57 protein-coding genes and 1 pseudogene (2 of these 58 only partly in view) are annotated in these 55021 nt (G+C 66.8%); 27 read left to right on the top strand and 31 right to left on the bottom strand.

Annotated features, from left to right (window positions below; all coding sequences use genetic code 11):
- The 10 genes and pseudogenes from nadE to J2Y49_RS27905 all read left to right on the top strand — a co-directional run.
- A protein-coding gene (nadE, locus tag J2Y49_RS27860) for an NAD(+) synthase (RefSeq protein WP_310118641.1) crosses the window boundary here: on the top strand, nucleotides 1-774 show its 3' portion. The gene continues 117 nt to the left of window position 1, outside the view; only the last 774 of its 891 coding nucleotides appear in the window; its start codon lies beyond the left edge, outside the window; the stop codon is at nucleotides 772-774.
- Nucleotides 771-2267, top strand: coding sequence for a class I adenylate-forming enzyme family protein (locus tag J2Y49_RS27865; RefSeq protein ID WP_310118642.1), 1497 nt, complete (start codon nucleotides 771-773; stop codon nucleotides 2265-2267). Before nadE ends, J2Y49_RS27865 begins: the two co-directional genes overlap by 4 nt.
- On the top strand, nucleotides 2264-3307 hold the full coding sequence (locus J2Y49_RS27870) for a hypothetical protein (protein ID WP_310118644.1): 1044 nt from the start codon (nucleotides 2264-2266) through the stop codon (nucleotides 3305-3307). Before J2Y49_RS27865 ends, J2Y49_RS27870 begins: the two co-directional genes overlap by 4 nt.
- Nucleotides 3283-4212 carry a 3-oxoacyl-[acyl-carrier-protein] synthase III C-terminal domain-containing protein gene (locus J2Y49_RS27875; RefSeq protein ID WP_310118646.1) on the top strand — a complete coding sequence of 310 codons (930 nt, stop codon included), beginning with the start codon at nucleotides 3283-3285 and terminating at the stop codon, nucleotides 4210-4212. The genes J2Y49_RS27870 and J2Y49_RS27875 overlap by 25 nt, the downstream gene beginning before the upstream one ends.
- An 86-nt stretch (nucleotides 4213-4298) precedes the next feature.
- On the top strand, nucleotides 4299-5243 hold the full coding sequence (locus tag J2Y49_RS27880) for a radical SAM protein (RefSeq protein ID WP_310118648.1): 945 nt from the start codon (nucleotides 4299-4301) through the stop codon (nucleotides 5241-5243).
- 15 nt (nucleotides 5244-5258) lie between these two features.
- Nucleotides 5259-6266 carry a pyridoxal-phosphate dependent enzyme gene (locus J2Y49_RS27885; RefSeq protein ID WP_310118651.1) on the top strand — a complete coding sequence of 336 codons (1008 nt, stop codon included), beginning with the start codon at nucleotides 5259-5261 and terminating at the stop codon, nucleotides 6264-6266.
- Nucleotides 6263-7519, top strand: coding sequence for a replication-associated recombination protein A (locus J2Y49_RS27890; RefSeq protein WP_310118653.1), 1257 nt, complete (start codon nucleotides 6263-6265; stop codon nucleotides 7517-7519). The genes J2Y49_RS27885 and J2Y49_RS27890 overlap by 4 nt, the downstream gene beginning before the upstream one ends.
- 14 nt (nucleotides 7520-7533) lie before the next feature.
- Nucleotides 7534-8700 carry a hypothetical protein gene (locus J2Y49_RS27895; RefSeq protein ID WP_310118655.1) on the top strand — a complete coding sequence of 389 codons (1167 nt, stop codon included), beginning with the start codon at nucleotides 7534-7536 and terminating at the stop codon, nucleotides 8698-8700.
- Nucleotides 8697-9845: a hypothetical protein gene (locus J2Y49_RS27900; RefSeq protein WP_310118657.1), complete on the top strand. Its 1149-nt coding sequence runs from the start codon at nucleotides 8697-8699 to the stop codon at nucleotides 9843-9845. Before J2Y49_RS27895 ends, J2Y49_RS27900 begins: the two co-directional genes overlap by 4 nt.
- 294 nt (nucleotides 9846-10139) lie before the next feature.
- A pseudogene (locus J2Y49_RS27905) lies at nucleotides 10140-10352 on the top strand (IS3 family transposase); the annotation flags it as partial.
- 444 nt (nucleotides 10353-10796) lie between these two features.
- On the opposite strand, the gene J2Y49_RS27910 reads toward J2Y49_RS27905, so the two are convergent.
- Nucleotides 10797-10940, bottom strand: a complete 144-nt coding sequence (locus tag J2Y49_RS27910) for a hypothetical protein (protein ID WP_310118659.1) — start codon at nucleotides 10938-10940, stop codon at nucleotides 10797-10799.
- Nucleotides 10941-11278: 338 nt separating this feature from the next.
- On the opposite strand from J2Y49_RS27910, the gene J2Y49_RS27915 reads away from it, so the two are divergent.
- From J2Y49_RS27915 to J2Y49_RS27930, 4 genes are all read left to right on the top strand, one after another.
- A complete protein-coding gene (locus J2Y49_RS27915; protein WP_014249902.1) occupies nucleotides 11279-12145 on the top strand; it encodes a 3-hydroxybutyryl-CoA dehydrogenase in 867 nt (288 codons plus the stop codon).
- A 357-nt stretch (nucleotides 12146-12502) separates the two neighbouring features.
- Entirely contained in the window at nucleotides 12503-14980 is a 2478-nt protein-coding gene (locus tag J2Y49_RS27920; RefSeq protein ID WP_310118662.1) for a dynamin family protein, read from the top strand.
- Nucleotides 14977-15942: a diguanylate cyclase regulator RdcB family protein gene (locus tag J2Y49_RS27925; RefSeq protein WP_310118663.1), complete on the top strand. Its 966-nt coding sequence runs from the start codon at nucleotides 14977-14979 to the stop codon at nucleotides 15940-15942. Before J2Y49_RS27920 ends, J2Y49_RS27925 begins: the two co-directional genes overlap by 4 nt.
- Nucleotides 15939-17033, top strand: a complete 1095-nt coding sequence (locus J2Y49_RS27930; protein ID WP_310118664.1) for a patatin-like phospholipase family protein — start codon at nucleotides 15939-15941, stop codon at nucleotides 17031-17033. The genes J2Y49_RS27925 and J2Y49_RS27930 overlap by 4 nt, the downstream gene beginning before the upstream one ends.
- A gap of 115 nt (nucleotides 17034-17148) precedes the next feature.
- On the opposite strand, the gene thiD is transcribed toward J2Y49_RS27930, so the two are convergent.
- The 3 genes from thiD to folP all read right to left on the bottom strand — a co-directional run bounded on the left by thiD (nucleotide 17149) and on the right by folP (nucleotide 20660).
- On the bottom strand, nucleotides 17149-17979 hold the full coding sequence (gene thiD / locus J2Y49_RS27935) for a bifunctional hydroxymethylpyrimidine kinase/phosphomethylpyrimidine kinase (RefSeq protein ID WP_310118665.1): 831 nt from the start codon (nucleotides 17977-17979) through the stop codon (nucleotides 17149-17151).
- Entirely contained in the window at nucleotides 17976-19349 is a 1374-nt protein-coding gene (glmM, locus tag J2Y49_RS27940; RefSeq protein ID WP_310118666.1) for a phosphoglucosamine mutase, read from the bottom strand. Before glmM ends, thiD begins: the two co-directional genes overlap by 4 nt.
- 141 nt (nucleotides 19350-19490) lie before the next feature.
- Nucleotides 19491-20660: a dihydropteroate synthase gene (gene folP / locus J2Y49_RS27945; RefSeq protein WP_310118667.1), complete on the bottom strand. Its 1170-nt coding sequence runs from the start codon at nucleotides 20658-20660 to the stop codon at nucleotides 19491-19493.
- Between the two features lie 331 nt (nucleotides 20661-20991).
- On the opposite strand from folP, the gene J2Y49_RS27950 reads away from it, so the two are divergent.
- Nucleotides 20992-21516, top strand: coding sequence for a hypothetical protein (locus J2Y49_RS27950; RefSeq protein WP_310118668.1), 525 nt, complete (start codon nucleotides 20992-20994; stop codon nucleotides 21514-21516).
- Nucleotides 21517-21633: 117 nt separating this feature from the next.
- Here J2Y49_RS27950 and J2Y49_RS27955 read toward each other — a convergent pair whose 3' ends face one another.
- From J2Y49_RS27955 to J2Y49_RS27990, 8 genes are all read right to left on the bottom strand, one after another.
- Nucleotides 21634-22716: a flagellar type III secretion system protein FlhB gene (locus J2Y49_RS27955; protein WP_310118669.1), complete on the bottom strand. Its 1083-nt coding sequence runs from the start codon at nucleotides 22714-22716 to the stop codon at nucleotides 21634-21636.
- A gap of 3 nt (nucleotides 22717-22719) precedes the next feature.
- Nucleotides 22720-23478, bottom strand: coding sequence for a flagellar biosynthetic protein FliR (locus J2Y49_RS27960; RefSeq protein ID WP_310118671.1), 759 nt, complete (start codon nucleotides 23476-23478; stop codon nucleotides 22720-22722).
- Between the two features lie 4 nt (nucleotides 23479-23482).
- Nucleotides 23483-25576: a flagellar biosynthesis protein FlhA gene (gene flhA / locus J2Y49_RS27965; protein WP_310118673.1), complete on the bottom strand. Its 2094-nt coding sequence runs from the start codon at nucleotides 25574-25576 to the stop codon at nucleotides 23483-23485.
- 77 nt (nucleotides 25577-25653) lie between these two features.
- Nucleotides 25654-26427, bottom strand: a complete 774-nt coding sequence (locus tag J2Y49_RS27970) for a lytic transglycosylase domain-containing protein (protein WP_310118674.1) — start codon at nucleotides 26425-26427, stop codon at nucleotides 25654-25656.
- Between the two features lie 10 nt (nucleotides 26428-26437).
- Nucleotides 26438-26704: a flagellar biosynthesis protein FliQ gene (fliQ, locus tag J2Y49_RS27975; RefSeq protein WP_310118676.1), complete on the bottom strand. Its 267-nt coding sequence runs from the start codon at nucleotides 26702-26704 to the stop codon at nucleotides 26438-26440.
- Nucleotides 26705-26924: 220 nt separating this feature from the next.
- Entirely contained in the window at nucleotides 26925-27284 is a 360-nt protein-coding gene (locus tag J2Y49_RS27980) for a flagellar hook-basal body complex protein FliE (protein ID WP_310118677.1), read from the bottom strand.
- 11 nt (nucleotides 27285-27295) lie between these two features.
- Nucleotides 27296-27715 carry a flagellar basal body rod protein FlgC gene (gene flgC, locus J2Y49_RS27985; RefSeq protein ID WP_310118678.1) on the bottom strand — a complete coding sequence of 140 codons (420 nt, stop codon included), beginning with the start codon at nucleotides 27713-27715 and terminating at the stop codon, nucleotides 27296-27298.
- A 39-nt stretch (nucleotides 27716-27754) separates the two neighbouring features.
- The gene (locus J2Y49_RS27990) at nucleotides 27755-28147 is read right to left on the bottom strand and encodes a flagellar biosynthesis protein FlgG (protein WP_310118680.1); all 393 of its coding nucleotides are present in this window, start codon (nucleotides 28145-28147) and stop codon (nucleotides 27755-27757) included.
- Nucleotides 28148-28272: 125 nt separating this feature from the next.
- Here J2Y49_RS27990 and fliI point away from each other — a divergent pair, with 125 nt between their 5' ends.
- From fliI to J2Y49_RS28005, 3 genes are all read left to right on the top strand, one after another.
- Complete coding sequence (gene fliI / locus J2Y49_RS27995) at nucleotides 28273-29628, top strand: flagellar protein export ATPase FliI (RefSeq protein ID WP_310118681.1); 1356 nt, start codon at nucleotides 28273-28275, stop codon at nucleotides 29626-29628.
- A complete protein-coding gene (locus tag J2Y49_RS28000; protein WP_310118682.1) occupies nucleotides 29625-30227 on the top strand; it encodes a hypothetical protein in 603 nt (200 codons plus the stop codon). The genes fliI and J2Y49_RS28000 overlap by 4 nt, the downstream gene beginning before the upstream one ends.
- Nucleotides 30228-30332: 105 nt before the next feature.
- Entirely contained in the window at nucleotides 30333-30764 is a 432-nt protein-coding gene (locus tag J2Y49_RS28005; protein WP_310118684.1) for a YbaN family protein, read from the top strand.
- A 9-nt stretch (nucleotides 30765-30773) separates the two neighbouring features.
- Here the strand turns inward: J2Y49_RS28005 and J2Y49_RS28010 are convergent, their stop codons facing one another.
- The 7 genes from J2Y49_RS28010 to J2Y49_RS28040 form a co-directional block, all read right to left on the bottom strand.
- Nucleotides 30774-31886: a hypothetical protein gene (locus tag J2Y49_RS28010; protein ID WP_310118685.1), complete on the bottom strand. Its 1113-nt coding sequence runs from the start codon at nucleotides 31884-31886 to the stop codon at nucleotides 30774-30776.
- Nucleotides 31887-31923: 37 nt separating this feature from the next.
- On the bottom strand, nucleotides 31924-32715 hold the full coding sequence (locus J2Y49_RS28015; RefSeq protein WP_310118686.1) for a DUF1217 domain-containing protein: 792 nt from the start codon (nucleotides 32713-32715) through the stop codon (nucleotides 31924-31926).
- A complete protein-coding gene (locus J2Y49_RS28020) occupies nucleotides 32712-33110 on the bottom strand; it encodes a hypothetical protein (protein ID WP_310118688.1) in 399 nt (132 codons plus the stop codon). Before J2Y49_RS28020 ends, J2Y49_RS28015 begins: the two co-directional genes overlap by 4 nt.
- 4 nt (nucleotides 33111-33114) lie before the next feature.
- Nucleotides 33115-33573, bottom strand: a complete 459-nt coding sequence (locus tag J2Y49_RS28025) for a flagellar biosynthesis repressor FlbT (RefSeq protein WP_310118689.1) — start codon at nucleotides 33571-33573, stop codon at nucleotides 33115-33117.
- Nucleotides 33563-33961: a flagellar biosynthesis regulator FlaF gene (locus tag J2Y49_RS28030; RefSeq protein ID WP_310118690.1), complete on the bottom strand. Its 399-nt coding sequence runs from the start codon at nucleotides 33959-33961 to the stop codon at nucleotides 33563-33565. The genes J2Y49_RS28025 and J2Y49_RS28030 overlap by 11 nt, the downstream gene beginning before the upstream one ends.
- A 205-nt stretch (nucleotides 33962-34166) precedes the next feature.
- On the bottom strand, nucleotides 34167-35411 hold the full coding sequence (locus tag J2Y49_RS28035) for a flagellin (RefSeq protein WP_149228407.1): 1245 nt from the start codon (nucleotides 35409-35411) through the stop codon (nucleotides 34167-34169).
- A gap of 180 nt (nucleotides 35412-35591) precedes the next feature.
- Nucleotides 35592-36404, bottom strand: a complete 813-nt coding sequence (locus tag J2Y49_RS28040; RefSeq protein ID WP_310118691.1) for a response regulator transcription factor — start codon at nucleotides 36402-36404, stop codon at nucleotides 35592-35594.
- Between the two features lie 388 nt (nucleotides 36405-36792).
- On the opposite strand from J2Y49_RS28040, the gene J2Y49_RS28045 reads away from it, so the two are divergent.
- Nucleotides 36793-37260, top strand: coding sequence for a hypothetical protein (locus tag J2Y49_RS28045; RefSeq protein WP_310118692.1), 468 nt, complete (start codon nucleotides 36793-36795; stop codon nucleotides 37258-37260).
- Between the two features lie 21 nt (nucleotides 37261-37281).
- Here the strand turns inward: J2Y49_RS28045 and J2Y49_RS28050 are convergent, their stop codons facing one another.
- The 7 genes from J2Y49_RS28050 to fliF form a co-directional block, all read right to left on the bottom strand.
- Nucleotides 37282-38013 carry a hypothetical protein gene (locus J2Y49_RS28050; protein WP_310118693.1) on the bottom strand — a complete coding sequence of 244 codons (732 nt, stop codon included), beginning with the start codon at nucleotides 38011-38013 and terminating at the stop codon, nucleotides 37282-37284.
- Nucleotides 38014-38042: 29 nt separating this feature from the next.
- Nucleotides 38043-39071 carry a flagellar motor switch protein FliG gene (locus tag J2Y49_RS28055; RefSeq protein WP_310118694.1) on the bottom strand — a complete coding sequence of 343 codons (1029 nt, stop codon included), beginning with the start codon at nucleotides 39069-39071 and terminating at the stop codon, nucleotides 38043-38045.
- 9 nt (nucleotides 39072-39080) lie between these two features.
- Nucleotides 39081-39362, bottom strand: coding sequence for a hypothetical protein (locus J2Y49_RS28060; RefSeq protein WP_310118695.1), 282 nt, complete (start codon nucleotides 39360-39362; stop codon nucleotides 39081-39083).
- 2 nt (nucleotides 39363-39364) lie between these two features.
- Nucleotides 39365-40159 (bottom strand): flagellar type III secretion system pore protein FliP, encoded by a 795-nt coding sequence (gene fliP / locus J2Y49_RS28065; RefSeq protein WP_310118697.1) that lies wholly within the window; start codon nucleotides 40157-40159, stop codon nucleotides 39365-39367.
- Nucleotides 40160-40314: 155 nt separating this feature from the next.
- On the bottom strand, nucleotides 40315-40641 hold the full coding sequence (gene fliN / locus J2Y49_RS28070) for a flagellar motor switch protein FliN (protein WP_310118698.1): 327 nt from the start codon (nucleotides 40639-40641) through the stop codon (nucleotides 40315-40317).
- A gap of 22 nt (nucleotides 40642-40663) precedes the next feature.
- Nucleotides 40664-41341, bottom strand: a complete 678-nt coding sequence (locus J2Y49_RS28075; protein ID WP_310118699.1) for a flagellar assembly protein FliH — start codon at nucleotides 41339-41341, stop codon at nucleotides 40664-40666.
- Nucleotides 41341-43074 (bottom strand): flagellar basal-body MS-ring/collar protein FliF, encoded by a 1734-nt coding sequence (gene fliF / locus J2Y49_RS28080; RefSeq protein ID WP_310118701.1) that lies wholly within the window; start codon nucleotides 43072-43074, stop codon nucleotides 41341-41343. Before fliF ends, J2Y49_RS28075 begins: the two co-directional genes overlap by 1 nt.
- A 188-nt stretch (nucleotides 43075-43262) precedes the next feature.
- Here fliF and fliL point away from each other — a divergent pair, with 188 nt between their 5' ends.
- From fliL to J2Y49_RS28110, 6 genes are read left to right on the top strand one after another with little or no spacing between them, the layout of a single operon-like run.
- A complete protein-coding gene (gene fliL / locus J2Y49_RS28085; protein ID WP_310118702.1) occupies nucleotides 43263-43805 on the top strand; it encodes a flagellar basal body-associated FliL family protein in 543 nt (180 codons plus the stop codon).
- Nucleotides 43806-43824: 19 nt separating this feature from the next.
- Entirely contained in the window at nucleotides 43825-44991 is a 1167-nt protein-coding gene (gene fliM / locus J2Y49_RS28090) for a flagellar motor switch protein FliM (protein ID WP_310118703.1), read from the top strand.
- Nucleotides 44972-45640 (top strand): DUF6468 domain-containing protein, encoded by a 669-nt coding sequence (locus J2Y49_RS28095; protein WP_310118704.1) that lies wholly within the window; start codon nucleotides 44972-44974, stop codon nucleotides 45638-45640. Before fliM ends, J2Y49_RS28095 begins: the two co-directional genes overlap by 20 nt.
- Nucleotides 45637-46380 carry a magnesium transporter MgtE N-terminal domain-containing protein gene (locus J2Y49_RS28100; RefSeq protein WP_310118706.1) on the top strand — a complete coding sequence of 248 codons (744 nt, stop codon included), beginning with the start codon at nucleotides 45637-45639 and terminating at the stop codon, nucleotides 46378-46380. The genes J2Y49_RS28095 and J2Y49_RS28100 overlap by 4 nt, the downstream gene beginning before the upstream one ends.
- A gap of 5 nt (nucleotides 46381-46385) precedes the next feature.
- The gene (locus tag J2Y49_RS28105) at nucleotides 46386-47759 is read left to right on the top strand and encodes a flagellar hook-length control protein FliK (RefSeq protein WP_310118707.1); all 1374 of its coding nucleotides are present in this window, start codon (nucleotides 46386-46388) and stop codon (nucleotides 47757-47759) included.
- Between the two features lie 20 nt (nucleotides 47760-47779).
- Nucleotides 47780-48448: a flagellar hook assembly protein FlgD gene (locus J2Y49_RS28110; protein WP_310118708.1), complete on the top strand. Its 669-nt coding sequence runs from the start codon at nucleotides 47780-47782 to the stop codon at nucleotides 48446-48448.
- Between the two features lie 175 nt (nucleotides 48449-48623).
- Here J2Y49_RS28110 and J2Y49_RS28115 read toward each other — a convergent pair whose 3' ends face one another.
- From J2Y49_RS28115 to flgF, 5 genes are read right to left on the bottom strand one after another with little or no spacing between them, the layout of a single operon-like run.
- The gene (locus J2Y49_RS28115; RefSeq protein WP_310118709.1) at nucleotides 48624-49094 is read right to left on the bottom strand and encodes a hypothetical protein; all 471 of its coding nucleotides are present in this window, start codon (nucleotides 49092-49094) and stop codon (nucleotides 48624-48626) included.
- 28 nt (nucleotides 49095-49122) lie between these two features.
- Nucleotides 49123-49854: a flagellar basal body L-ring protein FlgH gene (gene flgH, locus J2Y49_RS28120; RefSeq protein WP_310118711.1), complete on the bottom strand. Its 732-nt coding sequence runs from the start codon at nucleotides 49852-49854 to the stop codon at nucleotides 49123-49125.
- A gap of 26 nt (nucleotides 49855-49880) precedes the next feature.
- Complete coding sequence (flgA, locus tag J2Y49_RS28125) at nucleotides 49881-50600, bottom strand: flagellar basal body P-ring formation chaperone FlgA (RefSeq protein WP_310118712.1); 720 nt, start codon at nucleotides 50598-50600, stop codon at nucleotides 49881-49883.
- Nucleotides 50601-50605: 5 nt separating this feature from the next.
- On the bottom strand, nucleotides 50606-51391 hold the full coding sequence (gene flgG / locus J2Y49_RS28130; RefSeq protein ID WP_149228389.1) for a flagellar basal-body rod protein FlgG: 786 nt from the start codon (nucleotides 51389-51391) through the stop codon (nucleotides 50606-50608).
- 21 nt (nucleotides 51392-51412) lie between these two features.
- Nucleotides 51413-52144 (bottom strand): flagellar basal-body rod protein FlgF, encoded by a 732-nt coding sequence (gene flgF / locus J2Y49_RS28135; RefSeq protein WP_310118713.1) that lies wholly within the window; start codon nucleotides 52142-52144, stop codon nucleotides 51413-51415.
- 144 nt (nucleotides 52145-52288) lie between these two features.
- On the opposite strand from flgF, the gene J2Y49_RS28140 reads away from it, so the two are divergent.
- Both J2Y49_RS28140 and motA read left to right on the top strand, forming a co-directional pair.
- Complete coding sequence (locus J2Y49_RS28140) at nucleotides 52289-54808, top strand: hypothetical protein (RefSeq protein ID WP_310118714.1); 2520 nt, start codon at nucleotides 52289-52291, stop codon at nucleotides 54806-54808.
- 104 nt (nucleotides 54809-54912) lie between these two features.
- Nucleotides 54913-55021, top strand: partial view of a flagellar motor stator protein MotA gene (gene motA, locus J2Y49_RS28145; protein WP_310118715.1) — the beginning only. Its footprint extends 779 nt past the window's final position; the window shows 109 of its 888 coding nt (coding positions 1-109); the start codon lies at nucleotides 54913-54915; its stop codon lies beyond the right edge, outside the window.

The following is a 55021-nucleotide window of genomic DNA, read 5'->3' on the forward strand; positions in this document are numbered from 1 at the left end:
TCCGACGTGGTCGCGCGCCTCACGGTGGAGGCTGTCGGTGCGGCACGGGTAAAGCTGTTCACCGTGCTCCAGGAGGGCATGGAGGATCGGCACGTCCGCCAAGCGCGCCAGACGGCGGACGATCTGGGGATTCCGCTGCGCACCGTTGATCTCGGGGGCATTCCCCACGGGTTCGTCGAGGCGATGAGCGCAGCGGATCCGGACGAGGCGTTCCAGCCGGACGGCCTGCTCGACCCGGCCCGGGCGAAATGTTCGCTGCGGACGGTGATCCTGTCCACCTACCAGGACCGTGGCTACGTGGTGGTCGGCACGTCGAACCGCACGGAGATCGAAACCGGCTTCTTCCTGCCGTTTGGGGACGGGATCTGGCATTTCGGCCCGATTGCCCACCTCTTCAAGACCGAGGTGGTGTCGCTGGCGCATGTCGCCGGGACACGGCAGGAGGTCATTCTCCAACCGCCGTCGGCGGGGTTCTGGCCTGGACAGGAGGATCTGGAAGACCTCGCCTACTGGCTCCACAACGGCGGCCCGATCGGTCGCCAGCGGGTGTTCACCGAAGAGGACGACGCCCAGGTCCAGGACATTCGCGCCCAGTTGACACTCGAAAGGATCGACCGGGCGCTGCTGGCCCTTGCGAAAGGCCGGAGCGATGCCGAGGCAAGCGCCGCAAGCGCCTTGCCCCTGGTTCTCGTGGAGCGGCTGCGACTGGTCCGCGAAGGGGCAATGCGCAGCAAGCGGCGCCCGATGGGATGCCGGCTGGATCTGCCGCGATGACCGTTCCGCCACCGGACCGCATCGACGGCCTGCTCCGCCTGCGTGCGGCGGAGCGGCCCCGGTCCGTTCTTCTCGTCACCGGCGAACGTTCGACCACCTACGCCGAAGCCGACCGCGCCGCCGACCGGATCGCAGCCTGGTTGCAGGGACGCGGTGTCACGGCGGGCGACCGGGTCGTTCTTTATGCGGAAAACGGTACGGAGTTCCTGCTGGCGGTGTTCGGCATTCTGCGCGCCGGCGCGGCGGTGGTGCCGATCCATCCGCGGACACCGCCGGCAGGGGTGTGCCGGATCCTCGATCTGGCCGAGCCCGCCATGATCCTTACCGACGGACGGCCGCTGGATGGGGTGGCGCCACCGGAAACGATGCGGCGGGCCGCCTTGGTAGACCTGATGTCGCTCCCCGATGCCGTGCCGCGCCCGGCCGCCGCGGGACCGGCCTGCATCATCTTCACGTCCGGCTCCACCGGAGGTGCCCGCGGAGTGGTCTGCGGTCACCGCGAGATCCTGTTCGCGATCAAGGCGATCAATCGCATGCTTGGGCAGACGGCGGACGACCGGATCTTCTGCTGCCTGCCCTTTTCCTTCGATTACGGCCTCTACCAGTCCTTCCTCGCCGTCGAGGCCGGGGCTTCGCTGATCGTCGAGTCGACCCAGGTGAACCCGCTGGCGATTCCATCCCTGCTGCAACACCACCGGGCCACCGGCTTTCCCCTGGTTCCTTCGCTGGCGACGGCGCTGCTGCGCTCCAGGATGCTGGAGCGCATGACGGTTGGAACGGTGCGCTACGTGAGCAACACGGGCGACATGCTTCCCCGCCGACACGCTGCGCGGCTGTCCGGGCTACTCGGGGCGGCGGTGATGCCGATGTACGGGCTGACGGAATGCAAGCGCGTCTCGGTGATGCCTCCCAGCCGTTTCGCCGACAAGCCGGGTTCGGTCGGCCTGCCGCTTCCAGGGACGCAGGTCACCCTGCGATCTGCGCCCGAATGGGCGGGGCTGGGAACAGATGCCGGGGAACTGCTGGTCCGGGGGCCGCATGTGATGGATGGATACTGGCGCGACCCCGATGCAACGGCACGGCGATTCCGCGCCTGTCCGGCATCGGGGCAAACCGTTCTCCATACGGACGATCTGTTTCGCCGCGATGCCGAGGGGTTCCTGTATTTCCTCGGCCGGGACGAGACGCTCATACGCCGGGACGGCGGGGTCATTTCGCCGGTGGACATCGAACAACGTCTCTCCGACCTCGACAAGGTGGCGGAAGCCGTGGTGATCGGACGCGGCGCGGCGTCCGAGCAGACGGCGGAGGCTTTCATTGTGACCGACGGCGCCGAAGACGCCATACGCAAGCAGGCCGCAGACATCCTCGCGGAAACGGCGGGCTCCGCTCCCGGCTGTGCCAGCATCCACTTCCTACGGAAGCTGCCGCGCACGCTCAACGGCAAGATCGACCGCCGCGCGCTGTTACTCCAGGCGGGGAGGACGCCATGAGCGGGCCGGTCCGCGGCCCCGGCCGGAGCCCGCCTTATCGCGGCACCGTGACGGCGTGTCATTCGCTCGGTCTCCTGGACGCGTTCTGCTCGGCTCCGACCTGGGACGGCCTGTTCCTGTTCGAGGCGCTGACCGGCGTACCGTTCGGCGTCCGGACGGCGGAGACGGACGTGAACCGGCTGCTGGCCCCGTGGATCGATCCTGACCGCGGTCTGGACGTGGCGCTCGACACGCTCGGCCTGCCGTACGAGGTGGAGGCATGGCCGCCGGACGCCGGGGCGGACGCCCCCCTCGGCCTGTTGCGCCGCTGGCTGGCGGAAGGGGTGGTGGTGCTCGGCCCGCTCGACATGTCCGGACTGCCGCACCTGTTCCATGCGGAACTCTTCCGGGGCTGCGACCACTATGTCGTGGCGCTGGCAATGGAGGAGGGGCGGCTGGCCATACGCGACAGCGAAGGGTGGGATATGGCCTGGATCGCCTGTGACGACCTCGTGAAGGCCTGGCGGGGAGACGATGTCGTCGAGGGACGGGGAGCCTTCGTCATGCGTCGGCTGCTGCCTGCCGCTTCTCGCCATCCGGCCCCCCGCTTCCATCCTGATGGGCGGGCGGTCCGGCGCGGACTGGATCGCGCGGCGCTGCTGCTGGAGGAGAGCGCCGCCGATCCATTGGGCGGACCCAACGCCTATGCGCGGCTGGCCGGGCGCTCCGCCGAGATTTCGGCCTGGCCGGCGGCCCGCCGCAGTCTGGGCTACCTGCTGCCCACCCGCATCCAGCGCAACCTGTGCGCCCTTGCTCTTCTGGAGCGTGCCGCGGCCGAACTTCCGGGGGCAGTGGACGCGCTGGACACGGCGCGGTCGCTCATCGGCCGGCAGTCCGAACTGCTGGCCCGGTGCTGTGCCGCCGTCTCGACCGGTGCCGTCTCGACCGGTGCCGCCGCGAGCCTGTCCGCGCTCCATGACGCCGCCGAACTGGAGCACCGTCTCACGGACGTCTTTCGCACCTTGAAGGAGAGCGCATGCGCTGCGGATTCGAGCATCTGATCGGGGTCGTCCCGGAGACCAGGCTATCCGTGGCGGAACTGGTCCGGGAAACAGGCGGGGACGACGGCGTGCTGGACGCCACCTTGGAGAATGGGTTGCGGGAGGTGCCGGTCGCCATCGGGAAGACGACGGCCACCCTCGCCGCCGAGGCCGTCGCCCGGCTGCTGTCCGACCGCCCGGACCTGCGGGAGCGTATGGCGGCAGTGATCCTGGCCCACTCGCTGCCGGTCCCGGTTCCGCCGGGCATGGACCTCCTCGCCCCCAGCATGCTCGCCATAGGGCGGGAGAGCCTGCCATCCCTGGCTCTTACCGGCCAGCCCTGCGCCGTCCTGCACGGCGCTGTCCAGACGGCCCGGACATGGCTGTCGGGACTGCGACCCGGCAGCGGGGTTCTCGTCATCGGTGCGGATGTCCCGAACCGGTCCGACGAGCGGCTGTTTTTCAATTCGGCCATGGGCGATGCCGCCGTGGCCGGCTTGTTGACCTGCGACGCGACCCGCCACCGGATCCTCGCATCGACCAGCGACACTCAGGTGGTGGCCTATTCCGGCGCGCTTTCCCTTCCCGATGCGGTCACCCGCTTCCGGGCATCCAACCCCGCCGCCATACGAAGCAGCATCGAGCGCTGTCTGGATGCCGCCGGGATCGGCATCGGCGACGTGCGCCTCGTCATCCCACACACGCCGAACAGGGGCCTGTGGTCCGCGGTGGCGGACATCATGCGGCTGCCGCGGGAGCGCTTCTACATCGACCCGATTGCACAGACCGGGCACATGAACTCGAACGATTCCTTCGTGAACTATCTGCGGGCAATAAAGGAAGGCCGTCTCGGCGACGGCGACGTCGCCCTTTTGGTCAACCCCGGATTCGGTGGAACCAGAGGATGTACGATCATGAGGGTTTAGCGCAAAAACGGCCATTACGATCCGCTGATTGCACCAAAATACATATGAAGTGGCGCAAGAACCGTTGCCATGATAGGGTTGCTAGCATGAAGATATTGAGTATACATATGTATCTGACGCCGGCCTGCAACCTGAGTTGCACGCACTGCTATTATGAGGCTTTCAAGCCGGGCGAGCCTTCCGGGTCGGTTCTGTCGACGGATGACTGCATCTCCATCATTTCGTGGCTGTGCCGGTGCTTCGACGCCGACCTTCACCTCGAAGGCGGCGAACTGTTCCTGCGGCCCGACATCGATGACATTCTGGCCGCGCTCCCTCCGGCCGCTCTCAAGGCCCTCACGCTCACCACCAGCGGTACCGTACCGATCAAGGTTCGGCCGGACATACTGCGCGCGCTGGGCGAACTGCGCATCTCGATCGAGGGGCATACCGACGAGTTGCAGAGCGCGTTGCGGCCGGCCAAGCTTGCCCCGGTGTTCCGCACCATGGAGGGGCTGAAAGCGAACGAGGTTCCCTTCACGGTGCGGACGACCCTTCACCGCGCCAACGCCGGCCATCTCCGGGAGATGCTTGAAACCTTCGCCGGGCGCGGTGCCGGCAGCATCAGCTTGTTCGAATTCCAGGCGGTCGGCCGGGGAGCGAGCGAAATGGGGCATATGCTGGAGGATTCCGCCTTCGAAGCGGTGCTGGACGAATTGGCTGCGAACAGCCCCGATCCCCGGGTCAATTTGAAGCTCAGCCTCAGCCCCCGGCGGATCCCGATGGCGCTGGAGCGTCGGGCGGAGTTGGAGGCTCGGGGATTCCGGTACGTGGACCTTCGGGGCATTCCCAATCTCACCATCAACAGCAACGGCGACATCGGCGTCAGCCCCTGGAAGGTAACGGCCCGGCAAGTCCACGATCGGTTCACGACTGTCTTCGAGCCGGACTTCCGTGTGAAGGTCGAGCGGCGTCTCGCGGACCAAGCCGCCGAACCGCCCTGCCCACACACCAGCGGCTTGCTGCTCCGCTACGTCGCGCCCGGCGCATAGGAAAGGGCACGACCGATGAGACGCTTGCGAAACATGCGTGACTACGGCATCGGTGGAACCCCTCTGCACTGGGCGCGCGACTTCTGCCCGCAGGGTCAGCTGGCCCTCAAGCTTGAGCAGTCCAACGCCACCGGCAGTATCAAGGCCAGGACCGCCTACTATCTGCTGGCGGACATGATCCAAAGGGGCGACATCGAGCCGGGATGCCGGATTGTCGAATCGACCTCGGGAAATCTGGGTCTTGCCCTTGCGGCGCTTGCGGCGGAGATCGGGGTGGGTGTGACCTGTCTTGTCGATCCGACGGTGGTGGAACGCAAGGTCGACAGGCTGCGGGCCTGCGGAGCGGAGGTGCGTGTCGTCGAGCGTGGCGGGCACCCGGACCATCGGTCCGCCCGCATGGCCGAAGCCGAACGCCTGGGGCGCCGATCCGGCTGGCTGTGGCCCAACCAGTACGCCAACGAAGCCGGAATGCTGGCGCACGAGGAGACGACCGGACCGGAAATCCTGCAGGCGCTGGACGGGCGGGTGGATGTCGTCGTGGCGCCCGTCGGCACCGGCGGAACCCTTCTGGGCATCGGGCGGGCGCTGAAGGCGCACCGCCCGGGCATCAGGCTGGTGGCGGTGGAGCCCGAGGGGTCGACCATCTTCGGAGGCCGTCCGGGCCATTACCTGTCCGCGGGGGCCGGGCTGCACGAACCCTCTCCGCTTCTGCGCCGCTATGGCCGCTGCATCGACGGGTTCAGCAAGGTCGACGATGAAACTGCGATCCGAACCTGCCTGGCGGTTGCCGAATGCGAACCCTGCACCATCGGAATCACGGCAGGGGCCGCAGTGGCCGTGGCCGCACGGATTGCCGCGAGAAATCCCGACCTGGTCGTCGTCGCCATCGTCCCCGATGCCGCTGACAACTACGAGCAGATCCACAGCCTTCCGGTGCCCCCGGCCGGGCCGGAGACGCCGGCGGATGTTACCGATGCCGCCGATTGGCATCTGACCCTTGCTTCCCGGCCTGCGTCACGATGACCGAGGGGCCGAAGACGGAACCCCGGCGTCCGCTTGCCGAGATGCTGCGTCCGAAGGCGCTCGACGAGGTGCTCGGGCAGGCGCACCTCGTCGGGCCGAACGGCATTCTGCGGCGCATGGCCGAGACGGGCCATCTGGTCTCGCACATTCTGTGGGGGCCTTCGGGTAGCGGAAAGACATCCGTCGTGCGGCATCTGGCGAGCGCCGGCGGCTACGCCTACATGCCGATAAGCGCCGCGACGGCGGGCGTTTCCGCCTTCCGCAGCGTGGTCAAGGAGGCGGAACGGCTGCGGGAGGAGGGGACACCGACCCTGCTCTTCGTCGACGAATGCCACCGATGGAATCGCAGCCAGCAGGACATCTTCCTGCCATACGTGGAAGACGGCACCATCACGCTGGTCGGGGCGACCACAGAGAACCCGTCCTACGAGGTCAATCAAGCCTTGCTGTCGCGCTGTCGTGTGTATCGGATGCGGTCGCTCGACGATGCGGCTTTGGAAGAATTGTTGCGCCGAAGCGAGGCGCTGCTCGGGCAGCCGCTGCCGCTGGAGGAGAGCGCACGGTCCATGATCCGCGCCATGGCGGACGGCGATGGCCGTTTCCTGCTGAACATCGTGGAGGATGTGCTTCTCCTGCATACCGAGCGCCCCTGGACGGCAACGGAGCTGGGCAAGGTGCTTGCCCGCCGCATGCCCGGTTTCGACAAGAACGGGCGCATGCACCACGCTCTGATAAGCGGGCTGCAGAAGGCCATCCGTGGTTCGGACCCCGACGCGGCACTCTACTGGCTCGCCCGGCTTCTGGCCGCCGGGGAACGGCAGGAGGTCATCGCCAGGCGCCTGCTTGTCACCGCAATGGAGGATGTCGGAACGGCGGATCCGCATGCGTTGCTCCAGGCGATCGCCGCGAAGGACGCGGCGGAGTTCCTGGGACCGCTCGGTGAGTTGGCGCTTGCGCAATGCGCCGTCTATCTCAGCACGGCCCCAAAGTCGAGCGCCCTTTCCGCAGCGATGGGCGAGGCCAAGGATCTCGCCGAGCGAACGGTGGACCTTCAGCCGCGCTTCATGCCCTGGGGCGGGCCGGATTATCGCAATGACCACGATTTCCCGGATGGCTACGCCGGACTGGATCACCTGCCGCCTGAACTGTCCTGTCACAGGCTCTATCACCCGGTGGAGCGGGGATATGAACGCGAAATTATCCGCCGCCTCAATTACTGGAGCCGGTTGCGGGAACGAGGGACCAATCAATAGAGGACGAGCGGTAGATGAACGCGTCAGATGTGATGGCCAAGCTTGGGCGGCGCATGAAGAAGGGACGCGAGCGCTTTTGGGAGAGCCAGAGCTTTGTCATCCGAACCGGAAAGCGCTTCGGCAAGGACGAGGCGGCGCTCTTCTTCCAGACGCGCGGATGCCGGCATGACGCCCGCGGTGGGTGCACCATGTGCGACTATAGTTCCGGCCCCCCGGTCGATGCCGAAAGCATCGTCGACGGCGTGCGGCAGGGACTGGCCGAACTTCCAGCCGGATTGAGCTGCCTGCTGATCTCGCCCTCGGGTAGCTTCCTCGATCCATGGGAGGTGCCGGTCGCGGCACGGGCCGGAATTCTGGCTGCGGTCGCAGAGACGGACTATCCCGCCATCGCTTTCGAAACCCGTGCCGAAACGGTGACGGAGGAGGCCCTGCGCGCCTGCCGGGCGGCGCTCCCCGACCGTCGCCTGAAGGTCTATTGCGGGTTGGAATCGGCTGATCCCTGGGTATCCCGATACGCACTCAACAAGGCGCTCGATCCGGTCTCCTTCGTGGCGGCGATGCAGGTGCTGGATGCGCATGATGCCGTTGGCGTGGCCAATGTGCTGATTGGCGCGCCTTTCCTGCATGAACGGGAGGCCATCGACGACGCCGTCGCCAGCATCCGTTGGGCGCTCGGCACGGGGGCCAGGGAATTCTGCCTGTTTCCCTGCCATGTGAAGCGCTGGACTCAGGTGGCTTGGCTGCATGGTCATGGCTTTTACAGTCCGCCATCCCTGTGGTCCCTGATCGAAGTATTGCGGCAGCTTGGAGAGGAGCTCGTCGCCACGCGCGGAGAAATCGCATGGTTCACGGATTACGGGGCTTTCAACATCATCGAGTCACCGACCACCTGCCCGCAGTGCCGGAACATGGTTATCCGGCAATTGCAGGGATTTTCTGAAACCAGCGATTACGCATACATCGAGTCGCTGGTCAGGCTCGATTGCCCGTGCAAGGAAAGATGGCGGAAAGACTTGCAGACAATTGCAGAAATGGACCGGATACAGCGTGCCCAGGCGGCATACGACCGCATCGGCGAAGAGCTGTTCGCGGCTCGATGGCCTTCCATGCGCAATGAGCTGCTGGACTCCCTCGCCGTTTCACCGCAGATCATCGGAACTGAATACGGTGTCACGCAATGACAATCGGACGGGGGCCCGGGGCCCGCTTCTTCCAATTGGTCAACCGCAGGATTCGCCAGGACATCGTTCCGTTTGCGCCTCCGGCGGCTTGGCATCAGCTTCTCGGCAGTGATTTCGGCGAGATCTGGTTTCCTTCGCACGGCTGCCCGTGGAGCGTGATCGGCACATGCAGCATGTGCAATTACGGGGTGCCGCTTCCGCCCACCGACGATCAGATGGTGGGCGCGGTCGCCCTTGCGCTGGCCTCGTTCGAAAGGCTGCCCAGCACGTTATGGGTCAGTTCCTTCGACGTGCTGGACCCGCGCGACGTACCGGTCGAAGTGCGGCGCAAAATATATCGCTTGCTGTCACGGACACCGGCGCAGACCATCATCTCGGAAAGTCATCCCGCGCGCGTGCGGTTCGCCGATGTCAAGGAATGCGTTGATCTTCTCGAAGGTAAGACCTTCGGTCTCGAACTCGGCATTGAGACTATGGATGACTTCGTTCGAAATTGGTGCCTGCACAAGAATTTTCTGACGAGGCATGTTCGCCGGGCCATCGACAGCACGCGGGCGGCAGGTGCCGAGGTCTATGCCAACCTGTTTGTCGGAGCCCCGTTTCTGACGACGGCCGAATGGATCGATGACGCAGTCGATTCGACCCAGGCGGTATTGGACGCGGGTGCGGACTCCGTGGTGCTGCTGCCCTGTCATGTAAAGCGCGGTACGCTTTGCGACTGGCTTTACCAAAGGGGCCTTTACCGGCCGCCCTCGTTGTGGACGGTGGTGGAAATCCTGATGCGCGTGGAACCGCGGTATTGGCCGCGCATCAAGCTGTCCTGGATCATGACGAAAGAGCATCCTGGCCACCCACAGCTCATTTCGCCATTCGACGAGCATGAAACCTCTGGATCGCTTCTCGATGCGCTGTCCAAATTTGACCAAAGCGCAGATGGCACGGTTTTCCAACCACTGTTGATTTCTCCAGAATATATCCGGTGGAGTGCGGAGATGAACTCACCCATGCCGGACACGATACCCGATCGAATTGCGAAATATCTTCCTGTGATCGGGAAAAATCTTATGGGGGATGAGTGGTGGAATTCAAACGAGAAATCGATAAATGAGAATTTGTGGCAAGAATGGAAGCAACACGTTTCCTGACGGCCGCGTCCAGGAATTGTTCTTTCCGGCTGATGCCGGATGCGTCGGCATTGCTGACCATCTGTGGACGGCCCCTCCCGCGCAAGAGGGAAATCCGCGCTGACTGGCCGAGGAGGATGCATCCATGTGTCCGGCCTGTTGTCGCAGCCGCTGGCTGCTGGCCTTGATGAATTCCGCGGATCGGCGCCCAAATCACCTCATCGCGCTCGGTGTCGCTTGGTCCCCGTGGGTTTGGCCGATTCGGCGCGATCCGGCGAGCTCCGGAGGCCCATCTTCTGAGAGACTGGGGTCATTATGACGAAACAGGCATCCCCCAAATACGCCCCTGATATGCGCGAGCGCGCGGTTCGGATGGTGTTCGAACACGAAGGCGAACACGCGTCGCAATGGGCGGCGATCAGCTCGATCACGGCGAAGATCGGCTGCACTCCGGAGACGCTTCGGGGCCGGGTCCGGCAGGCCGAGCGTGACCAGGGCAAACGACCCGGCCCAACGACGGAGGAACAGGGCGGATGGTAACGCTCCTGGACGCTACCACGGGAGGCCGAACGCGAAGGGAGAAGGCCCCATGCCCCGACGGCTGCGCCCCATGGCTGGCAAGGGTTCACCTGTCCGGTATCTCAAAGCCGACGTGGATGCCTATCTGGCGTCGTCCGGGCAATCCCGGAGTGCCGACGCGGCGCCGGAGTTCAGGCACCAGCCAAACGGAAGGGCCGTACGCCCAATTCCATGAGGATGCAATGAGTGCCCCGGAAGGGGCGCTTTTCATGTCGGAAATTCGGAATTGCCCATGCCCGAACACCGTCCGAGTCGCGATGGAACAGCAATCCACGCCGCTCCGTCGTGTTGCTATCGTTGTCGGACCAGCCCGGACCAAGTAGCAAAACTTTAGCAACAACCCGCCGCAGTCCGAAACCTACCGCATTGACTAGCAAGATTTTTTCTCGATTTTCATTTTTCCTTCATGTAGGACACCGCGCCGTAATGGGCGAATTTCAGGTTGCCGAGTCGGACCGGATAGGCGGCCGACGCAGCCTGGATGGCGAGTGCGGCGGCGGCGAAGGCGGCGGCGGCAAGCAGGATCTTCCGGAGCATCGAGTCTCTCCCCTGGGGCTTGGTCCGCGGCGCGTCGCCGCGGTCGCCTCAGAGAAAAGCAAGGGACATGCCATTGTCAGTTAGTCGCGCAAACAGTTGAAAAGCCTTGACCCAGCCGTTCGGACTAAGTCCCCGATCGGCGGATTTCCGCCTGCGCCCCCACGGCATCGGCGGATTTCCGCCGATCGGCGGTTGGGACGGGGCTGCGGCAGGACGACGCGCCGGCCGAAAGCCGCCCTTGCCGCATACGACAAGTCATCGCAGCGCAACGAAAAAGCGTGTAGAACTTGCTGCACCTGCGAACCAACCCAACCGCCAACCAATAGGGACAAGGAACAATGGCCGAGAGCATGGGAATCGAGACCATCGGCGTCATCGGCGCCGGACAGATGGGCAACGGCATCGCCCAGGTCTGCGCCGTCGCCGGCCTGACGGTGGTGATGACCGACATCTCCGAGGAAGCGGTGCAGCGCGGCCTGTCGACCGTCGGCGGCAGCCTGGACCGTCTGGTCAAGAAGGAGAAGATGACGGCGGCCGACCGTGAGGCGGCCCTGGCGCGCATCACCGCCACCACCGACAAGTCGAAGCTGGCCGCTTGCGATCTGGTGATCGAGGCGGCGACCGAGAACGAGGATCTCAAGGTCAAGATCCTGAAGGATCTCTGCGCGACGCTGAAGCCGGAGGCGCTGGTCGCCACCAACACCTCGTCGATCTCCATCACCAAGCTGGCGACGGCCACCGACCGTCCCGACCGCTTCATCGGCCTGCATTTCTTCAACCCGGTGCCGCTGATGGCGCTCCTGGAGATCATCCGCGGCATCCAGACCAGCGACGACACGCATGCCAAGGCGATGGCCTTCGCCAAGCGCGTCGGCAAGTCGCCGATCACCGCCAAGAACAGCCCGGGCTTCGCCGTCAACCGCATCCTCTGCCCGATGATCAACGAGGCGATCTTCGCGCTGCAGGAAGGCATCGCCACCGCCGAGGACATCGATGCCGGCATGAAGGCCGGCTGCAACCACCCGATCGGCCCGCTCGCGCTGGCCGACCTGATCGGTCTGGACACCATGCTGTCGGTGATGGAGGTCTTCTACGAGGGCTTCAACGACCCGAAGTACCGTCCGGCCCCGCTGCTGAAGGAAATGGTCGACGCCGGCTATCTCGGCCGCAAGACCGGCCGCGGGTTCTACGACTACAGCAAGTGAGTGACGGGGAGGGAGGCGTCGTGGATGCGCCCCTCCCGCTTTCCATCTCGATGGCTGGGAGTGCGAGTGTCGTTCGCTCTCCCAGATCCCGTGCATGAGGCGGAACCGCCTGCGGCAACTGCCAGCCTGCGATTGTCCGACGGCCGGCTTCATCTGCGCAACCCTGACGGTGACGTCTTCACATACTCGAAGTGACAGGGTTTAAGCCGCAGAGCAGTTCGAAATCATGATATCGCCGATGTGCGGCAAACTCGATCCTATGTCGACTTGCGAGGTCGACGGCATTGAGTATAGCGTGCAAATTGAGATTTCGGAAATATGATGCCCCAACGGTTGCGCCTCGCTGCGGATCAGGGGGTGGACGCCGGTTTGAGATTTTCGCTGAGGGATACGATGCACGGGATGAATATTGAGTTTTTGCATGACGAGGCTATCCGTCTCCTCGATGTTCACCAAAAAATCATCAAAAAGATTGCGCAAGGCGATCTTCTGAACGACGACCCTCGCCAGACTTTCACGACCACCAGCGCCCTCAGGCGTCTTGAGGAATTGAAGGGCGAATCGACCAAGGTCCGGAACCTGGAGATGGTCGTGGCGGTCATCGGCACGATGAAGGCCGGGAAGTCGACCACCATCAACGCCATCGTCGGTGCCGAGATCGTGCCGGCCCGCAGCCATCCGATGACGGCGCTGCCCACCATGATCCGTCATACTCCGGGCAGGAAGGTGCCGCGCCTGATCTTCCCGAACCCGGAGCCTTTGAATGCACTGATCGGAAAGCTGTCGGACCGTTTGGCCACCCCGCCCTCCTCCCGTGATTACGCCGATTTTGTAGCCGCGCCCGACGGGCGGCGATTGGTGGAGGAGATCCGCAATGGAACCTTCGCCGCCATGGACCGGATGGCGGAAGGAGGCGAGGCCATTGCATCATTGTTGCGCCATGTCAACGATCTGGTAAGGCTGGCGCGGGTCGCCGATCTGCCTTTCCCATATGATGAATATGACGAGGTGCATGAGTTTCCTGTCATCGAAGTCGAGTTCTGCCACCTGCCGGCGGAAGGGGGAAAGGGGCAATTCACCCTTCTCGATACCCCCGGCCCCAACGAGGCTGGTCATTCGGCAGCGTTGACCGAAAATCTGCGCAGACAGCTCAAGCAGAGCTCCGCCATCTTGGTGGTTATGGATTTCACACAGCTCAACTCCGAAGCCGACGCGAATATTCGTCAGGAACTGGCGCAGGTGTTGGGCGGATCGCAGGATCCGAGCAGGGTCTATGTCATTGTCAACAAATACGATCAGAAGACCCGTAACGATACAGTGACCGTCGAGGAGTTAAGGGCGCAACTGGCCCATCGCCTGAGCACCGATGCCGGCGAGCGCCGGGTCACGCTGTCGCCCGATCAGATCTTTCTTGTGTCGTCCCAGCGCGCGTTTCTGGCCAACCGCGTGATCAGGAGCATGGATTTCCAAGAATTCAATCCGGATGAACAGCCCTGGATCGAGGATTTCGCCACAATGGCGTTTGGTGCGAGCTGGGAAGAGGCCGATCTGGCCGATCACGATGAGGTGCGGAACCGGGCAGCCAGTCTTTTCCGGAAATCCGGCTTCCAGGCGCCGCTGGACAAAGTGATCCGCCATGGCCATCAGTTTGCCGCGTTCAACAGTCTGCGCTCGGCCGCGAGGAAGCTGGAGCATAATGGCGAGGAGGTCGCCGGTTTCATCGATGCCCGCAGCACCGGATTGAAAAAGGATGCGACTGAACTGCAAGCCGATATCGATGGGCTGGAAGGCGATATTCAAACCATTATGGTTCTGGAGCAGGAAAGCAACGAGGCGCTGGCAGCCGGAATGCTCAAGCTGAAGAAATCCTGCGCACAACTCTTCAGTGAAAGCTGCCTTGGTCTAAGCAATCAGATCAAGGATATCTTTTCTGCGGAGGCACGGGCAGAGGCCGAGCGTCAGCGCGATGCTGAAGAAAATATACGTCCCCACTCCATAAGAAACATTTTCAATATCATATCAATGTTCACCGGCTCCGCTCCCGGCTATCGATCCAGCCGTCCCAAGATCAACGAGCGCATGTCACGCGGAACTTTTGCCGGACAAGGCGTGATCAATTTCTCCAACCGCGACGATGCAATGGCCTTGATAAGGGATGTTCGCGAAGAGGTGGAGAGGGCGATCATGGCTGCGCGTGGGGAGTTTGTCGATCAAGTTGATCAGGCCAAGGAGCGATACATTGCCGAGATTGGCGACCTGATTCGGAATCGTGCCACCCCGCTGTTCGATGAGATCCGCAGCCGCTTGCACAACGCCGGCTATGAAGAGATTCGGCTGTCCTTGATCGATATCAGAAAGATCGATGTCAGCGCAAAATCTGTAAAAAGCATTGATGTCACAATAGTTGAGGAGAAAGAGACCCAGAAAGTCGCGCAAAGTGGTTTCGGTTTTGTCAAGAGATTGTTCGGAACCATACTTTTCCAGGATGACTGGGGTTATGATGATGTTTCAAAATCGTACTATCCGGTTGATCTCAATGTCCTTGTCGAAAAAGCAATCTCGTATCTCGAAGAATATATAAAATCTGTCAATTCCACCATGAACAAATATATTTCCGTTGAAATCGAGAAAAAGCAGAAAGATTTTTTTGATGACATGCGCTCCAAGATCGAAAAAATCCGAGGCGATCTGCTGGCGTCCAAGGCCGACAAACGCAAGCTCCGGGATGCTCAGCAAAGAATTCTGGAACTTCTTTCGGCGCAAAAAAAAATTCTGAAGCTTGAAACGGTCGCCCTGGCCAACTTCCTGACTGCCCTCGAACAGGAAATCCAATGAGCGCACCTGACCTTAACGACCCCGGCTCGTCGGCGATCGCGCCCGAGGTTTCCGCTTATTGTCCGCATCTGACCGACAAGATGCTGACGGATTGTGCGAACGGGTTGCTGGTCGCTCGCCAGAAAACCACCTATCAGGCTGAGCATTCCGATCTGCTGTCGCGCTGCTGGGCCGCAATCACCGGTACAGGAGCGACCCGACAGCAGCAGATCAATGATCACTTGGTCGACGGGCTGGAAGCTGCGGTGGGATGGCTGACCGACCTTACCCTCCGGCAATCGCGCAGCGATCTCGCGGTGTCTGCCCTCGGCGAAACCGTCGAGCGTCTGACGGAAAAGCTGGGGCAGACCCGCACCGCATTGGTGGCCTTGGATCGCGCCCGCCAGGACATCGCCGCCCGGATGGCCGATCTGACGCAGGAGGTGCGCCGTCTGGATTTCAAGGACCGCGCCGACGATCAGCGGACATTGGTGATGGCGGCGTGGGAAGCCGGGCGTTTCAATCACGTTCCTTTGCTGACGCAGATCTTCATCGTCTTCGACCAGCTGTACTGGGGGGATTTCGGTCATTATTGCCGTGCGCATCCCGAACGGGCGGACGGCCTACGCCGCATCGCCATCGAGGAAGCCCGCCGCATCTCCCGGGCCGCCTTGGGTATGGGAGGCCGTGACCGTGACCGGGTAATCTCAGTTCATGCCTGGCTGTCTATCCAGGATCACGCCGCCGCCCCCGATCTGCTGCAAGCAATCGCCTGTGTTGGAGATTGGGCGCGAGCGGAGGAGGAGCCATTGGTTTGGACGGCGGCCCGGTTCTCGTCGGGAACCGAATTCCCGATACACTTGCCGCGCCTTCTGACCAGCGAACAGGTCGCCATGCGGATGAACGAGGAGGCGTTGACGCGGCCCCAATGGCGGTCAAGTGCGTCCGGTTCCAACCAGGATGCGCAGGAGACGCAATCATGATGACGGCTGCAGCTGGAAATGAACGTGCTTCCAGACCGCGCGTCGGCTTGGTGCTGTCGGGCGGCGGGGCGTTGGGCGCCTATCATGCCGGCGTGGTCAGGGCCCTCGACGACTTGCAAATCGGCATCGACATGGTGGCGGGTGCCAGCATCGGGGCGCTGAACGGGTCCGTCGTGGCATCCGCCTCTTCGTTGCGGCGGGCGGCGGACACGCTGACGGAACTGTGGGAAGCCCTGGGCATCCAGTCGCCGCTGCATCCCAATGTGCCCGGCCTCTTTCAGCTTCTGCTGGCGACCGGCATCCAACTGCCGGTTCTCAAGACGTTGAAGGACTCCCTGCCTTTCAATCCTCGCTTGCTTGGACTCGCCTTTGATGCGATCCAAAGCGAGATTTCCCTGTTGAGCGATGGCCCGATCCGGAAAATCCTGCACGATGTTCTTGATCAGGACGCGGTGTCCAAAGGACGACCGTTCTATGTTTCTGTCTTCCGCTCCAACGGGATTCTGGCCGATACCCTCGCAGGGATCGCCAAAGTGCTCGATCTGCCCACCGCGGAGTCGGAGTTTCTGGATATCCAGAGTTTGGCACCCGACAGGCGCATTCAAGCCATTCTGGCATCTGCCGCAATACCGCTGCTGTTTGGCCCCCAGAGGGTGGGCGACCGGATGTATGTAGATGGCGGGATTGGTGGGGGCGCGAGTTGCCAGGGCAATACGCCGGCAACCCCGCTTGTGGATGCCGGGTGTACACACCTTATCGTCTCCCACCTGAGCGAAGCCACTCTATGGAACCGCCGGAAATTTCCGGACACCGAAATCATCGAGATCGCACTTCAGATGCCAATAAACCGGGATGACCCGGTGTCGGATCTCCTGAGCTTCAATAGCGAGAAATCCAGCTTCCTGATCAGCCGCGGCTATGAGGACACATGCACGTCGGTCGGTCGATTGCGCGCGTTGAAACAGGTCCATCAAATGGCAACCGCCGCCGAATCGGCACGGGATTCCGCTGTCCGTGGGGCATGGCAAGCAGTTGATGACATGAACTCGGATGAATTCGAACAGCGATTTGGAGAACGCCACGCGTCATAACGCGGGGCATCGGGGTGGATCGGCTACAACAAACCCGAGCGCGAGAGGGAGGCTCACGGGAAAACAGCCCGCCAAATCCGTTGCGCTTTCTCTCCGCCGAGTCCCCCCGCCACCTTCACCGAAACTCCCGCACCGTGTGCAGGTGGTTGAGCGGCCCGTGACCGTGGCCCAGCCCCGGCGCGGTCAGGATCGCCGTCTCAACATACCGCCGCGCCCGCGCCACCGCGTCGCGCGTGCCGAGACCCTGAGCCAGCCCCGCGGCAATCGCCGACGACAAGGTGCAGCCGGTGCCGTGGGTGTGCGGCGTGTGGACGCGCCGGCCCTCGAACACCGTCTCGCCCTCTTCCGTCAGCAGCAGGTCGTAGAGGCTGTCATCCTCCAGGTGTCCGCCCTTCAGCAGCACCGATTTCGGGCCGAAGCTCAGCATCAGTTCCGCCGCGCGGCGCATGTCGTCCAGGTCGCGGATCGGCAGGTCGGTCAGCGCCTCCGCCTCCGGCAGATTGGGCGTCACCACCTCGGCCAGCGGCAGCAGGCGCTTGCGCAGGGTCACAACGGCGTCGGGATCGAGCAGATGATGGCCGCTCTTGGCGATCATCACGGGATCGAGCACCAGCGGCACGTTGACCGCGCGGGCCTCATACTCCGCCGCCACCGCTTCGATGACGGGGGCATTGGCGAGCATGCCGATCTTCACTGCGTCGGCACCGATATCCTCCAGCACCACCTTCATCTGCAAGGCGACGAAGGCCGGATCGACCGGCACCACGCCATAGACGCCGGTGGTGTTCTGCGCCGTCAGCGCGGAGATGGCAGTCATCCCATAGGCGCCGAGCGCACTGACCGCCTTGATGTCGGCCTGGATGCCGGCACCGCCGCCGGAATCCGACCCGGCGACGATCAGGACGCGGCCCTTCACCGTACCGGTCTTTTCCGGACCGCCGGTCATTGCGCGGCCTCCAGGCTGCGGGCGGCGCTGGCGCGGATGGCATCGGCGATGTCGCCGACGACGCCATGGACCAGTGCCTCGTCGTCGCCCTCCGCCATCACGCGGATGACCGGTTCGGTGCCGGACTTTCGGATCAGGATACGGCCGCTCGACGCCAGACGCGCCTCGCCCTCCTTGATCGCCTGCTGGACGACGGCATCCTCCAGCGGCTTGCTTCCGGCGGCGAAGCGGACGTTGGTCAGCTTCTGCGGCACCGGATCGAACACCCGGCAGACCTCGCTGGCCGACCGGCCTTCGGCCTGGATCAGCACCGCCAGCACCTGAAGCGCGGCGATCAGCCCGTCGCCGGTGGTGGAATAGTCGGACAGCACGACATGGCCCGACTGTTCGCCGCCGACATTGTAGCCGCGCTCGCGCATCATCTCGACGACATAACGGTCGCCGACGGGTGTGCGGGCCAGATGCAGGCCGAGCCCGCCGAGATGGCGTTCCATCCCCAGGTTGGACATCACGGTGGCGACCACGCCGCCGCCGCGCAGGGTCTGCGACCGTGCCCAGGAGGTGGCGATCAGGCTCATCAGCTGGTCGCCGTCGATCGGGCGTCCGGACTCATCCACCATGATCAGGCGGTCGGCATCGCCGTCCAGCGCGACGCCCAGATGGGCGCCATGGGCAACCACCTGCTCCTGCAGCGTCTGGGTGGCGGTGGCGCCGCAGCCCTTGTTGATGTTGGTGCCGTCGGGGCTGACGCCGACCGGGATCACATCAGCTCCCAGCTCGTACAGCACCTTGGGCGCGACCTTGTAGGCGGCGCCGTTGGCGCAATCGACGACGATCTTCAGCCCGTCCAGCCGCAGCCCGCGCGGGAAGGTGTTCTTCACATATTCGATGTAGCGGCCGGTGGCGTCGTCCAGCCGGCTGGCGCGGCCGAGATCGGCGGGGCCGGCGAGGTCGGGGGCGAAGGGCAGCGCCATGCGCCGCTCGATGGCCGCTTCGACCTCGTCCGACAGCTTGTAGCCGTCGGGGCCGAACAGCTTGATGCCGTTGTCTTGATAAGGGTTGTGCGACGCGGAGATCACCACGCCCATGTCGGCACGGAGCGAGCGGGTCAGCATGGCGACCGCCGGGGTCGGCAGCGGCCCGACCAGCACCACGTCCATCCCCATCGAGATGAAGCCGGCGGTCAGCGCCGGTTCCAGCAGATAGCCGGACAGGCGGGTGTCCTTGCCGATCACCACCCGGTGGCGGTGGTCGCCGCGGCGGAACTGCAGCGCGGTCGCCATCGCCACGCGCAGGGCCGTTTCGGCGGTCATCGGGTCGATGTTGGCGGTGCCACGGATGCCGTCGGTGCCGAACAGGTGTCGCGTCATGAAAACCTCGTGCAGGAACCGTCTTCAGGCCCGGATGTCGGGGTTCGGGGCCGAAAGCGCAAGCGAAGGATGTTTCTTCGCGCGGCAGCCCGGCCGGGTCAAGCTCCCTTAGGCGGCTGCGCGGAAGGGTTACAGAGGATCTCAGCGGGGGTGCAATCCTTCCCAAAGGGCACGGGCCTGCGCCGTTTCGGCCACGTCGTGGACGCGCAGGATCTGCGCGCCCTGGTTCAGCGTCTCCAGCCCGGCGGCGAGCGAGCCGGCCAGCCGCTCCTTCGGTGGCTCATCACGCGACAGGCGGCCGATGAAGCCCTTGCGCGACAGCCCGATCAGCACCGTGCAGCCCAGCGCATGGTACAGCGCGGTGTGGCGAAGGATCTCCAGATTGTGCTCCGTCCTTTTGCCGAAGCCGATGCCGGGATCGACGGCGATGCGCTCCGCCGGCACGCCGGCCGCGACGCAGCGGGCAACCCGATCCTCCAGCCAGTCGAACACGTCCAGCGCCGCATCGCGGTATGTGGGGTTGGCCTGCATGGTGCCGGGCTCACCCTGCATGTGCATCACCACAACCGGGGTGGCGGTTCGCGCGACCACCGGCAGCGCCTCCGGATCAGACAGCCCGGCGATGTCGTTGACGATGCGGGCGCCGGCCGCAGCCGCGGACTCCATCACCAGGGCGTGGCGGGTGTCGACTGACACGGCCGCCCCCTTGCCGGCGAAATGGCGGATCACCGGCAGGACGCGCCGCTCCTCCTCCTCCGGCGGGACCGGGGCGGCGCCGGGGCGGGTGGATTCGCCGCCGATGTCCAGGATGTCGGCGCCGGCGGCCAGCATCGCCTCGCCATGGGCGATGGCGGCGGCAGGGTCGAGGAAGTCGCCGCCGTCGGAGAAGCTGTCCGGCGTCACGTTGACGATGCCCATGATGAGCGGCCGGTCGAGCGCCAGCCCGGCGAAGGGCGCGCGAGCGCGGGTCAGGGCGCCGAGCTGGCGGTCCAGCGCCTCCGCCACCGCGCGCGACCGCTCCCAGGCCCAGGCCATGATCTCCGACAGCGGCGCGAAGGCGCGCTCGATGCGGGAGGCCCCATCTTGCAGGCCGTCGCGGACGATCAGTTCGGCGGTGGAGAAGGCGAAGCGCCCGCCGGCCAGCGGCACCGCCGCCCCCTTGGCCCAGGCGGCGATCGGCATCAACCCGACCGGCCGCAGATAGACCCGCACCCCCTCCTCCCCCGCCCAGGGGCAGAAGCCGGCCAGCGACCCGGCGGCCGATTTGGGTGCTGCAGCCTTGGCGGCGGGCTTTGCGGAAAGCGGCGGCATTGGGGTCCCCTTCACGTCACGGGTAGGCTGTCCCGTTCCTGGCACGCGATAGGCGGCATGGCAAGGGTACCATAGCGGACGGCTCCCTCCCTCGCACTGTGAGAGGGCGGTGATCGCCGGAAGATGGAACAGCGTGGAACACGCTTTCGGCGAATGGTCCATCCGACGGCTATCGGAGAGTTGCCGAAATGGATCACAAATGGCGCCTGCGGCAGTTTCTCATTGATTCGGCTGAGGAAGATAGGACCTCTCCCGGACATTCTTTAATCACATCTTAACAGCCGATTATCAAATTCCAATAGGGCAACTTTACATCCAGGTTCTTGCGGCAATGGGTATCGATAGTAACATTTGTGCCAAGGCGTGTAATTTTAAATCTACAACTGCCTTGATTGTCGACGGCAATGCGTCGTCCAGCGAATTGATGGAAAGAACCCTTTCTGGCCTTAAACTGAAACACATCTATCGCTCACTCTCCACCGAAGACGCTCTTTCGCTTCTTTCGGAGAGCGAGATTAGCATTGTCATTATAAACGCAGACACAATCCGTGAGAAAGCGCTTCAACTTTTAGAGATGGTCAGATTTCGCCAGACAAAAGATCCATGCCTGGAGGCAAAAACAAAACATATATCTATAATCCCATTCGTAATCACCAGCTCTGCTGTGACGCCGAAAATGGCGGAGAAAGCTGCAGATGCAGGAATATGCGCATTGATTTCCATTCCGTTCAAGCCTAGTGATTTTATGAAGAAGATCAAAAGTCTACTTTACGTGCGCTGCGATGACAATTGTTTCAATATGGTGAATTCATCGCTTGAAGTCTCCGGTGCACTGCCGCAGACACCGGATTCATAGAGGCGGCGCCGTGGGATTCTATCGGCATGGCCCATGCAATCGCTCAAGTCCCGGCCAAAAAACGCACCTGCAAGGGCAACCCCTCTTGTGGAACAGAAGGCGATTGCTACCAAATTCTCACCCCCGCCGCGCCAGACCGCCCTTCAGCTTCAGCACATAGGTGATGACCTCCGCCACCGCCTGATAATGCTGGAGCGGAATGGTGGCGTCGACCTCGGCCGAGGCGTGGAGGGCGCGGGCGAGCGGGGGGTTCTCGACGATGGGGATGCCGTGCTCCTGCGCCAGCGCGCGGATGCGCAGCGCGATCAAGTCCGCACCCTTGGCAAGGCAGATCGGGGCGGCGGTCCTGCCGCGCTCATACTCCAGGGCGACGGCGAAATGGGTGGGGTTGGTGATGACCACCGTCGCCCGCGGGACATTCGCCATCATCCGCTTCTTGGAGCGCGAGCGGCGGATGTCGCGCAGGCGAGCCTTGGCGTGGGGGTCGCCCTCGATCTGCTTGAATTCGTCCTTGATCTCCTGGTGGCTCATGCGCAGGCGGCGGCGCCATTCCAGGCGGTTCCACAGCACGTCCACCGCCGCCATCAGGACGGTCGCCAGCAGCACCGCCAGCAGCAGCCGCAAGGTCACGTCCCGCAGCAGCACGGGCAATCCGGCGACGTCCATGCCCACAGTATCCTCCGTCCATGCGATGTAGGGCGCCAGCGCATACCAAGCCGCAGCGCTGATGATGGCGAGCTTGACCAGGCTCTTGACGAATTCGATCAGCGCCGGCCGTCCGGCCATCCGCTTCCAGCCCGAGGCGGGCGACAGGTGCGACCATTTCGGCCGGATGCGGTCGGAGGCGACCAGAAAGGGCCCCTGCCCCAGCGCCGAAACCACCACCCCACCCAGCAGGATGCCCAGCACCGGCAGCAGGGCCACCGCCGTGCCGACGATCAGCCAATGCAGGCTGTGGATGACGTCGATGGCGCTGCCGTCGATGCGGATGTCATCGGGATTCTCGATCAGCGGCAGCAGCAGGCCCGACAGATGCGACGACACGCCGGGCGCCGCCATCAGCACGATCATCCAGGCCGCGACCATGGCGGACAGCAGGCCGACGTCGCGGGCGCGGGGAACGTCGCCTTTCTCCGCCGCCTCGCGCAGGCGCTTCTCTGTCGGTTCCTCTGTCTTCTGCTCGTCGTCCTGCTCCGCCATCGGTCAGGATCCCGAAAGCCAGCCGCCGAGCGCGGCGACGAAGGCGGTCAGCATCGCGCCGGCGGTCGCCATGAACAGGCCCATGCCCACCATCAGCACGCCGGGCGTCGCGACGAAATAGACGGGCATCGCCGGCATGACCCGGTTGACCAGCCCCAGCGCCACATTCATCACCAGCCCGTAGAGGATGAAGGGCGCCGCCAGCCCCACCCCCAGCCGGAAAGTCGCCGCCAACAGCTCGGCGAAGCGCTGGGCGACCATGCCGAGGTCCGGGAACACCCCCGCCGGCCAGGAGCCGTAGGAGCGCGCCAGCGCCCCGATCATCAGGTAATGCACGTCCGATGCGAACAGCAGCGCCAGCCCGCCGATCAGCAGCACGCCCGACAGCACCGACCCGCCTTCGAACCCCGCCGCCTCCATCGAGAACGGGTTGCTGAGCCCCACCACCTGCGCCACCAGCGCGCCGGTGGTCTGCAGCGCGGCCATGAACAGCCGGGCGCCGAGCCCCAGATAGGCGCCGACCAGCGATTCCCCCGCCAACGCCCGCAGCATCTCCACCGGCTGGTCGGGCATGCGCTCCGGCAGGCCTTCCACTCCCGGCAGCAGCACCAGCGTGACGATGATTGCCAGCACCGCCCGCACCCGCATCGGCACCGCCGCCTCGCCGAAGCCCGGCAGCAGCCCGATGGCCGCCGCCACCCGTGCAAGTACGAGGAGCCCGCGGTAGATCTCCAGGCTCAGGAACTGGCTGAGCGCATCCATCGGCCTAGACCTGATCGATGGTCTTGAGCGACGCCTTGCGGTGCAGCTCAGCATGGCTCAGCACCGGGGTCATCGGGCTGACGCGCTCCAACAGGGAGCGGACGAAGGGCCGCACCTCCGCCCCCACCAGCAGGGCGGGCCAGACCTGCGAGGTGGCGTGCTTCTGGATCTTCAGGCGCACTGCGGTCAGGAACTCCTGCACCTGGCTCGGCGGCATCGCGAAGCGGCGGTCGTCGCCCTCCACCACGATGTGGTCGAGCAGGGCCTGCTCCCAGCGCGGGCTGAGCGCGATGACCGACACGAAGCCGTCCGGGCCGGCCAACCCCTGGTGGATCTGCTGGCCCAGCCGCATCCGCACATGTTCGGTGATCAGCGTGATGTGGCGGGTCCAGCCGACCGCCTCCGCCACCGCTTCGACGATGGCCGGCAGGTTGCGGATCGACACCCGCTCCGACAGAAGCTGCTGGAGCACGCGCTGGAGCACGACCAACGAGATCTGGCTCGGCACCATGTCGTTGATCAGCTTCTGGTACTCGCGGCCCAGACCGTCGATCAGCTTCTGCAAGGCGGCGAAGGTCAGCAGGGTGGACAGGTTGTCCTTGATGACCTCGGTCAGGTGGGTGGTGATGACGCTTTCGGGGTCGACCACCGTATACCCCTTCGCCACCGCCTCCTCATGGCGGGAGGGGTCGATCCACTTGGCCTGCAGGCCGAAGGTCGGCTCGCGCGTGGGATCGCCGGCGATGTCGGGCACGGCACCGCCGGTGGGGTCGATGGCGAGCAGGTGCTTCGGACGCACCTCCCCCTTCGCGGCCTCCACCCCCATGATGCTGATGACGTAGCTCTTGGGCGGCAGGAAGCTGGAATCCTTGATGCGCACCGACGGCAGGACAAAGCCGAACTCGGTTGCGAAGCGCTTGCGCAGCGTCTTCACCTTGGTGGTCAGCGGGCCGTTCTTGTTCAGGATCAGCGGGACGAGGTGGTTGCCGACCTCCACCTTCACCTCGTCCACCTTCAGCATGTCCTCCACCGCCTCTTCGGGCGCGGCGGGCGGCGCCTTGCGGCTTTCCTCCAGCTTGGCGAGCGCCGCGGCGCGGGCCTTGCGGCGCGGCGCGTACCAGCCCAGCACGGCGAAGGCCGACCCCATGGCGAGGAAGGGCGCCATCGGCAGGCCGGGCGTGATAGCCAGCGCCACCAGCAGGCCCGACGCCACCATCAGCGCCTTCGGGTAGGCGCCGAGCTGGTCGATCACCGCCTTTTCGGCGGAGCCGATGTTGCCGCCCTTGGTCACCAGCAGACCGGCGGCCAGCGACACCACCAGTGCCGGGATCTGCGTCGCCAGCCCGTCCCCCACCGTCAGGGTGGTGTAGATGGAGGCGGCGTGCTCGAAGCTCATCCCCTTCTGGGCGATGCCGATGGCCATGCCGCCGAGAACGTTGATGACGGTGATGACCAGCCCGGCCACCGCGTCGCCGCGCACGAATTTTGACGCACCGTCCATCGCGCCGTAGAAGGTGCTTTCGTCCTCCAGCTCCTTGCGGCGGCGACGCGCCTCGACCTCGTCGATCATGCCGGCGGAGAGATCAGCGTCGATCGCCATCTGCTTGCCGGGAATGGCGTCCAGCGTGAAGCGGGCACCCACTTCGGCGATGCGGGTGGCGCCCTTGGTGATGACCACGAAGTTGATCACCACCAGGATGCAGAAGATCACCACGCCGATGACGAAATTGCCGCCCATCACGAACTGGCTGAAGCCCTGGATGACGTGGCCGGCGGCGGCGTGGCCGTTGTGCCCTTCGCTGAGGATCAGCCGGGTGGATGCGATGTTCAGCGCCAGCCGCAGCATCGTCACCACCAGCAGCACGGTGGGGAAGGACGAGAAGTCCAGCGGCCGCGGAATCCACAGCGACACCATCAGCACCAGCACCGCGACCGAGAAGGACAGCGCCAGCCCGAGATCGAGGAACCAGGACGGCACCGGCAGGAACAGCACCGCCAGCACCAGCAGGATGCCGACCGCGAACAGCACGTCGCGGTTCGCCAGGCCGATGTCGCCGATCAGGCCGAACCGGCTGCGGACGTGATCCGTGAAGGTCATGGAGGTCCCGACGGGTTTGTGGAGGAAGGGCTTTTCGCCAACGATAGGAGGGTGCGGTAAAACCGGGATTTAAGCTGTCACTGCGTCGGCAGCAGCGGCCGGGCCGGGCCGTCGGCGAACAGGCCGGACAGGAAGCTCAGCCGGCCGCGCTCCGCCGGGGTGAAGGAAGCCGCGCCGCCGCCCGGACCCGCCGCCAGCGTCTCCAGATAGCCCAGCGCCCCGGCGACCCAGCGCAGGTTGCCGGTCACCCGCTGGCGATAGGCCTCGCCGCGTTCGGACTGGGACGAGTGGTAGCGGGCGATGGCGCTCTCCAGCGAGCCGTGGTCGCGCCGCAACGCCGACAGGAAGGACGCGGCATAGCGGGCGTTGGCGACCGGATCGAAGGCGGTGACGAGATCGGGGAAGGCGTCCGGGTGCCAGCGCAGGTTCACCTGAAGGCAGCCGACGTCGATGGACCGCACGCCGCGCGCCTGCGTCGCACGCACGAAGGCGATGGCATCGTCGCGCGTCGGGAAATAGTGGGACCGCCCTTCGGTGTTGACGGTCCAAGGCCAAGCGGTGAACAGCCGGTCCTCCGTCCGCCGGCCGGATTCGGTGAAGCCCATCGCCAGCAGCAGATGGTCGGTGATGCCGGCCGCCTTCTCCGCATCCAGGATGGCGGCGATGCATTGCGCTTCCGGCGGCAAGGCCTTGCGTGACGCCGGAGGGGCCGGTGCCTTCGGCGCGGCGTAGAGCGCGGTGCTCCACACCCCGATCTGCGAGTTGTTGGCCGGCGGCGCCGCCGCACCGCCGGCCGGACTTACGAGCAGCCCGAGAAGGGGGATGACCGCTCGCAACAGGGGGCGCCGCATCGCCACGGCATCAGTCGATGGCGACGATCAGGTCGCTCAGCCGGTCGGCGTAGGTGGCGAGCGCGCCATACATGAAAGGCAGCGCCAGCACCGTCACCACCAGGATCGCGACGATCTTCGGCACGAAGGTCAGCGTCATCTCCTGCACCTGGGTCAGCGCCTGCACCAGCGAAATCGTCACGCCCACCAGCACCGCGACGATCAGCGGCGGCGCGGCGATCAGCAGCGTCGTCCAGATGCCGCTGCGCAGCACCTCCAGCACGTCGGCCTGGTTCATGGGGGGTCCTTATGGAGGAAGTGGAGAAAATGTCGAAGTTAGACCCCCACCTAACCTCCCCCGCTGGGCGGGGGAGGGACTACCGCCACTCTCCCGCACAAGCACTTGTCCCCTCCCCCGCCCAGCTCTCGCACAAAGCTCCGCTTTGTGCTGACGCGGCAGGCGGACCGTAGGTCCGCTGAGAGCGGGGGAGGGTTAGGGTGGGGGCAAGTGCGAGGACTCAAACCGCGATCCGCATGATCTCCTGATACGCCTGCACCATCTTGTCGCGGATGGCGACGACGCTCTGCACCGTCATCTCAGCCGCCAGGACCGAGCGCACCACATCCTGCGCGCTCGCCTTGCCCGACACGGCGGCCAGCGAGACGCGCTCGCTTTCCTTCAGCGTGTCGACCGCCTGCGATATCGACTTGTCGAGGAAGCCGCCGAAGTCGCTTTCGGCGCTGGCCTCCACCGCATCGGTCTGGCCGGTGGCGGACAGCGGCGAGGTCGCCGCCTGGGTCTCGGCAAGGCCCGCGACGAAGGGGCTGCGGTTGGCGGCGTAGGCGGCGGCGACGCGGCCGACGGACATCTCGATCATGGAACGGTTCCTCAGCTGCGCAGCAGGTCGACGACGCGGGTCATCATCGCGCGCGACTGTTCGATGACGTTCATGCTGGCCTCGAAGGCGCGGCCGGCCTCGCGCATGTCCATCATCTCGACCAGCGGCTGGACGTTTGGCTTCTTGACATAGCCCTTGTCGTCGGCTGCCGGGTGCGAGGGATCGTAGGCGAGCTGGAAGTCGCTGCGGTCGCGTCCGATCTGCTTGACCTGCACCAGTTCCGCCCCCACGCCGCGGTCCATCACGCTGTCAAAGGACACCGTCTTGCGGCGATAGGGATCGCCGCCCTTGGTGGTGGCGGTGGAATCGGCGTTGGCGAGGTTTTCCGCCACCACGCGCAGCCGGGTCGATTGCGCCTGAAGGCCGGCGCCGGCGATCTTCAGCGTGGTGCCGAGGACATCGTTCATCATGGCTCGTCTCCGTCTCGAATACCGTCAGCCGTTTCGCCCTCAGCCATTTCTCCAGGCCATGCGCAGCATCTGCACATTGCGCTGGAACAGGCTGGTGGTCAGCGCGAAGGCGTCGCGGGTCTCGCTGCCCTTGATCATCTCCTGGTCCAGCGACACCGCGTTGCCCGACGGCGTCGTTTCCCACAGGCCGGCCTTGCCCGCCTCGCGGAAGCCGGCGGTGGAGCGGGCGCCCGCCAGATGCAGGCCGGAGGTCCGGGCGGTCTCAACCGGCCGGATGCCCTCCATCACGCTGTCGAAGGATTTCAGGTCTCGCGCCTGGTAGTCGGGCGTGTTGGCGTTCACGACATTCTCGGCGACCAGCTTCTGCCGCTGCGCCAGATAGTCCAGGCGCGTACCGGCAAGCTGAAAGAAACCGATTTTACCTAAATCCATTGCGACCTCGTTCCACCACATCTCTCCGGAACACGAGGCGGACGATGAACCCGCCCGTTTAAAACCGGATTTAAATTCCCTCCTCTAGGCTGCCTCCATCGACTGACATGATGGAGACAGCGCCGATGCCGGCACTCGCCACACTGGCGGCGGAACTCGAACGGCTGCCGACGCGCCACTGGCGCGGGGAAATCCGCTCCGCCGCCGGCATGACGCTGGAGGTCGACGGGCTGCAGCGCGTGCTGTCGGTCGGCGACAAATGCCATGCGGAAACCGTGCGCGGCGGCCGCGTGCTGTGCGAGACCGTCGGGTTCCGCAACGGCCGCTCGCTGCTGATGGCCTTCGACAACCTCGACGGCGTGGCGGAAGGCTGCGCCGCCGTCACCGACGACACCGCCTTCACGCTCCGCCCCGGTCCCGGCTGGCTCGGCCGGGTGGTGAATGCGCTGGGCGAGCCCATCGACGGCAAGGGTCCCCTGGTCAATGGCGAACACCCGCGGCCCTTGCGCCAGCCGCCGCCGGCCGCTTGCGCCCGGCGCCGGGTGGGGAAGCGGCTGGACAGCGGCATCCGGGTGATCGACAGTTTCGTGCCGCTGTGCCGCGGCCAGCGTCTGGGTGTCTTCGCCGGATCGGGCGTCGGCAAATCGACCCTGCTGGCGATGGTCGCCCGCCATGCCGAGGCCGACGCCATCGTCATCGGCCTGATCGGCGAGCGCGGCCGCGAGGTGCGCGAATTCATCCAGGACGATCTGGGACCGGAGGGGCTGGCGCGCTCCGTCGTCATCGTCGCCACCTCCGACGAGCCGCCGCTGATGCGCCGGCAGGCCGCCCTGCTCTGCATGACGGTGGCGGAGGAGATGCGGGACTCCGGAGGCCAGGGGGGCAAGCACGTTCTCTGCCTGATGGACAGCGTCACCCGCTTCGCCATGGCCCAGCGCGAGATCGGGCTGGCTGCCGGCGAACCGCCGACCGCCAAGAGCTATCCGCCCAGCGTCTTCGCCGAACTGCCCCGCCTGCTGGAACGCGCCGGTCCCGGCCCGGAAGGAGGTGGAGAGGGGGACATCACCGCAATCTTCACCGTTCTGGTCGACGGCGACGACCATGACGAGCCCATCGCCGACGCGGTGCGCGGCATCCTGGACGGGCATCTGGTTCTCGACCGCAGGATCGCCGAACAGGGGCGCTATCCCGCCGTCAACCTGCTGCGCAGCGTGTCGCGCAGCCTGCCCGGCTGCCACGACGCGCGGGAGAACCGCATCGTCGGCCGCGCCCGCGCGCTGGCCGCCACCTATGACGGCATGAAGGAGATGATCCGGCTCGGCGCCTACAAGCGCGGCACCGATCCGGAGACCGACGCCGCCATCGACCTGCACCCGCGGCTGGAGGAGTTCCTGAGCCAGGGCAAGGACGACCCCTCCCCATCCGCCGACAGCTTCGCGCGCCTGGACGCGCTGCTCGCCGCCATCGGAGACCAAGCATGAGCGTCAATACCCGGCTGGCCGCCCAGGCCGTCACCCCGCCCACGGCACAGCCGGCCCGCAAGGAAAAGGCGGAAAGCCTGGACGACAAGATGAGCCTCGGCTTCGACGATCTGGTGGACGCGGTCAACCCGCTGCAGCAGTTGCCGGTGGTGTCGTCGGTCTACCGCGAGGCGACGGGAGAGAGCATCTCGATCCCCGCCCGGCTGGCCGGCGGCTTCCTGTTCGGCGGCCTGCCCGGCCTGATCGGCAGCGCCGCCATGGTGGCGTTCGAGGAGGTCACGGGCGACAGCGTCCTGGGCCATATCGGCGGCCTGCTGGAGGATGACGCCGGCCCCGCGACGACACTGGCGGACGGCAAGGCGATTGGGGCGCTGCCCTGGATGAACGCCGGGTCCGGCGATGGTGCCGATCCCGCCCTCCCCTCCCCCCAGGCGCTGGCGGAAGCCCTGCGGCGCAAGTCTCCCGCCACCGAAACCGCGGCGGCGGCGCTCGCCGTCCCGGCGGACGACCGCCCGGCGCCGCAGCTGCTGGCGAAGCTCTACAGCCTGGAGGCGACCGCCAACGCCGGCGCGCCGGGGGCGCTCCGCAAGGCTGGGTGATTCTCCCCGGTATTGAAACAGCTCCGGAAATGCCGCCGGATGCCCTGGAGCGGCGATGGACAGCCATGCTACGATTCCCGCCGGCTTCGAATCGCGGGTGGTCAGGTGGCGGACAACGGCGAGAATCGTGGTGAGGGAGACAATGCCGGCACGCCGCGCAGCCGGCGGTGGCTCTGGCTGCTGATCGGCCATTCCGCGGTCGGTCTCGCCACGGCCGGCGCGGTCCTGCCGGTTCTGCCCACGGTTCCTTTTCTGCTGGTGGCCGGCTGGGCCTATGCCCGCAGCAATCCGGCCCTGCGCGAGCGCCTGCGCAACGATCCGCGCTTCGGCCATGCCGTGCGGAACTGGCAGGACCGCGGCGCCATTCCCGTCAAGGCGAAGGTCTTCGCCATCGCCGGCATGTCGTCCGGTTTCACCGTGCTCGCCTTGTCCTCGCCGGGCTATCTGGTGCTCGGCGGCGTCGGGACGGTCATGGTGGCGGCCGGCACCTATGTGGTCTCGCGGCCGGCCCCCGCCGCCGACGACAAGCGGAGCTGACGCCGCCCCTCACCCGCCGAGGTTGTTGCGCGACGCCTGTTCGATGGTCTTGATGTGGGCCAGACCGGGCAGGATCTCGGACCGGATGAATTCCAGCCGGCGGACCGGGCCGCCGCCGCGGGCGAAGCGGTGTTTCCACAGGTTCATCTTCACCGCCAGCCCGCACAGCACGCCGCCGATGGTCAGGTGATGGGTGACGATCAGGTCGCGGATGCTGCGGAAGCTCTGCGGGTTGATGTCGCGCCAGAAATCGCGGGACCGGTTGTCGAAGCTCTCGAAGCGCCCGGTGATGGAGGTGGCGATGTCGGTCAGGTCATGGCCGATCTCGTCCAGCATCCGGCCCTGGCGGGTGTCGCGGCGCACCTCGCTGACCTGATAGAGCTCCGCCATCCAGCCGAGAAAGCCCTGCACGTCGGGAACGATGTCGTCCAGGCAGCGCTTGAAATAGGCCAGCGACAGGAAGATGTCGGCATATTCCTCCAGGAAGGCGGGAATTTCCTGCAGCGGGATGTCGAGCCGGTCGGCGGTCATCTGCAGCCGGCGCCGCGCCTCCTCCACGTCGGGCTGGGCGAACAGGCGGATCAGCTCGTCCATGCTGGCGATTTCGGAGCATTGGATGCCGTAGACATGCTCGATCAGCGGCCGGGTGAAGACGCGCATGTAGCTGGTCAATTCCGCCCGCTTGGCCTGCGACAGCCGCAAGGCATCGGAATCGTCGACGTCGATGTTCAGCCGGCGCAGCTCCAGCCGAAGGCTGTAGACGTCGAAGCTGGCCGCTTCGGCGATCTGCGCGATCTTGCGCAGGTCGCGGCGGAACTGCGGATCGTCGATGCCGAAGCATTTGGGCAGCTGGTTGATGCCGATCTGGCCGCTGCCGGTCTGGGCGTCGTTGAACAGCTCCGCCACCGTCTCCAGCCGGACATTCTTGATCAGCCGGGCGCGGCGCAGGCCGGGCGTTTCCAGCGGCAGGATCGACAGCGGCAGGATGTGCAGCGCATCGCGCGCTTCATCCTCCTCCGAGGAGGCCGGCGGCTTCAGCCGCACCGCCGCCGCTCCGGTGGTGGCGGGCGGCCGGATGCGGTCCCGTCCCGGTCTGTCCTGTGGGGTGCCGGCTGGCGGCAAGGCTGGGTTCTCCCCTCTGCCGAGCCCCGCGGGCCTGTCAGAAGCGCGGGAATCTCATCAGCGTCATGGTGATGGACGGATCGATGGAGATGACCGACGCGCGCCCGCTGCGGGAGATCGGTCCGATCGACGGCATGGCCGCCGTGGCGGTCGCGCCGCCGTTCTGCATGTCGTACATCGCGGCGAAACGGTCGAGGAACTTGGCGACCTTCTGCGGATTCTTCAGGTCCGCGATGTCCATCCGCTTCTCCAGCAGCGCCTTCTGCTTGTCGACGTCCAGCAGCGCCGTCTGGTCCGGCAGGCCGAGCGCGGTGTAGACCACCTTGCGCAGGGCATTGTCGGCCATCACCTGATACCAGTTGTTGATGTTGCCCGACCGCCGCTGGAAATAGAGACCCAGGCGGACCGCCGGGTTGGTGGTCTCGGACTCCACCTCCAGCGTCACGTTGACATAGCGGTCGATGATCGCCTGGACGACGGCAGGCTGCTTCAGGTTGGCGCCGTCATTCTCGGCAAATCCGAGGATGGTCGCCATCTCCCGGAACTTGGTGTCGCTCATCCGGTTGGCGGTGGAGTACTGGTCGTTGACCCCCTCCTCCAGCACCTTGCGGATCAGGCCGCGCGACTTCGCCTGACTGCCCAGGTCGAACGCCTCCAGGACGAAGCGATAGAGCTTGTCGTCCTTCATGAACTCTTCGGTGCTGGAGACCTTGCCGATATTCTCCTGGAAATAGGAGATGGCCCGCTGCACCGCCGGCCGGCTGCGCACCGCCTGTTCGTAGCGGTCGTGGTTGCGGCTGACGACGCGGAGGTCGACGAGGGTGGTCATGCCTTCACCTCCCTGATCCCGGCCCTGATCCCGGCCCCGATTTCGCTGCCGTCGCGCGGAACGGCCGGTTCCTCGTCGGCGGCGTCGGTTTCCGCCCCGTAGCTGGCGGGGATGCGCATGATCACCTCCCCCGTCGCGGTATCGAGCACCTCGGTGTAGAGTCGACTCGTGTCGGGGTCGAGGTTGACCCGGTAGGGCCGGGCCGCATGCTTGGGTTCCGCCTCCGCGGCGTCCGTCTTCGCGCTGCGCTCCACCACCTCCGCCGGCTTGGTCGTCTCGGCCTGGGCGGCACGGAGACGGTCGGCCTGCCGCTGGCGGGCCTCGGCGATGATGTCGGCGCTGGCGGGGGAGCGTTCGCCGCTCGGGCCGGTCACGCCGGCGACAGGGGTGGACATGACGTCATCCTCCCGCGTGACGGTCGATCTGCACCGCCTGGGCCGCCTGGATCGACACCGCCGGCGCCGCATTGGCCGCCGACAGCAGCGTCCCCTCATATTCCATCACCGGGCGCAGGGCGGAGAGCGCCTTGTAATAGTCGCGCTCGCCCACATGACCCATGGCGCCGGCGATGCGGTCCTGGATGTCGGGGCGGGTGAAGGTGGTGTAGAGCTGCGCCATCATCTCCGCCACCGCACCGCTGCCGGCGGCGGCCGTGGCCGGGTCCAGCAGCATGCTCTGGATCAGGAAATAGGCGCGGCGCACCGGGGTCACCGCATCCTCTTCCTGCAGGATGTCGCTGCCGCGGATGATCTGCGCGAAATTGGAGATCGTCAGGGTGTAGCGGCGATTCTCGTTCTGCACGACGCAGCCGTTGATGACCACCCGCTCGCACGGCTTGAGGCGGAGCTTAAGTGCCATAGGACAGTTCCTCCGTGGCCAGCTCCCGTGCCGGCTGCTGGGCGGCACCCTGCAGGCCCTGCATGACCGACCGGTTGATGTGGATCAGCAGATCGATGCCGCCCTCGCCGCGCAGAACGCGCTGGGTGTTGCGGTTCACCGCGAAGGACAGCGAGACCAGCCCGGCGCGCAACGCTTCCGGCAGGGCATTGCCATCCTCCAGCAGGTCGGCGCGCAACGCGTTCCACAGCTCCAGGTTCCGCCACAGCGCGTCCTTCAGCTCGGCGCAGCGCCAGTCGGCATGGCGGTTGTTTTCCAACGCCAGGGTGATCCGCAGGAACACCCGGTATTCGATCTTTCGCGGATCGTCGCACTCGGCGATGGTCCGGTGGTAGGCGGCGATGCTCATGGGCGCACCCCTGCGGTGGGGTCCTTGGCGGCGGGAAGCCGGACCGGTTGCGGTGGGTCTTGGGGGACGGGTGGAAACCCGGCGACGGGAAGCCGGCCGTCGGCGATGCCCGCTCCGACTTGCAGCAGGCGGCGTGAACGGGCATGGCCGACGGGGCGGCACCGTCGTCCGGGCACTCGGACGACGGCACCACCCACGAAGGGACTTAGCGGAACAGCGACAGGATGTTCTGCGGGCCCTGGTTGGCGATCGACAGAGCCTGGATGGCAAGCTGCTGCTGGACCTGGAGGGCCTGCAGGCGGCTCGATTCCTCGTTCATGTCGGCGTCGACCAGTGCGCCGATGCCCTTGTTCATCGAGTCGGTCAGCTTCGAGACGAAGTCGTTCTGCACCGACACCCGGTTCTCGATCGAGCCGATCACCGACGCCTTGCCGATGGCGCTGTCGAGCAGCGAGTTGATGACTTCCAGCGACTTCTTGGAGTTGTTGACCACGTCGATCTGGGTCAGATCGGCGAGGCCGCCGAAGGCGTCGCTTTCCTTCGAACCGACCCACAGACCGGAGATCTGGGCGGTGAAGTTGCCGTCGGTGTTCACGTCCTGGTCGGTGAATTCCAGCGTGTCGCCGTTGAAGGCGACCTGGAAGTCGGCGCCGGCCGTGGTCAGGGCGGCGTTGACGGCCGTCTCGATGTTGCCCTGGGTGGTGGCGAGGTCGGTGTCGTAGGTCTGCGCCGACAGGTCCACCGACACGTCGACCTTGCTGCCGTCTTCCTTGGTGACCGTCAGCGTCAGGGCGCCGAGGCCCAGGTTCTGGCCATCGATGAAGGTGGTGTCCGGCGCGCCCAGCTTGATGCCGACCGACGCCTTCAGGTCATTGGTCGAATCGACCTGCTGCTCGATGGTGGCCTTGCCGACGATCGATTCCACGCGCATGTCCTGGCGCTGGAATTCGATGTAGCTCGGGTCGACCGTGCTGTCGCTGCGGCTCAGCGAGGCCAGGATCGAGACGTTCTTGTCCTTGGCCGTGCCGTCGTTGGAGTAGGTGACGCGCAGCAGGTTGTCGCCGTTGAAGGAGGCATCGGCGGCGGCGCCCTTGATCAGCTTCACCAGCTGGTCGACGTCGTTCTGGATCAGGGTCTTGTCGACGCCGTTGGTCTGGCCGGCGATGACGCGGGCCTTCAGCGTCTGCAGGTTCTCGACGATGTTCTTGGACGCCACCGACGCGGTGTTGGTGGTGCCCGAACCCAGCTCCAGCGACTCCTTCACCGCCTTGAAGCCGGCGACGTCGGCCTTCATGGTCGTGGCGATCGACCAGTAGGCGGCGTTGTCCTTGGCGTTGTTGACCTTCAGGCCGGTCGAGATGCGGTCCTGCGTGGTCTCCAGATCCCCGGTCACGCGACGCAGGGTCTGCAGCGCGGTCATGGCGGAGGTGTTCGTCATAATCGAGGCCATGGGTATCTCCATTCGCGAGATGCATGGCGCCTTTCTGACGCCGGGGCCATTCGCGCCGGCCTTCCCGATCTTCTATGCGGGGGCGCGAGCGGCAAAATCAGGATGACGGAGCCGGTTTAAGCCGGGGTAAAAAATCGGACGCTTTGGGACGGACGGAATGACGGAGCGATTCAGGCGCTGTCAGCGCCCGACCACACGGGCCGCGGCGCGCGGCGCCACCGGCGGGATGAAGGGCACGCGGGGGCCGGCCAGCCCGCCGGCGCTCGACCAGCGGTCCAGCATCAGCTTGGCGCGGTCGGGAGCGACATGGTCGGGCGGTGCCTCGAACTTGTAGCCGCGGCCATAGACCGTCTCGATGTAGCGGCCGCCGCCGGTCGCCATGTCGATCTTCTTGCGCAGCTTGCAGATGTAGACGTCGATCACCTTGTCGAGCGGGTCGGAGCCGGACAGGCCGTAGACCTCCTCGTAGATATGCTCCTTCGACACCACGCGGCGGTGGTTGAGGGCGAGCACCGACAGGATCGCATGTTCCCGCTGGCTGAGGCGCAGCCGTTCTCCATCCACCTCCGGGTCGCGCCCGTCGAGGAAGACGGTCAGCCGGCCGACCGACACCGCGTTGCTGGTCAGCCCGTAGGACCGGCGGCGGATCGCCTCCAGCCGGGCGCGGATCTCGGTGCTGACCACCGGCTTCACCAGCACGTCGTCCGCACCGGCCCGCAGGATGCCGGCGGTGGTGTTGGCGCAACGGCGCTCGATCAGGCAGATGATCGCGGCGGTGACGTTGCGGGCCCGGAGCATCGCCACGCAGGCTTCGGTATCGCCGACATCGCCGATGATGATGGCGTCATGTCCGATCTCGACGGAGCCATGTCCGCCCACCAGTTCGCGCAGGCCATTCAGGTCCACGCGGTCATGGTTAACCTTGCACAGGGCAAGTTGCTTGCCGATGGCATCGGCAATCAGATCGGCTGGCTCAATCAGCAAAGCCTGCATTGGATTCTCCATGGTCGAGCAAGCGCAGATAAAGCATTGTTTTTTACGCAATTGCGTTCATGTCACATGCTTATCACAGCCCCAAAAGAACCTATCGAAAGGCGATGTGTCAACAAAATGAGGTACCCGGATAGACATAGCCGGGGGTAACGTTTTACGCCGTTTTAAGGGTTTCATACGACTAAATACCAGATAAATTTTTATTCATCCGCGGTTTTACTTTGAAATCCGAGTTGATTCTGCAGTGATCGCCACAAGCAATCATTAATTCGTTCGACGTCTATGGTTAACGGTAGTGAAGAAGGCGAAAGCCGGCGCTTACAAACATGAACGCTGGTTTAACCCTGTTGCCCTACGGTCGCCGGGCATCCGCGTTTGAGGAGGTTCCATGTCCGGAACGAAGGCGTCCGTCATTCCGGCGGCCGCAGCCACTGCTTGCCTGCTCGCCCTCGCCGGTTGTGCGCAGGTGTCGCAGGCCCCCGACAGCGACTACCGGCAAGCCCTTGAAAAAGCGATCACCGTCGGCAAGTGCGACGGCGATTCCGTGCGCGACCTGTGGTCGGCCTACGACCGGTGGTATGCGGTGGCGTCCTCCATCGCCGGCCATCCGAAGACCGACGAGGCCGTGGCACTGCTGCGCCAGGGCGACCAGTTCCGGATCCTGGGCTGCCCGGAGGTCGCGCGTGCATCCTATCGGACGCTGATTCGCCGCTTCCCGGAAGACGGCTTCACCCCTCTGCGCGAGGCCGCCCGCGCATCGCTGCAAACTCTGCCGCCGCCACTCCCCGCTCCGGGGGCGACTTCGGCACCGGTACAGTCAGCGCCGACTCTGGTCAGGCCGTCGGCTGAGATTTGACAGCGGGGAGAGGGGATTCGATCAAAGGGCGATATCGGACGAAAGCGGCCGGTCCAGCCCCAGCCAGGCGTCGGCCAGCGGGCCGACGGTCAGCGCGCCGTCGATCCGGCAATCGGCCAGGGCGGCGCTGAAAGTCTCATGCAGATCGGCCAGCGCCGACGACGGCAGTCCGGCCGCCAGCCGCAGTGTCACGTCCAGCCGGCGCCCGCCCAGCGTCGCCATCAGCTGCACCGGTCCCAGCCGCTGCGGCCGTGCTTGAAGCACCAGGGTAACGCGGTCGGACGGCCCGTCTTCGATCCCGACCGCGCACAGCAGCCCGTCGTCGCCGTCCAGCAGCGGCACGTGCGACAACCGCCACACCCGCCCTTCGACTGGCTGGAAGCGCGCGGCCAGCGCCCGCTCGCACTCGTCGATCAGCAATCCGCCGTCAAGGTCCGACAGTTCGTCCGCAGCATCGGCGCTGATCCAGTCGCGGCAGCCGCCGGCCGTCGCCGCAAGGAACAGGGCGAGCCCGGCGCCGAAGGTTGAATCGCAACGCGGCAGGCATCCCCGTGCCAAAGCCGCGTCGGCCGGCGCCAGCGTGTCGAGCAGGTCGAGCAGCCGCCGCACCAGCGGCCCGGCCTCGGAGCCGTCTCCAGACCCGTCGCCGGCATCCCCCGACGCGGCGGGCATGGCGGCCGGCATCGCGGCGAAGCGCGCCGCCAGCAGGGCGGGTGGCGGCACCTGCCGGGGAACGAGGTCACGCCCGGCCATTCAGGAACTTCCCATCCGGCGCGCCCCGCTCAATAGACCACCGTGTCGACGTCGTCGGATTGCGGGATGATGATGGTGCCGTCGTCGGCCATCGCCTTGGCGGTACGGACGATCTCGGCCTGGGCGTCGTTGACGTCGCGCATGCGCAAGGGGCCCATGTTCTCGATCTCGTCCAGCAGGATCATGCGGGCGCGTTCCGACAGGACCGACAGGAAATGGTCGCGCTGCGCCACGGGTGCGCCCTTCAGCGCAATGGCGAGCTGGCCGGTGTCGCAGCGGCGGATCACCGCCTGCAGCGAGACGCGATCCAGCCGCATCAAATCCTCGAAGGTGAACATCAGCTGCTTGATGCGCTGGGTCGGCTCCGGCATCACCGTTTCCAGGTCGTCGAAGATCTCGGTCAGCGTCTCGCGGTCGATGCGGTTGAAGATGTCGGCCATCCGCTCCAGCGAATCGTTGCCGTGGGTGCGGGCGTAATTCGCCATGAACTCGTTGTGCAGGATCGATTCGATGTCGAGCAGCACCTCGCGCTGGACCGATTCGATCTGGATCATGCGCTCGATCACCTCGGTACGGATGGCCGGAGGCAGCAGCACCAGCACCTTGGCGGCATGGTCGGGGCGCATCTTGGACAGGATGACCGCGGCCGTCTGGGGATATTCGCCGGCAAGGTAGCTGGCGAGCACCCCCTCGTTCACGTTGGACATCTTCTCCCACATGGTGCGGCCGGCGGGACCGCGGATCTCGCCCATGATCTCCGTCACGCGGTCGGCCGGCAGGAAGCGGTTCAGCATCCGCTCCGTGCTGTCGTAGGAGCCGACGACCGATCCGGCGTTGGCGAAGCGTTCGGTGAAGATGCGCATCAGCGTCTCCACCAGATTGGAGGTGACGTTGCCGAGCGTGGCCATCGACCGGCTGACGAGGCGAATCTCGTCCTCGTCCAGCCGCTCCATCAGCCGCGAGCCGCGCTCCTCGCCCAGCGCCAGGAAGATGACGGCGCTTTTCTCGACGCCGCTCAGGCTCTTGTAATTCTCACGGATCTTGATCGGCGTTCCCATGGCGGCACCTCAGAAGGAAAGGTCGGCGGAGGCTGCGGAAGATGACGGTGCGTCGGGTCCGTCGGCCGGCGGCAGGGCCAGCGCGCGGTCGTGGCGGAAAGCGACCGCCATCACCGCGCCGGCCACCAGCAGCAGCGGATGCGGGATCAACGGGTTGGGATCGATGGCGGCGAGCACCCCGGCGATCGATCCGTCCTCCGGCACGGCAGCACCGCGGCGCCGGGCGAGCGCCAGAATGCTGTCGGCGAGACTGGCCGGCGGTCCGGCGGGAATGGCGGAGGACTCGTCCATCCTCACACCCCGTAGGAGCGGATCAGGCTGCCGGCGATCAGGAACCAGCCGTCGGTCAGCACGAAGAAGATGATCTTGAAGGGCAGCGCGATCATCACCGGCGGCAGCATCATCATGCCCATCGCCATCAGGATCGCCGCCACGACCATATCGATCACCAGGAAGGGCAGGAACAGCAGGAAACCGATCTCGAAGGCGCGGCGCAGCTCCGACAGCAGGAAGGCCGGCATCAGCAGCCTGAGATCGACGCTCTCCGCTGTCACCGGCCGCGCGTCCCTCTCCGTTGGCCCCGCCGGTGCGGAGTCCTCGCCGGCCGGCTTCGGCTTGGCGGTGAAGGCGGCGAAGGCGGCAAGGTCGCGTTCGCGGACATGGGAGGCCATGAAGCCGCGGAACGGCTCGATCATACGCTCCAGCCCCTGCTCCTGCGTCACCTGCTCGTTCAGCAGCGGGCGCAACCCCTCCTGCCAGGCGCTGTCCATCGTCGGCCCCATGATGTGGAAGGTCAGGAACATGGCGAGGCTGACCAGCACCATGTTCGGCGGCGACTGCTGCAGGCCGAGGGCGGAGCGCAGCAGCGACAGCACGACGATGATCCGGGTGAAGCAGGTCACCATGATCAGCAGCCCCGGCGCCACGCTGAGCACCGTCAGCAGCACGATGCCCTGGACGATCCGCCCCGACAGGCTCGCCCCGTCCGCCATCGACCCCAGCGCACCGAGATCGAGGTCAAGCGGCGCCGCCGCGGCAGGGCCGGCGGCAAGGATCAGGGCGAGGAGGATGAGGGTACGGAGACGCATGGGGGCTTTCGGGAGGAGTGGAGGTGTCGGCTTCGAATGCCCCCACCCCGACCCTCCCCCGCTTTGCAGGGGAGGGAGACAGGAGCTTTGTCGGTGCTCTAGCGGCAGTCCCTCCCCCGCTCAGCGGGGGAGGTTAGGTGGGGGTCTAACGCCCCTCAGTCGATCTCCAGCTCCGTCCGCACGATCTCGGTCAGGGTGACGCCCAGCCGCTGGTCCTCGACGATCACCACTTCGCCGCGCGCGACGAGGCGGTGGTTGACCAGCACCTCCACCGGTTCGTCCACCTTGCGCTCCAGTTCCAGCACCGCGCCGCGGCCGAGCTTCAGAAGCTGCGCCACCAGCATGCTGGTGCGGCCCAGCACGACCTGCACGTCGACCGGAACGTTATAGATGGCGTTCATCGGGCCATCGAAGGTCTTTTCGACAGCCTTTTCAGCCTGCTTGGGATCGTCGTCGAGCATGTCGAGGTTCAAAGGAGGCATGAGGGTTCTCGCTTCGGATCGTTTAGGTCATGTCGGGGGACAGCGCCGGCAGCAGGGCGGCGACGGCACGGTCGGCGAGTGATGCGACGGCGGCCTCGAAGGCAGCAGGGTCGCGGCGGACGGAGCCGGCGCCCCAGCTCGCTTCCAAAGCGCCGACGGCGAGCGCCGGATCGCCCTGGATGTCGATGCGGCCGCGGAAGAGGGTCTGCACGGCCAGCCGTTCTTCCAGCGGGGGACAGAGCGACGGGTGCAGGCGCAGGGTGAGGACCGGGGACTGGCCGGCGGCGCGCAGGGCGTCGGCGGCAAGCCGCTCCACCTCCCCGCGCGCCACATGATCGAGCAGCTGCGGCACCATCCGGCGGACCAGCGCCACCAGCACGAAGGCGCCCTGGGCCTCCAGCCGTTCCATCAGGGCGGCATGGTCGGCATCGAGCGCCGCCATCCGCTGCGCCAGCCGGTCCAGGGTGGCGGCAAGCTCCGCCTCGATCCTGCGGGCGGCGGCACGCTCGCCCTCGGCCCGGCCTTGGGCGAGCCCCTCGGCCAGCGCACTCGCGCGGGCTCGCGCAAGGGCATCCTGATGCTCGCGCTCCGACAGGGTGGGAAGGTCGAGCGGATCGGCCGCCTCCACCGCCTCCGGTTCCGCCGCCGGGATGGGCGCACCGAAGCCGTGGTCGAAGCGGTAGCGCGGGTAGGCGGCCATCACGCCACCTCCTCATAGAGCCAGGAGCGCAGGATATCGATGGCCTCGTCGGGATACTGGTCGACCAGTTCGCCCAGCCGCCGGATGGAGGAGGCGCGGACCCGGCCCTCCACCGTGCGCAGTTCGATCAGCTGGTCCATGGTCTCCTCGATGCCCAGCTGCGGCGCCATCGACGCGGCGGCAAGGGCGGCCGCATCGCCCTCCCCGCCGTCGGCCAGCGCCGCGCCGCCGCCGGCCGCGGCGGCCGAGGCCATGGCCGGGCCGGTCAGCTGCGGCATGGCGCCCGCTGTGGGCGCGGCCAAGGCCGGGGCGGGTGCTTCCGCCACCACCGGTTCGGGCGCCGGGAAGACGCGGCGGATCAGCGGACGCAGGCCGACCAGGATGACCAGGGCGGACAGCACCAGCAGGATCACCCACTGGATCAGCGTCATGACGTTGCGGCTCAGCGTCTCGGCGATCTCGTCGCCCAACGGGCGCGGCGTCAGGTCGGGCGCCAGATCGACGAACTCCAGATTGTCCACCGTCACCCGGTCGCCGCGCGCCTCGCTGAAGCCCATGGCGGAGCGGACCAGTTCGGTCAGGCGCTGCAGTTCTTCCGCGCTGCGCGGCTCGTACTGGCGGGTGCCATCGGCGGCGGTCTTCCAGGTGCCGTTGACCAGCACGGCGACGCTGAGGCGGCGGACGTCGCCCGGCTCGATCACCGTCTCGCGGCTGATGTTGGAGATCTCGTAGTTGACGGTCTCCTCCTGCCGCTTGCTGTCGTTGGAGGATTGCGGCCCCTGGGGCTGGGCGCGCACGTCGCGCTGCGGCAGGTTCTGTTCGGCGGTGACCGGCGGTTCGCCGTTGCTGTCCTGGCTGCGGTCCTGCTCCTGCACGGTCTGGGTCGAGCGGACGACCTGGCTGTTGGGATCGAAGGTCTGGCTGCGCACCACCTCGCGCTTGGTCTCCACCTCGGCGGCGACCTGGACGCGGACGTTGCCGGCGCCGAGCCGGGCGACCAGCATCTGCTCCACCGCGCGGGCGACGCGGGTCTCGGCCGCCACGCGCATGCCGTCGGTGCGCGCCGAGGCCAGCCCCGGCCCGTCATCCTCGGTCAGCAGAAGCTCGCCGGAGGAGTCCATCACCGTCACCGCGCTGGGCTTCAGGTTCGGCACGGCGGCGGAGACGAGATGGCGGATCGACAGGGCCTGCTTGCGGTCCATCGCCGCCCGCCCGCGCATGCGCACCACCACCGACGCGGTCGGCTTCGGCGCGCTGCGCGAGAACTCCTCGCGCTCCGGCAGGACGATGTGGACGCGCGCGGCCTCGACGCCGGCCAGTGTCTCGATGGTGCGGCCGAGTTCTCCCTCCATGGCGCGCAGGCGGTTGATGCGCTGCATGAAGCTGGTGATGCCCAACGGCTTGTCGGTGTCGAACAGTTCGTAGCCGACGCCGCCCTGGGCGGGCAGGCCCTTTTCCGCCAGCGCCATGCGGACGCGGGAGACCTCGGACTGCGGCACGCTGATCGTCGTGCCGTCGAAGCCGGCATTCACCGGCACGCCCATCTCCTGCACCGCCTTGGCGATGCGGCCGGCCTCCACCGGTTCCAGACCGCTGTAGAGCGGCGTCATGTGCGGCTGCGACAGCAGAAGCGCCATGCCGGCGACGGCCAGGACGATGCCGAGCCCGGTCCCCGCCAGCACGAGCAGCCGACCGCGCCCCAACGACCGCAACGTGTCGATCAGACTGTCCACGGTTCCCCGCACCTTTAAAGTTTCTGAAAATCGGCGGGCCTAGTCTTCGCCCTGCGCACCCCCTCACGCTAACGGGGCGACTTTTAAGCGGAGTAAAAAACGGCGCAGCCTCCCAAGACAAAGCGCCTCAAATCTTACCGAATGCCAGCTTTACTAAAATTTTCGGCAATCGCCGGCGGGATGGATCGATGATTACACGATTTGGCATGGCGGGGACGGCATCGGTCCGGGACGAAGTCCTGAACCGCCTGCGCGGATCTGGACGCATCCTGGTGATCGCCCTGCCGCTCGCCCGCCTCGCCGCGGGCATGTTGGCGCTGGGGGGCGTGGTGGCCGCCGGGATCACCGGATACTGGATGGCCGCCGGCCCGCAGGCGCTGGACCGGCTGTGGCCCGCGGCGACGGAGGCACTGCCGGCCGACGGCGTGATCGACATGCCGGAACTGGTCGTCAATCTGCGGCGCGACACGCCGTCCCGCTTCCTGAAGATCGGCCTGTCCCTGACCGCGGCCCACCGTGACCGCGAGAGGCTGGAGCGCGCGATGCCGCAGCTCACCGACAGCCTGCAGGAGTTCCTGCGCAACCTGGACCAGGACGACTTGGAGGGGTCGGCCGGGCTGCACCGGCTGCGCAGCGAGATCAAGCGCCGCTTCAACCTGATCCTGTCCGATCCCGCCGGCCGGCAGGAGGTCGTCACCGACGTCCTGCTGCGCAGCCTGCTCACGCAATAGCGACCTCCAGAGGCACCGGATGACCGACACCCCCGCCCCGACCGCCCCATCCATGGCCGCTCCCCAGCCCGTTCCCGATGAGGCCGCGGACTGGTCCGACGCCGCGTGGGAACTGGCCGCCACACAGCAGGCCGATCCGCCGGCTCCGCCCGCCGCACCGGCAGCGGAAGCGATGAGCGAGGCGCTGGCCAACCTGTCCGGCGAGACCAAGACGCTGAGCCAGGAGGAGATCGACCGGCTGCTGAACTTCGGCGCCCCGGAAGGCGGCGGGCCGGAGATGAGCGCCATCCAGCGGCTGGTCAGTTCGACCACGGTCAACAAGGACCGGCTGCCGATGCTGGACGTGGTGTTCGACCGCATGGTGCGGATGCTGAACACCTCGCTGCGCCAGTTTGCGTCCACCAACGTGGAGGCGTCGCTGTCGAAGATCGAATGGCTGCGCTACACCGATTTCCAGGACGCCATCGAACTGCCGGCCCTGATCGGCGTCGCCCGCGCCGAGCCGTGGGACAACCAGATGCTGGTGTCGATCGACAGCGCGCTGATCTATTGCATGATGGACGTGCTGCTGGGCGGACGGCGGTCGCGGCCGGGGCGGATCGACGGGCGCGCCTACACCTCCATCGAACGCAAGATGACCGAGCGGATGATGAAGGTGGTGCTGCAGGATCTCGGGCAGTCCTTCGATCCGCTGGCCCAGGTGGATTTCGTCTTCGACCGGCTGGAGGTAAACCCGCAATTCGCCACCATCACGCGGGCCACCAACGCCATCATCCGCGTGCGCATCGCCGTGGAGGTGGAGCGCCGCACCGGCCACATCGACATCGTCATCCCCTATGCCACGCTGGAACCGGTCCGCGGCAAGCTGGTGCAGATGTTCATGGGCGAGAAGTTCGGCCATGATACGGTGTGGGAAAGCCACCTGAAGAACGAGCTGATGCGCTCCAAGCTGGAGCTGGTCGCCGTTCTGGCGGAGACCAAGGTTCCGCTGGGCGAGGTTCTGGCCTGGCAGAAGGGCCAGTCGCTGAAACTGCGCATCAGCCCGGATCAGACCGTCCTGGTCTTCAGCAAGACCATCCCGCTGTTCGCCGGACACATGGGACAGCGCAACGACAACATTGCGGTGAAGATCGACACCGATCTCGACACCAAGCAGGAGCTGATCGATGGTCTCCTTTCTCATTGACGCGGCCCTGGCGGTGATGCTGGTCACGGCGACCGCCTATCTGGTCATCGTCAACAAGCGGCTGAAGCTGCTGCGCACCGGCCAGTCCGAGATCAACGCCCTGGTGTCGACCTTCTCCAAGTCGATCGACGACACCGACGCCTCGATGAAGCGCATGGTGGCCTCGGCGACGGAGATCGCCGCGCGCCTGTCCGACGACCTCGACCGCGCCAAGGGCATGAAGGAGGACATGGCGCTGATCCTGGGCTCCTGCGAGCGCACCACCGCCCGCATGGAGGAATCGGTCCAGCATGCCCGCGCCCTGCTGCGCCGCCTGGATGAAGGCGCCATGGGGAGCGTCGCGCGCGCCGGCCGCAAACCTGCCCGGACCGAAATGCCCGATACCGCCGAAGCCGCCGCGAAGCCGGCAGACGCCGGGGCAGCCGCCGCGCCGCTCATGTCGGCTTTGACGGCGGCGGAGATCGACAAGGGCGAGTTCCGGGCGCTTGAAACGGCTCTGCGCGCCGTTGCCGGACAGCACGCCGAAGCCCCCGCCCCCGCTTCTGCCGCCCCCACCTCCACCGGCACGGCCCCCACAGGCACAGCCAAGGCCGCAGCCAATGCCTTCTACGCGCGGCTGCGCACCGTCGGGTCGGAGGCGTCGGCATGATTCCGCGCATCCTTCCCATCACGCTGGTCGCCGTCCTGATGGTCCTGCCGCTGAAGCTCGGCGCCCTGGTGGACGGCTTCCCGGTGATCGCGCAACAGTTCGACCGCGAATTCGGCGCCCATGAACGCCCGTGGGCGACCGACCTGAAGACGAACGATCCCAAGGCCGCCGAAGCGGCCGCGGCTCCGGCATCGGTCCCCGCTCCCCTGCCGGTCTCGACGCCGGTCGCAGAAGCTCCGCCGCCCGTGGCGCTGGCTCCGCCCAGCTGCACCGATCCGCTTCTGCGCGCCGCCATAGACGAGCAGAAGGCCGACACCTCCGGCCGCCAGAACCGCCTGCGCGAGGCCGAAGCGGTGCTCGCCGCCACCGAAGCGCGCGTCGGCACGCAAATCCAGCGGCTGAACGGCGTGAAGCGCGAGGTCGAGGCGCTGATGACCCAGCGCTCCGCCCTGCAGCAGGAAGACTTGAAGCGCATGGTGGCGATCTACGAGGCGATGAAGCCCCGCGACGCCGCCCGCATCCTGACGGACATGGAAACCGACATGGTGGTCGACGTGCTGGACCGCATCACCGAACGGCGCGCCGCCCCGATCCTGGCCGAGATGGCCGACGCCAAGGCCCGCGAAGTGACGCGGCTGATCCTGCAGCGCCGTGCCCTGCCCGGCGACCGCAAGGCCGCACCCGCAACGATCCCCGTCACCGCCGCCACCGCCGTGCCGCGCCCCACCCTGACCAATTGAGCGCCATGACCAGCATGCCCGATGCCGTCGCGGCACCGTCCCGTCCCGCCCCGTCTCAGCGCGGCGCTTCCGCCAGTGAGGACGCGCGCGACGGCGACTTTTCCAGCCTGGTGGACGACGCCGCGGAGGACGAGTCCAACGAGGCCGCGACACGTCCCGACCGTCTGCGCAAACGCCGGGAGACGAAGCCGGACAGCCCCGCCGCCGCCCAGGCCGCGTTCACCCAGGCAGTCGTCCAGCCGGCGGTTCAACCTGGCGGCAGCACCGATGCCCCGCTGATGCCCTGGATGGTCGCCGCCGCCCCGGCCCCGCAGCCGGCCGCCTCGCAGCAGACCGTGCCGACCGCTCCGGCGCCCAATCAGGACGAGGCTGGCCCGCAGGCGGGACAACAGGCTCTTTCCGCCGCACGGAACGGCGACCAGACGGCGGCAGTTCCCTTGGCTGCCGAAGCGTCCACCACCGGCGCCCCAACGCCTGCGGGCACGGCACAGAGCGGAACCTCCGCCGACGGCGCCAGCCGGGGCGGCACCGGCCAGGGCGCGACCGAACCCGTCTTTCCGCAGACCACGCAAGCCCCCGCGGAAACGCCCGCTCCGACCGCAGCCATGGCCGTCCCGGCCGCCGCCGCCGATGCAGATCCGGACGGGCGCGCCGGCCGCCGCGACGAGAGCGCCGATCCCCGGACCGCGGTCCGCGCCACCCGCGGAACCGGCCGTCCGAATGTGACCGAGAAGGCGGACCAGCCCGCCGCCATTCCGGCAACTCCCCGGACGGCCCAGCCCGCTGCCGAAGCCACCGCTGCCCCCGTCGCCCCCGAACCGGCCCCCGCTTTCGGCGCACCGTCCACCGCCAGCGCCGGCAGCGGTACCGCCGCGACAGCTTTCGAAGCGCTGCCCACCCTGCCCGCCCAGGCCGCCACGCAATACGCCGCCGCAGCCGCATCCGGCCGGGCCGCCACGGCGCACAGCCCGGCGATGGCGCAGCTCGCGGCTCCGCTCGTCCGCGTGCTCGAAACCGGCGGCGGCGAGTTCCACATCGACCTCGCCCCGGCCGATCTCGGCCGCATCCGCGTGGTCGCCGACGTCAGCGACGGCAAGGTCTCGCTGACCGTCCAGGCCGAACAGGCCGACACGCTGGCGTTGCTGCGGCGCGACCTGCAACAGCTCGAACGCGCGCTCGGCGATGCCGGCCTGTCGCTCGACAACGCCAGCCTCCAGTTCTCGCTGCAGGACGACGGCCAGTCGCGCGGCTTCGCCGCTCCCGACCAGGGCCGCGCCGCCACCGGCTGGCGCGCCCAGGCCCAATCCGAAGCCAATCCCGAACCCGTCGCGGAACGACCGATGCGCCCGATCGACGGGCTGGTCGACGTCACCGTCTGAACAGGAAAGCTCCTCCCGTCATGACCACGACCCCCAGCACCAGCGTCACCACCGCGACCGCGAAAACCGCCGCTGCCTCCGCAGAAGAGGCGAAGAAGGCCATGGTCGATTACGAATCCTTCCTCAAGCTGCTGACCGCGCAGCTGCGCAACCAGGATCCGCTGGCGCCGATGGACGCCTCGCAGTTCATGACCCAGCTGGCGCAGCTGTCCACGGTGGAGCAGTCGATGCGCTCCAACGACACGCTGGGCAAGGTTCTGGACACACTGAAGAGCAGCGGCATGCGCATGGACATGGCCCTGCTCGGCCGCAAGGTGGAGGTGGAGTCGAACCAGCTGTCGCTGACCGGCGGCAAGGCGGAGGCCGCCTACACGGTGGACGGCCAGCCGGCTGCTGTGAAACTGGAGGTGCTGAACAGCGCCGGCAATGTCGTCCACAGCGCCCCCGGCGCCTTGCAGACTGGCCGCCAGGTCTTCAGCTGGACCGGCAAGACCGCGGGCGGCGGCACCGCCCCCGACGGCCTCTACACGCTGCGGGTGACGGCGAAGGACAAGGAGGGCAAGGCGCTGAACACCGCCACCGTCGTCACCGACACGGTGGCCGAGGTGCGCAGCGCAGACGGCGCCACGAAGTTCGTGCTGAAGAACGGCGCCACGGTGGATTCGGGAGCGGTGCTGTCGGCGTCGTGAGGTGTGGCACGCCCTCTCCCGTCCCGGGAGAGGGAGGGGACCCACGAAGTGGGGAGGGTGAGGGGTGATCCAAGGAACCGGAGGCGCATGATTCCTTGTACTCCCCCTCACCCTTCCCAAGCTGCGCTTGGGCCCCTTCCCTCTCCCGGGGCGGGAGAGGGAGTCTCTCCATCCATCACAACCGCGTGTTGTCCTGGCGCAGCAGGCGGTCGATCAGCACCGCGCGGACCGGCTGGGTGCTCTCCCGGCTGGTGAGGGTGCCGTTGGCGCCGGCCAGCAGGGCGGTCGCAACGCCTTGCGGGTCGACCGACGGGCCGTTGAAGCGGCCATGGCCGGCGAGGTCGAACAAGGCCTCCAGCATGGCGCTGCGCGCATGCGGCAGGCGGCGCCGCACCAGCAGCGCGTCGTCGGCGCTGGACGCCTCCAAGGTCACCTGGGTCAGGATGAAGGCGATGGTGCGGCCGCGCTCCAGCATCGGCACGACCAACTGGCCGGCCTCCACATAATAAGGACCGCCGGCGACCTCCGCCCCGGCATCGGGCTGGCCGGCGGCCGCGGTGTCTTGCGGGGCTTTGAGACGCCCGAAACCGTAGCCGCCGGCAAAGGCGAGCGCGGCGGCCACGGCGAACAGCAGGACGGCTTTCATGGTGCGGATTCCCCAGTGAAGCCGGATGTCAGAAGGGCAGGATCACGTCCAGCACCTGCTGGCCGTAGCGCGGCTGCTGCACGTCGGTGATCTGGCCGCGGCCGCCATAGGTGATGCGCGCCTCGGCGATCTTGTCGTATTCGATGGTGTTGGCGTTGCTGATGTCTTCGGGACGGATGACGCCGGCGATGCGCATCTCGCGCAGCTCGTAATTCACCCGAACCTCCTGCCGGCCGGCGATCACGAAGTTTCCGTTGGGCAGCACCTGGGTCACGACGGCGGCGACGCGCATGGCAATCCGCTCGTTGCGCTGGATGGTGCCGTTGCCGCTCGACGTGCTGGAGCTGTCGAGATCGACAAGGCTCGACGGGTCGACGGCGTCGGGCAGGATGGCGGGAAGGCGGCTTTCCAGCCCGAAGAAGTTTGGCAGCCCGGCCTTCTCGTTGTTGGTGCGTCCGCGCTGCGTGCTGTTGCGCAGCTGCGCCTGATCGGAGATGTCGATAACCACCGTCAGCAGGTCGCCCACCGCCTTGGCGCGCGGGTCGCGGAAGAAGTCGCGCGATCCGGTGCGCCACAGGGAACTGGGGATCTGCTCGGCCGTCGTCGGCTGCGGCATCGGCAGCGAGATCACCCGCGCTTCCGGCTGCATCGCCGGATTGGAGATCTCCGACAGGGTGGGAGCGCTGCCGATATCGGACAGCCGCGCGCAGCCGCCGGTCGCAACCGAGAGCAGCAGGATGGGGATGAGCGCGGTGCGCATGACGGAAGCTCCCTTTTAAGGCTCGATCAGGGCCGCGCGGGCTGCTGAGGGATGCGCGGGCCGTTCACCGAAACGGTTTCCGCGCCGGTGACGGTCCCGGTGACGATGGTGCTGCTGGCGATGTTCATGACGCGGACGATGTCGCCGACGCCGCCCTCCTGCAGGGCGCGGCCGCGCGCCGCCAGAACCAGGGCGCCATCCTCGTAGACCAGCGTGACCGGCCGGTTGCGCTGGACGACGATAGGTGCGCCCACCGATCCGACCTGGATCAGACGCCCGGCCGGCATCTGGCGGCGCGGCGACAGGCCGATCAGCGCGTCGGCCGACGAGATGAATCCCGATCCGGCGCGATCCAGCGACAGGCGCACGGTGGTCAGGTCGGCCGCCTCGATGATCTCCCCCGGACGGATGCGGCGGACTGGCACCGGCATCGTCACCTCGACATCGGCCCGGCCGTTCAGCTCGACGATCCGGCCGTCGCTGAGGATACGGGCCTGGAAGGTCCCGGTGCGGGGATCGAGGCTGACGTCGCGCACGGCGTCCAGCCTGCCGTCGAAGGGACGGCCGAGCGTGACCGCCACCTGGGCGTCGGCCGGCGCCGTGGGGCCGAGGGAGGCCAGAAGCTCCTCCGCCAGCCGGGACTCGACCGGGCCCGCGGCGGCCTGCAGCGGCAGTGCCAGGGCGGCCCCCAGCAGCAGAACGGCCGGCAGCAGAACGGCCAGCGGCGGGCGGAGGGATCGCAGCACGGTCGTCACCGCATGTTGGTCATGGTGGAGGCCATCTGGTCGCCGGCCTCGATCACCTTGGCGTTCATCTCGTAGGCGCGCTGGGCGGAGATCAGTTCGGTGATTTCCTGCACCACGTTGACGTTGGAGGATTCCAGGTACTTCTGGCGGATGGTGCCGAAGCCGGCCTGTCCCGCCAGACCGTCCTGCGGCTCACCCGACGCCGGGGTGGCGCGGAACAGGTTGTCTCCCAACGCTTCCAGGCCAGAGTCGTTGACGAACACCGTCATCGCCAGCTGGCCCTGGTTGACCGGCTGGTTCTGGCCGTCGACATAGGCCAGCACCTCGCCCGAGCGGTTGATCACCACCTCGCGCGTGCCCTGCGGCACGGTGATGCCGGGGGCGACGGTGAAGCCGTCGGCGGTGACGATGGTGCCCTCCGGCGACAGCTTGAAGCTGCCGGCGCGGGTGTAGACGGTCTCGCCGCCGGGCTGGGTCACGTTGAAATAGCCGCGCCCCTCGATCGCCAGATCCAGCTCGTTGCCGGTGGAGGTCAGGTTGCCGGTGGTGTTGATGCGGTTGACCGAGGTCGGCCGCACGCCCAGCCCCACCTCGACACCGGTCGGCACGATGGTGCCCGAATCGGTCGACTGGCTGCCCTGCCGCCGCTCCGCCTGATACATCAGGTCCTGGAATTCCGCGCGCGAGCGCTTGAACGCCGTGGTGTTGATGTTGGCGATGTTGTTGGAGATGACCTCGACGTTCATCTGCTGGGCCATCATGCCGGTGGACGCGATGCTGAGCACGCGCATGGACGCTCTCTCCTTCGGAGATTAAGAGGATTTGCCGAGGCGGTTGATGGCGGAACGCAACAGGTCCTGCCCATCGTCCACCATCTTGGTCACTGCCTGATAATCGCGGGTCAGGTCCATCATGCGGCCGATCTCGACGATGCCCTGCACGTTGGACCGTTCGACCTTGCCCTCCACCAGACGGGTATCGGGGGCGGGACGCGCCTCCATTCCCTCGCCCGGCTCGAACAGGAGGTCGCCGGTCTGCTTCAGCATCTGCGGATTGTCGAAGCGCGAGACGGCGATGCGGGCGATCACGTTGCCGTCGGCGGACAGCAGCCCGTCCGACCCGATGCTGATCGTGCTGGAATCCGGCGGGATGACGATGGGCCGGCTACCGTCGTCCAGCACGGGATAACCGTTGGTGCCGACCAGCGTGCCGTCGGCATCGCGGCGCAGCCGGCCGTCGCGGGTGTAGCGCACGCCGTCGGGCGATTGCATAGAGAGGAAGCCGTCGCCGTCCAGCGCCACGTCATAGGGATTGCCGGTCTCGGTGAAGGCGCCGGCGCGCAGGTCGGTGTAGGTCGACCGGTCGATGGTGAAGGCGATGCGGTCGGTCGGCTTGCGCCCGCCGGCCTCCAACGCCGCTTCGAACAGGGTGCGTTCGCCGCGGAAGCCGGCGGTATTCATGTTGGCGACATTGTTCGCCACCACGTCCAGCTGCCGCCGCAGCGCCATCTGGCGCGACAGTCCGATGTAAAGCTGGTTCTCCATCGCCGAACACTCCGGTTTTGAACTCCGCCTTAATCTGGACGATGCAGTTTAAAGCCGGGTTTCAACCTGGACCGTCCCGGCCGGCACATTTCCGGTCTTAGGTAAGGTTTGGCGATCATTTCGATAAAATGCGAGACTACTGTGATGAAACGGCACCCGGATAACGCACTGATCACTGGTTCGACGCTGGCCGTTGGTTCGACGCTGGTCCTTGCCCTGCTGGCGGTGTCCGGTCCGGCACAGGCCGCGTCCGTCCGCGCGCAGCTGGGCGACCATGGCGATTATTCGCGGCTGGTGCTGTCCGTGCCGAAGGGGTTGGAGCCGGTGGCGGTCGTCGACGGCTGCGTTCTGCGCATCAGCACGCCCGATCCGGTGCGCTGGCCGCTCGCCAGCCTGCGCGACAGCTTCTCCCGCCGCCTGTCGGACTTCGTGACGGCGGATGGCGGGCGCAGCCTGACCGCGGCGATCCCCTGCGGCGCGCGGGTCGCCAGCATCATCGAGCGCCGGATGCTGATCGTCGATGTCGGCGGCCCGCCGGTTCCCGGCGTGAAGCCGGGCGCGCCGGAGGGCGGGCCGGTGGAGGTGCAGCCGGATGCGGTGGTTACAGCTATGGTGCCGGAGCAGGTGCCGCAGGGCAGCACCATCGGTGTTGCCCAAGTCGTTGAAGCGCTGAATCCTATCGGCACCGCCAACGCGGCGCCCACCAATCTCCCTCTCCCGCCCCGGGAGAGGGAAGGGGCCCAAGCGCAGCTTGGGAAGGGTGAGGGGGAATGCAAGGATCAAGTCGCTCCATGTTCGGAAACCCCCTCACCCTCCCCACTTCGTGGGTCCCCTCCCTCTCCCGGGGCGGGAGAGGGCATATCCCCGCCGGCCCCCCTCGTCGCCAGCCTGGAGGGCGAGGTCCGCTCCAGCATCGAGGATACGCTGCGCCAGTTGGAGCGCATGCCGGACCGCAGCTCGAAACCCGCGCCGCAAGCGGCCGAACCGCCCAGGCTCCCTGCCCCGCCGCCCATCGGGGCGATGGATCTCGCCGCCTGGGCCGGTGACGATTTCAACCGCACCCGCGAGGCGTTGCAGCGGGCGGTCGGCGCGGCGCAGGGCCGGGCGCGGGTCGACGCGCAGATCGCACTGGTCCGCTTCCTGCTGGCACGTGCCATGGACGAGGAAGGGCGCGCGGCGCTGGAGACGGCGGCCAGCCTGTCCCCGGCTCCCGACCAGCGCTATACCCTGCGCATCCTCGGCGACGCCTTCCGGTCGCTCGACCGCGAGGACGCGCCGGACGACAATCTGTTCGTCCAACTGCCGGCCGGCGTCATGGCCGATCACAATGTCTGGCGCAGCGTCGCGCTGGCGCCCTCCCGCTGGGCCGCGGCGAAGGAGGGGCTGCCCATCGCCCTGCGCCGCCTCCTCGACTATCCGGCCGATCTCCGCAGCCGGCTGCTGACCACGCTGGCCGCCGCGTCGGACGAAGCCGGGGACAGCGCCGCCCTGAACCTGATCGTGCTGGAGATGCTCACCGTCGACTCCAAGGGCATGGTCGACGGGCGGCTCGATTACTTCCGCGGCCGGCTGGCCGAGCTTAAGGCGACGCCCGACGCGGCCCTGGAGCGCTACGACGCCGCCGCATCCTTGCGCCGCGGCCCCTTCGCCCGCCGGGCGGAGGTGCGCGCCATCGAGCTGCGCCGCAGCCTGGGCCGGCTGGACGAGGACGGCGCCATCGCCGCGCTGGAGGCCCTGCGCTTCGCCTGGCGCGGCGACGAGATCGAAACCGACGCGCTGGCCGCCCTCGGCAGCGCCTATGCCCGCAGCGGCAAGACCGACGCGGCGCTCGACATCTTCGGCCTTCTGGGCCGCCGCTTCGGCGCCACGGCACGCGGGCGCGATGCCTTGGCGGCCGGGCGCGATCTGCTGGCCGCCGTGCTCGACCGCCTCGACCGCTCGCCGCCGGGCGGGCTCTATGCATTGGCGCTGCAGGCGCGGCACGGCCGGCTGGTGACGCTGGCCGACCGGCCGGATGGCGGGCTGCGCCTGCGGCTCGCTACCCTGCTGCTGCGCGACGGCTACGCGCTGGAGGCCACCCGCATCCTGCATTCCCTGACCGAGTCCGCCAGCGGCCAGCATCGGGCCGAGTTGGGCGCCACCCTGGCCCGCGCCCTGATCGACAGCGGACGTGAGGCGGAGGCGCTGGACGTGCTGGCCAGCACCGGCAGCCCGACTCTAGAGCCCGCGCTGGCCGAACGCCGGGCTCTGCTGCGCGCCGACGCGCTGCTCGGCGACGGCGACACCGTGCGAGCGCTCGATGCGTTGCGCGGCCTGAACGGGGTGGAGGCGGCGCGGCTGCGCGCCCAGGGGCTGTTCGCCGCCGGCGAGTGGTCGGCCGCCCGCAAGGCCTTTGCCGAGCTGGCCGCGACCGGTGCCGAGCCGACGGCGGAGGATGTGGCCCTGCAGGGCCTGTCTGCCTATCTGGCCGGTGACGGCGAGGCGCTGCGCGGTCTCGGCGACCGGCAGCGCGGCCGGCTGGCCGGCACCCGTTGGGCCGGGCTGCTCGACGCGCTGGCCCCGCCGCCCGCCGACGGCCCGCTCCGCGCGGAATCGGTCGAGCGCGACCTCGCTGCCGCCGCCGCGCTCGACCGGCTGTCGCGCGACTGGCGCGGCAAGCCCTGACCTCCAGGCCGCAATCCGTAAAGCCGCTTTAAACGGCGGCCTGTAGCGTCGTCGGGGCAACGCCCCCGGTCACGACGGCCTGTGCACATCCGGAGAAGAGAAACATGCGCTTGATGTTCGGGTTGATCGCGGTATTCGCCAGCGTGCTCGGCGGATTCTATGCGATGGGCGGGCGGATGGCCGTGCTGTGGCAGCCGGTCGAGATCGTCATCA

The organism is Azospirillum sp. BE72 (genome assembly GCF_031455875.1).
Taxonomy (GTDB): Bacteria; Pseudomonadota; Alphaproteobacteria; order Azospirillales; family Azospirillaceae; genus Azospirillum.

Bases quoted from the DNA above. Each gene is read 5' to 3' on its own strand.
- J2Y49_RS27865 (WP_310118642.1), top strand. From the start codon at position 771: ATGACCGTTCCGCCACCGGACCGCATCGACGGCCTGCTCCGCCTGCGT.
- J2Y49_RS27870 (WP_310118644.1), top strand. From the start codon at position 2,264: ATGAGCGGGCCGGTCCGCGGCCCCGGCCGGAGCCCGCCTTATCGCGGC.
- J2Y49_RS27875 (WP_310118646.1), top strand. From the start codon at position 3,283: ATGCGCTGCGGATTCGAGCATCTGATCGGGGTCGTCCCGGAGACCAGG.
- J2Y49_RS27880 (WP_310118648.1), top strand. From the start codon at position 4,299: ATGAAGATATTGAGTATACATATGTATCTGACGCCGGCCTGCAACCTG.
- J2Y49_RS27885 (WP_310118651.1), top strand. From the start codon at position 5,259: ATGAGACGCTTGCGAAACATGCGTGACTACGGCATCGGTGGAACCCCT.
- J2Y49_RS27890 (WP_310118653.1), top strand. From the start codon at position 6,263: ATGACCGAGGGGCCGAAGACGGAACCCCGGCGTCCGCTTGCCGAGATG.
- J2Y49_RS27895 (WP_310118655.1), top strand. From the start codon at position 7,534: ATGAACGCGTCAGATGTGATGGCCAAGCTTGGGCGGCGCATGAAGAAG.
- J2Y49_RS27900 (WP_310118657.1), top strand. From the start codon at position 8,697: ATGACAATCGGACGGGGGCCCGGGGCCCGCTTCTTCCAATTGGTCAAC.
- J2Y49_RS27910 (WP_310118659.1), bottom strand. From the start codon at position 10,940: ATGCTCCGGAAGATCCTGCTTGCCGCCGCCGCCTTCGCCGCCGCCGCA.
- J2Y49_RS27915 (WP_014249902.1), top strand. From the start codon at position 11,279: ATGGCCGAGAGCATGGGAATCGAGACCATCGGCGTCATCGGCGCCGGA.
- J2Y49_RS27925 (WP_310118663.1), top strand. From the start codon at position 14,977: ATGAGCGCACCTGACCTTAACGACCCCGGCTCGTCGGCGATCGCGCCC.
- J2Y49_RS27930 (WP_310118664.1), top strand. From the start codon at position 15,939: ATGATGACGGCTGCAGCTGGAAATGAACGTGCTTCCAGACCGCGCGTC.
- thiD (WP_310118665.1), bottom strand. From the start codon at position 17,979: ATGACCGGCGGTCCGGAAAAGACCGGTACGGTGAAGGGCCGCGTCCTG.
- glmM (WP_310118666.1), bottom strand. From the start codon at position 19,349: ATGACGCGACACCTGTTCGGCACCGACGGCATCCGTGGCACCGCCAAC.
- folP (WP_310118667.1), bottom strand. From the start codon at position 20,660: ATGCCGCCGCTTTCCGCAAAGCCCGCCGCCAAGGCTGCAGCACCCAAA.
- J2Y49_RS27950 (WP_310118668.1), top strand. From the start codon at position 20,992: ATGGGTATCGATAGTAACATTTGTGCCAAGGCGTGTAATTTTAAATCT.
- J2Y49_RS27955 (WP_310118669.1), bottom strand. From the start codon at position 22,716: ATGGCGGAGCAGGACGACGAGCAGAAGACAGAGGAACCGACAGAGAAG.
- J2Y49_RS27960 (WP_310118671.1), bottom strand. From the start codon at position 23,478: ATGGATGCGCTCAGCCAGTTCCTGAGCCTGGAGATCTACCGCGGGCTC.
- flhA (WP_310118673.1), bottom strand. From the start codon at position 25,576: ATGACCTTCACGGATCACGTCCGCAGCCGGTTCGGCCTGATCGGCGAC.
- J2Y49_RS27970 (WP_310118674.1), bottom strand. From the start codon at position 26,427: ATGCGGCGCCCCCTGTTGCGAGCGGTCATCCCCCTTCTCGGGCTGCTC.
- fliQ (WP_310118676.1), bottom strand. From the start codon at position 26,704: ATGAACCAGGCCGACGTGCTGGAGGTGCTGCGCAGCGGCATCTGGACG.
- J2Y49_RS27980 (WP_310118677.1), bottom strand. From the start codon at position 27,284: ATGATCGAGATGTCCGTCGGCCGCGTCGCCGCCGCCTACGCCGCCAAC.
- flgC (WP_310118678.1), bottom strand. From the start codon at position 27,715: ATGATGAACGATGTCCTCGGCACCACGCTGAAGATCGCCGGCGCCGGC.
- J2Y49_RS27990 (WP_310118680.1), bottom strand. From the start codon at position 28,147: ATGGATTTAGGTAAAATCGGTTTCTTTCAGCTTGCCGGTACGCGCCTG.
- fliI (WP_310118681.1), top strand. From the start codon at position 28,273: ATGCCGGCACTCGCCACACTGGCGGCGGAACTCGAACGGCTGCCGACG.
- J2Y49_RS28000 (WP_310118682.1), top strand. From the start codon at position 29,625: ATGAGCGTCAATACCCGGCTGGCCGCCCAGGCCGTCACCCCGCCCACG.
- J2Y49_RS28015 (WP_310118686.1), bottom strand. From the start codon at position 32,715: ATGACCACCCTCGTCGACCTCCGCGTCGTCAGCCGCAACCACGACCGC.
- J2Y49_RS28020 (WP_310118688.1), bottom strand. From the start codon at position 33,110: ATGTCCACCCCTGTCGCCGGCGTGACCGGCCCGAGCGGCGAACGCTCC.
- J2Y49_RS28025 (WP_310118689.1), bottom strand. From the start codon at position 33,573: ATGGCACTTAAGCTCCGCCTCAAGCCGTGCGAGCGGGTGGTCATCAAC.
- J2Y49_RS28030 (WP_310118690.1), bottom strand. From the start codon at position 33,961: ATGAGCATCGCCGCCTACCACCGGACCATCGCCGAGTGCGACGATCCG.
- J2Y49_RS28035 (WP_149228407.1), bottom strand. From the start codon at position 35,411: ATGGCCTCGATTATGACGAACACCTCCGCCATGACCGCGCTGCAGACC.
- J2Y49_RS28040 (WP_310118691.1), bottom strand. From the start codon at position 36,404: ATGCAGGCTTTGCTGATTGAGCCAGCCGATCTGATTGCCGATGCCATC.
- J2Y49_RS28045 (WP_310118692.1), top strand. From the start codon at position 36,793: ATGTCCGGAACGAAGGCGTCCGTCATTCCGGCGGCCGCAGCCACTGCT.
- J2Y49_RS28050 (WP_310118693.1), bottom strand. From the start codon at position 38,013: ATGGCCGGGCGTGACCTCGTTCCCCGGCAGGTGCCGCCACCCGCCCTG.
- J2Y49_RS28055 (WP_310118694.1), bottom strand. From the start codon at position 39,071: ATGGGAACGCCGATCAAGATCCGTGAGAATTACAAGAGCCTGAGCGGC.
- J2Y49_RS28060 (WP_310118695.1), bottom strand. From the start codon at position 39,362: ATGGACGAGTCCTCCGCCATTCCCGCCGGACCGCCGGCCAGTCTCGCC.
- fliP (WP_310118697.1), bottom strand. From the start codon at position 40,159: ATGCGTCTCCGTACCCTCATCCTCCTCGCCCTGATCCTTGCCGCCGGC.
- fliN (WP_310118698.1), bottom strand. From the start codon at position 40,641: ATGCCTCCTTTGAACCTCGACATGCTCGACGACGATCCCAAGCAGGCT.
- J2Y49_RS28075 (WP_310118699.1), bottom strand. From the start codon at position 41,341: ATGGCCGCCTACCCGCGCTACCGCTTCGACCACGGCTTCGGTGCGCCC.
- fliL (WP_310118702.1), top strand. From the start codon at position 43,263: ATGATTACACGATTTGGCATGGCGGGGACGGCATCGGTCCGGGACGAA.
- fliM (WP_310118703.1), top strand. From the start codon at position 43,825: ATGACCGACACCCCCGCCCCGACCGCCCCATCCATGGCCGCTCCCCAG.
- J2Y49_RS28095 (WP_310118704.1), top strand. From the start codon at position 44,972: ATGGTCTCCTTTCTCATTGACGCGGCCCTGGCGGTGATGCTGGTCACG.
- J2Y49_RS28100 (WP_310118706.1), top strand. From the start codon at position 45,637: ATGATTCCGCGCATCCTTCCCATCACGCTGGTCGCCGTCCTGATGGTC.
- J2Y49_RS28105 (WP_310118707.1), top strand. From the start codon at position 46,386: ATGACCAGCATGCCCGATGCCGTCGCGGCACCGTCCCGTCCCGCCCCG.
- J2Y49_RS28110 (WP_310118708.1), top strand. From the start codon at position 47,780: ATGACCACGACCCCCAGCACCAGCGTCACCACCGCGACCGCGAAAACC.
- J2Y49_RS28115 (WP_310118709.1), bottom strand. From the start codon at position 49,094: ATGAAAGCCGTCCTGCTGTTCGCCGTGGCCGCCGCGCTCGCCTTTGCC.
- flgH (WP_310118711.1), bottom strand. From the start codon at position 49,854: ATGCGCACCGCGCTCATCCCCATCCTGCTGCTCTCGGTTGCGACCGGC.
- flgG (WP_149228389.1), bottom strand. From the start codon at position 51,391: ATGCGCGTGCTCAGCATCGCGTCCACCGGCATGATGGCCCAGCAGATG.
- flgF (WP_310118713.1), bottom strand. From the start codon at position 52,144: ATGGAGAACCAGCTTTACATCGGACTGTCGCGCCAGATGGCGCTGCGG.
- J2Y49_RS28140 (WP_310118714.1), top strand. From the start codon at position 52,289: ATGAAACGGCACCCGGATAACGCACTGATCACTGGTTCGACGCTGGCC.